We start from the raw sequence: 57671 nt of genomic DNA, 5'->3' as shown, positions 1-57671 counted from the left end.
GCGGCCACGGCGGGCGACGACCTGCTGCGGCCGGGCTTGTGCGAGGACGCGCTGCGGCTGGCCCGGGTGCTCGCCGGGCTGATGCCGAAGGAGGGCGAAGTCCACGGTCTGGCGGCCCTGTTGGAGATCCAGGCCTCCCGGACGGCGGCCCGCACGGGGCCGGACGGACAGCCGGTCCTCCTCGCCGAGCAGAACCGCGGCCGCTGGAACCGGCTGCTGATCCGGCGCGGTTTCGCGGAGCTGCAGCGCGCCGGTGAGGGCGGGACGTACGGCCCGTACGCCCTCCAGGCCGCGATCGCCGCCTGCCACGCGAAGGCGCTGACGTACGAGGACACGGACTGGCGGACCATCGCCGCGCTGTACGGACGCCTCGCGGCCGTCGCGCCGTCCCCGGTCGTCGAGTTGAACCGCGCGGTCGCCGTCTCGATGGCCGAGGGTCCCGAGGCCGGTCTCGCGCTCGTCGACGCCCTGGCCGGCGAACCCGCCCTGGCGGGCTACCACTTGCTGCCGAGCGTACGGGGAGACCTGCTGGCGCGCCTCGGGCGGCCCGAGGAGGCCCGGGCGGAGTTCGAACGGGCGGCCTCGCTCACCCGGAACGAACGGGAGCGGGAGCTGCTGACGGAGCGGGCGCGTCGGACGGTCGGATGAGCTGTCGTTAGGCTCTTCGGCATGTCTGGTCGTACGCCGCTGCCCCCGCCTCCGCCGCCCGCCGAGATCCAGAGCTGGCCCGACCGCGCGGCCAGGCTGGCGGACCGGGCGCGGGCGATGAGCGAGCTCAACCGGCGTCTGGTGGGCGGGAGTCGGCTGGTGCTCTTCCTGGTGTGGACCGCGACCCTGCAACTGGGCTGGGGGCTCTGCGGGGTCGGACTCATCGCTCTCGACGAGGCCATCGACCCGATTTCGGGGATCTTCGCCTTCGTCTTCGTGGCCCTCGGGCTGTGCCCCCTGGTCCCGGCCGTCTTCTTCCTCGCGCGCGGCGTCCGGCGCGACCGGGAGGCGCGGGAGCGGCTGGTCCGGTGGGCCGCCCTGGACAGCGACCGCGCGGCCGACGCGCGGCTGCGCGAGCCCGTCCTGAGCGTCGCCTGGCTGGTGGTCTCCTTCCTGCTGTGCGCGGTCGGCCTGTGGGTCTCCTTCGCCGCGCCGGCGGAGGCGGCCGGCCCCGGGCGCGCCGGCACCGTCGCCTACTTCATGGGTGTGGCGCTCGGGCTGTGGATCAGCGGCCTGATCGGTATGACGAAGGCGGTCGGGCACTACCGGATGGCCGTACGGCTCACGGCGTAGGGCGCTCCGACCTACGTGGCCGGCGCGCCGACGAGCATCGTCGGGGCGCCGGCGACCCGGGTCAGGAAGACCGTGGCGGAGTTCGGGCCCTTGGGCTTGATCCTGCGGCGCAGCTCCTCCGGCTCGACGGCCGAGCCGCGCTTCTTCACCGTGAGCGTGCCGACCTCGCGCTCGCGCAGCAGGGCCTTCAGCTTCTTGAGGTTGAAGGGCAGCCGGTCGGTGATCTCGTAGGCGGTGGCGTACGGGGTGGGGGTCAGGGCGTCCGCGGTGATGTACGCGATCGTCTCGTCGACCAGGCCGCCCCCGTCCAGCTCCTCGGCGACCTCCGCGACCAGATGGGCTCGGATGACCGCGCCGTCCGGCTCGTAGAGGTAGCGGCCGACCGGGCGGACGGCCGGGTCGGGGAGTCCCCGGCCCGTGAGGGTGGCGCCCGAGGGCAGGAGCGTGGCGCGGCGGGCGCCGGGGGAGGTGCCGAACCACAGCACGGCCTCCTTCACGTCCCCGCCGTCCGAGATCCACTCGGCCTCCGCGTCCTCGGGGACCGCCTCGTGGGGCACCCCCGGGGCGATCTTGAGGGCCGCGTGCGGGGCCTTGCGGGCGGCCTCGACCGCCCAGGAGAGCGGGGGCGAGTACGCCTCGGGGTCGAAGATCCTGCCCCTCCCGCCGCGCCGCGCCGGGTCGACGAAGACGGCGTCGTACGGGCTCGTGTCGATCTCGGTCACGTCCGCGCACCGCACCTCGATGAGCTCGGCGAGCCCGAGGGCCGCCGCGTTCGCGCGGGCGACCTCGGCCGTCAGCGGGTCGCGGTCCACGGCCAGGACGGAGATCCCGGCGCGCGCGAAGGCGATGGCGTCGCCGCCGATCCCGCCGCACAGGTCGGCGACACCGCGCACCCCGAGCGCGCGGAGGCGTTCCGCCCGGTACGCCCCGACCGTCGCCCGGGTCGACTGCTCGACGCCGTTGGGGGTGAAGTACATCCGGTGCGCGTCCTCGGCGCCGAACTTCGCCACCGCGCGCTGGCGCAGCCGGGCCTGGCCGAGGGCCGCCGAGACCAGCTCCGCGGGGTGCTCGCGGCGCAGCCGGGAGGCGACCGCGAGTTCCTGGGCGGGGTCGTAGTCGCGCAGGGCGGCGAGCAGGGTCTGGCCCTCGGGGGTGAACAGGGCGGTGAAGGCGGCGAGGTCGGTCACCCGTCCCATTGTGGGCCAGTCGGGGGACGGTGCGCGCCCGGGCGGTGGTGTCGGGGGTCCGTGGGGGCTCGGCGCTGACAGGATGCGGCGCCATGCAGCTAGTACGACAAACGGAACAAACGCGAGCGGGGTCTGCGATGCGAGTGGGGCGGTCGATGCGACTGAGGCGGTCGGCGCGGCTGAGGCGGTCGGTGGGCGTGGTGCTGCTCGTCGCCGCGCTCGGGTCCGCCTGCTCCGGCCCCTCAGGTGAGGGGGAGGGCGCGCCCGAGGGGCCCGCGAGCCCCGCCGCCGGACAGCCCCAGGCGCAGGGCGCGTCCGGCGCCCTCAACGCGTACATCGAGAAGGTCCGCAAGCAGCGCGCCGCCCGGGCGCTCGCCGCCAAGAAGTGGGGCCTGGACCGGCCCCCGCTGGAGGCCCCGGCCCCGCCCGCCGTCAAGCCGAAGATCACCACCCGCAAGGGCTTCGAGACCGACGGCACGGGCCTGCCGCCCGTCTTCACCACCGTGCCGACCAAGGACAAGGTCGTCTTCCTGACGATCGACGACGGCGCGGAGAAGGACCCCGCGCTGCTGCGGATGATGAGCGAGCTGCAGATCCCGTACAGCGCCTTCCTCAGCGACTACCTGGTCAGGGAGGACTACGGCTACTTCAGGAAGATGCAGGACGCGGGCGTCTCCCTGCACAACCACACCCTCAACCACCGCTACCTGCCCGGACTTTCGTACGCGGCGCAGAAGCGGGAGATCTGCGGGATGCAGGACACCATCGAGAAGCGGTACGGCAAGCGGCCCCCGCTCTTCCGCCCGCCGTACGGCAACTACAACGAGAACACGCTGCGCGCGGCCAAGTCGTGCGGGATCAAGGCGGTCCCGCTGTGGGCCTCGGAGGCCTTCCCCGACCGGATGGAGTGGCGCGAGTGGGACCGGGACCTGCACCCCGGTGACATCGTCCTCACCCACTTCCGGGGCAAGGGGGAATGGAAGGGCACCATGCCGGACATGATCAGGCGGGTGATGAAGACGATCACGGCCAAGGGGTACGCGGTCGGGAAGCTCGAGGACTACGTCTGACCCGGGCGACCCCGGGGGAGGGGGCAGGTGCGCCTCCGGGAGCGGGCGCCGCCGCCCCGGGGGAGGGGGGCCAGGTGCGGAACCATCCGGTCCGACGCGCCGTTCCCCGTACGCCCGCCGGATCGCCACGCGGCACTGAATTGGCACTCCGCTTGACCGAGTGCTAATCACAGTCATAGTCTCGGCTCTGGCACTCCCCACTGGAGAGTGCCAACACAGCGACGGGCAGGTCCGGCACCCGCGACGACGGATCCACCTGGTCGCCACCTCAGACAGTTAACCCCGTGAGATCTCCGAAGGGGGAGGTCGGATCGTGACGACCGCCAGCTCCAAGGTTGCCATCAAGCCGCTCGAGGACCGCATTGTGGTCCAGCCGCTCGACGCCGAGCAGACCACGGCCTCTGGCCTGGTCATCCCGGACACCGCGAAGGAGAAGCCCCAGGAGGGCGTCGTCCTGGCCGTGGGCCCGGGCCGTTTCGAGAACGGCGAGCGTCTTCCGCTCGACGTCAAGACCGGCGACATCGTGCTGTACAGCAAGTACGGCGGCACCGAGGTGAAGTACAGCGGCGAGGAGTACCTCGTCCTCTCGGCTCGCGACGTGCTCGCGATCGTCGAGAAGTAGTTCGGGGGTCTGGGGGTCGCCCCCCAGATGTCCCTTCACCGAAGCCAGATGCTTTGAGCTGCGCCCCTTGACCCCGCACTGGGCGTCCGGGGGCGCGGTTCGTTTCACACGAAATCCGAGAGGGCTGAATCGCTCCCATGGCGAAGATCCTGAAGTTCGACGAGGACGCCCGTCGCGCCCTTGAGCGCGGCGTCAACAAGCTTGCCGACACGGTGAAGGTGACGATCGGCCCCAAGGGCCGCAACGTCGTCATCGACAAGAAGTTCGGCGCCCCCACCATCACCAACGACGGTGTCACGATCGCCCGCGAGGTCGAGATCGAGGACCCGTACGAGAACCTCGGCGCCCAGCTGGTGAAGGAGGTGGCGACCAAGACCAACGACATCGCGGGTGACGGCACCACCACCGCCACCGTGCTCGCCCAGGCGCTCGTCCGCGAGGGCCTGCGCAACGTCGCCGCCGGCGCCTCCCCGGCCGCCCTGAAGAAGGGCATCGACGCCGCCGTCAAGGCCGTGTCCGATGAGCTTCTCGCGACCGCCCGCCCGATCGAGGACAAGTCCGACATCGCCGCCGTGGCCGCGCTCTCCGCGCAGGACCAGCAGGTCGGCGAGCTCATCGCCGAGGCGATGGACAAGGTCGGCAAGGACGGTGTCATCACCGTCGAGGAGTCCAACACCTTCGGTCTGGAGCTCGACTTCACCGAGGGCATGGCCTTCGACAAGGGCTACCTGTCCCCGTACATGGTCACCGACCAGGAGCGTATGGAGGCCGTCCTCGACGACCCGTACATCCTGATCCACCAGGGCAAGATCTCCTCGATCCAGGACCTGCTGCCGCTCCTGGAGAAGGTCATCCAGGCCGGCTCCAGCAAGCCGCTGCTGATCATCGCCGAGGACGTCGAGGGCGAGGCCCTGTCGACCCTGGTCGTCAACAAGATCCGCGGCACGTTCAACGCCGTGGCCGTCAAGGCCCCGGGCTTCGGCGACCGCCGCAAGGCGATGCTCGGCGACATGGCCACCCTCACCGGTGCCACCGTCATCGCCGAGGAGGTCGGCCTCAAGCTCGACCAGGCCGGTCTGGACGTGCTGGGCACCGCCCGCCGCGTGACCATCACCAAGGACGACACCACCATCGTCGACGGTGGCGGCAACTCCGAGGACGTCGCGGGCCGCGTCAACCAGATCAAGGCCGAGATCGAGAGCACGGACTCCGACTGGGACCGCGAGAAGCTCCAGGAGCGCCTCGCGAAGCTGGCCGGCGGCGTGTGCGTGATCAAGGTCGGCGCCGCCACCGAGGTGGAGCTGAAGGAGAAGAAGCACCGTCTGGAGGACGCCATCTCCGCGACCCGCGCCGCGGTCGAGGAGGGCATCGTCTCCGGTGGTGGCTCCGCGCTCGTCCACGCCGTCAAGGTCCTCGAGGGCAACCTCGACAAGACCGGCGACGAGGCCACCGGTGTCGCGGTCGTCCGCCGCGCCGCCGTCGAGCCGCTGCGCTGGATCGCCGAGAACGCCGGCCTCGAGGGCTACGTCATCACCTCGAAGGTGGCGGAGCTCGACAAGGGCCAGGGCTTCAACGCCGCGACCGGCGAGTACGGCGACCTGGTCAAGGCCGGCGTCATCGACCCGGTGAAGGTGACGCGCTCCGCGCTGGAGAACGCCGCCTCGATCGCCTCCCTGCTGCTCACCACCGAGACCCTCGTGGTGGAGAAGAAGGAAGAGGAGCCGGCGGACGCGGGCCACGGCCACGGTCACGGCCACTCCCACTGAGGCACATGAGTGATCACTGAGGCCCGGTGTCCCCGTCGCGGGGACACCGGGCCTCAGCCATGTGCGGTCAGCCCTCGATCGCGCCGAGCTGCTGCATCAGGCCGAGCAGGTCGTAGTTCCACCAGGCCTCCACGATCTTGCCGTCCTCGCGGAAGCGCTGAATGGTCATACCGCTCTGCGCGACCTTCTTGCCTGTGGGCTGGATCCCCATGAAGTCGCCGGTGTGGGTGGCGTTCCAGGTCCAGCGGGTGCAGATCCGGTCGCCCTCGGCGATCTGGTCCTCCACGGCGAAGTCGTAGTCGAAACCGCCGCGCCACATCTCCACCTCGCGCCGCAGGGCGTCCATGCCGATGGTGTCCTGCGCGTTGGTGGGGTCGTGGTCGTGGTAGCTCTCCGCGACGACCTCGTCGAGCGGCGGAAGCTCGCCCTCGGAGGCGAGGAGTTCGAAGAACCGACGGGCGTTCGCCTTGTACATCTGCTCGTCCCGGACGACGTCCAGATCGGTGAACGTCGGCATCTCGTCACAGAGCGCGACCATCTCCCGGAAGATCCGGTCCGTCTCGGGGAGCTGCGAGTTCCTCATCGCCACGTCGTACGAGGGAAATTCGACGATCTCCACGACGTGCGAGGCATCCGAGCGGTCCTTGCCGACGATGCTGTGGGTGGCGGTGCGCTTGCCCTTGGTCTGTTCGACCCACTTGTCCATGAGCCTGTTCAGGTCGTCGACCCGACTGGTCTTGCAATCGATTATCTGTACGAATGTCATGGCGCCTCCCGGACCGGGTGGGACCCTTCCATCCTAGGCCGAGCGCGTCAGGTCGGCGGGGCGCACGGCGTCCAGGAACGGCTCCCCCCGCCCGTACCGCTCCACCTCCCCGAGCGCCTGGTCCGCCATCCGGTGCAGCTCGTTGCCCAGTGAGCCCGCCACGTGCGGGGTGAGCAGGACGTTCGGCAGGGTCCACAGCGGTGAGTCCGGCGCCGGGACCTCCGGGTCCGTCACGTCCAGGACCGCGTGGAGGCGGCCGGTGCGGAGGTGGGGGAGGAGCGCGGTCTCGTCGATCAGGGAGCCGCGCGCGGTGTTGATCAGGGTCGCCCCGTCGGGCATCGCGGCCAGGTGCGGCGCGCGGATCATCCGGTACGTGGACGGCAGTTGGGGCGCGTGGACGGACACGATCGAGCTGCGGGCGCAGAGGGAGTCGAGGTCCACGAGCTCCACGCCGAGCTCGCGGGCCTCGGCCGGCTCCACGTACGGGTCGTGGAGCAGGACCTCGAAGTCGAAGGGGCGGAGGAGTTCGATCACGCGGCGCCCGATCCGGGAGGCGCCGACGATGCCGACCGTGCGGCGGTAGTTGCCCCAGGCCGCCGAATCGGCCGTCCACGCCTGGTCGGTGCGGACCTCCCCGTACCGCAGGGCCGAGTGGAGGATCCGCTTCCCCGCGAAGAGGATCGCGGCGAGCGTGTACTCGGCGACCGGCAGGGCGTTGGCCGCCGCGGCGGAGGTGACGGCGAGGCCGCGCTCCCAACAGGCCTCGGTGATGTGGTGCTTGACCGAACCGGCCGCGTGGACGACCGCCCTCAGGCGCGGGGCGCGGTCCAGGACGGCGGCGGTCAGGGGCGGGGCGCCCCAGCAGGTGAGCAGGATCTCGGCCTCGGCGAGGGCCGCGGCGACGCGGGGCGTGGGTGTCGTCAGGTCGTGGGCGACGAGGGCCGGGTCGGTACGGGTGAGGGCGGCGAGGCGGGTGCGGTGAGCGTCCGTCAGGAGCCGGTCGGCGACGCCGCGCCCCATGGAGAGCAGGAGGGCGGGGCGGTTGTCGGTGGCGGGGAAGTTGTCGGTGGCGGGGCGATTGTCAGTGGCGGGGTGCATCGTGGAACCCGGGCTCCTCACTTGACGCTGCCGGCGGTCAGACCGGCCTTCCAGTGGCGCTGGAGGGAGACGAAGGCGACGACGAGGGGGACGACGGCGAGCAGGGATCCCGTGACGACGAGGGGGTAGAAGTCGGGTTCCCCGTGGGCGTTGCTGTTCCACGCGTACAGACCGAGGCTCAGCGGGAAGAGCTTCTGGTCCGAGAGCATCACGAGGGGGAGGAAGAAGTTGTTCCAGATCGCGGTGAACTGGAAGAGGAAGACGGTCACGAAGCCCGGCATGATCATGCGCAGACCGATCGACCAGAACGTGCGCAGCTCGCCCGCGCCGTCGATACGGGCGGCCTCCAGGGCCTCACTGGGGATGTAGCCGGAGCTGAAGACCCGGGAGAGGTAGACCCCGAAGGGGTTGACGAGGACGGGGATCAGCACGGCCCAGTAGGTGTTGACGACGCCCACCTCGCTGGCGAGGAGGTACATGGGCAGCGCGAGCGCGGTGGTGGGGACGAGCACGCCGAGCAGGACGAGGCCGAAGAGCTTCTCCTTGCCCCGGAAGTCGTACGTGTCGAAGGCGTATCCCGCGGCCACGCAGATCAGCGAGCAGACGAGGGCGCCCACGCCCGCGTAGAGGAGGCTGTTGAGATACCAGCGGAAGTACACGCCGTCGTTGTAGTCGGCGAGCCGGGAGAGGTTGCCGCCGAGGTCGAAGCCCTCGAAGGAGAAGGCGTTGCCGGCGAGGAGGCCGCCCGCGTCCTTGGTGGCGGCGGTCAGCAGCCAGACGAGGGGGAACAGCATGTAGACGGTGGCGAGGACGAGCGCGCCGTTGACGGCGGTCTTCGACAGCCAGGGCGATGTCGTGCGGGGCCCGGTCATGCCCGCTTCTCCTTCCTGGCCGCCTTGGGCTTGCGGCCGGTGAGTCGCGTGACGCCGAAGGAGAGCAGCGCGGCGGTGAGGGCCAGGAGGACGGACGCGGCGGCGGCCAGCCCGTAGTCGTTGCGGTCGAAGGCCGCGGTGTACGCGTACATGTTCGGCGTCCAGGTCGAGGTGACGGCGGAGCCCGTGCCCGTGTTGAGGATCAGCGGCTCGGTGAACAGCTGCAGGGAGCCGATGACGGTGAAGAGGCCGACCATCACGAGCGAGGCGCGGACCAGCGGGATCTTGATGCTGAACGCGATGCGCCAGGCGCCGGCCCCGTCGACCGTGGCGGCCTCCAGGACCGAGCGGTCGATCGCCTGCAGGGCGGCGTAGAAGATCACCATGTTGTAGCCGAGCCATTCCCACAGTGCGATGTTGACGACGGAGGGGAGGGTGCCTTCGGGGGAGAAGAAGTCGAAGCCGATGCCGCCCGCCTCCATGGCCTGTACGACCGGGCTGAGTTGGGGGGTGTAGAGGTAGACCCAGATCAGCGCGGCGATGATGCCGGGCACGGCGTGGGGCAGGAAGAGCGCGAGCTGGAAGAGGCGGTGGGCGCGGGCGAGCGCCGAGTCGAGCAGCAGGGCGAGGCCGAGGGCCCCGGCGAGCAGCAGCGGAATGTAGAACAGGCAGTATCCGAGCAGGACGCCGAAGCCCTCGCGGAAGGCCCGGTCACCCAGTGCCGCGGTGTAGTTGTCGAGGCCGGTGAAGACGGTCTCGGCGCCGCCGAAGCCCAGCCCCGACTGCTTCTCGGTGAACAGGCTGAGCCAGACCGCGTATCCGATCGGCACCAGCATCACCGCGGTGAACAGGACGAAGAAGGGGGTCAGCAGGAGCGCTGCGGCACGGGTGCGGGCCCTCACCGGATCAGCCCTCGACCTTCAGGCCGCGCTTCTTCAGCTCGGCGACGGTCGCCTCGTGGCCGCTCCTGATCGCGTCGGTGATGGTCGGGCCGCCCGCCGCGATCTTGCCGAACTGGTCCTTGATGGTGGTGTTGGTGGTACCGGTGGCCGGGCCCCAGGTCCAGTTCCGGCCGATGGAGGCGCCGGACGCCTCGAAGAGGGCGTAGATGTCCTGGCCGCCGTAGTAGCCGGCGTCGAAGGCCTGCCTGGCGACCGGGCGCAGCGCGGCGGCCGCGGGGAAGGCACTGGAGGTGCCGGAGGCGATACGGGCCTTCACCCCGGCCTCGGTGGTGGCCATCCACTCGGCGAACTCGACGGCCGCCGCCTTCTTCTTGCTGTCCTTGCTCACGGCGAAGGAGGTGCCGCCGAGCATGCCGCTGGCGGGCTTGCCGTCCCAGCTCGGCATGGGCGCCACGCCCCACTTGCCGCTCTGCTCGGGCAGGGTGCCCTTGAGGACGCCCGCGCCCCAGGAGGCGCCGAGGTAGCCGATGGTGGTGCCGTTCTTGAGCGAACCGGTCCACTCGGGGGTGAACGAGGCGTCCTTGTGGACGAGGTCGGCGTCGAGCAGACCCTGCCAGTAGGCGGCGACCTTGGTGGTGGCCGCGTCCGTGGTGTCGATCTTCCAGGTGTCGTTCTCGGCCTTGAACCACTGCGCGCCGGCCTGCCAGACCATCGCCTCGAAGGTGGTCGGGTCGTCGGGGAAGAAGGTCGCGATCCGGGCCTTGGCGTCGGCCTTCTTCACCTTCTCCGCGGCGGCCTTGAACTGGTCCCACGTCGTGGGGACCTCGATCTTGTACTTCTCGAAGAGGTCCTTGCGGTAGTAGAAGGCCTGGGGGGCCGCGTCGAAGGGGACGGCCCAGGTCTTGCCGCCGAGGGTGGTGAGCTCCACGGCCTGCGGCAGCAGCTTGCTCCGGTCCGCCTCGGTGAACTCGCCGCCGATGTCCTGGAGGGCGCCGGAGCTGACGAACTCCGGGAGCGAGGCGTACTCGATGGAGACCAGGTCGGGCGCGTTGCCCGCCTTCACGGCGTTGGAGATCTTGGCGTAGCCGCCGGCGTTGCCGGAGGGGATCTCCTCGAACGTCACCTGGATGTTCGTGTGGGAGGCGTTGAACGCGTCCACCACGTCCTTGGAGCCCTTGGCCCAGCCCCAGAAGGTGATGGTCACGGGCTTGTTCGCGGTGTCGTCGCCACCACCACCGCTGCCGCCGCAGGCCGTGAGGACGGCCAGGGCGGTGGCGGCGCCGGCTATGACTCGGGATGTTCTGCTCCAACTGCGGCTCACGGCACGTCTCCTGAGGGCGGGGCGGCTGGGATGGTGTGGCCGCGATCCTGGAGCCGTTCCTGAGCGAAGTCAAGAGCGAAAGATTGATTGATCGAAAAAGAGTCAGATCGTTCAGTGGGTGAGCGCGCCGCAGGAGGACCGCACCCGCAGCCGCGGCAGCAGGCTCAGATGGCGCCGCGCCGCCTCCTCGTCCGGTCCCTCCGTCAGCCGCTCCACCAGCAGTTCCGTGGCGTGCCTGCCCACCTGGCGCTTGGGCGGGGCGACCGCCGTGAGTGGGGTGTCGGCGAGCGCGGCGACCTCGTCGTCGTAGGCGATCAGCGCCAGGTCCTTCGGCACCTTCACCCCCAGCTCGGCCAGGCGCTGCACGATCTCGATCGCGTCCACGTCGTTGTGAACGAGGGCCGCGCTCGCCAGGCCGGAGGTCACCGCCTCGTGCAGGGCCCGTACCGCGCGCTCGAACCCCTCCGGGTTCTGATCGGCCGGTACGGAATCGATCACGGGGCCGGGTGCCTCGAGGCCCAGCGTGGCCAGCGCCTCGGCGTACCCGGCGCGTACGGCGAGCGCGGTCGGGCTGTCGCCGCGGGCCACGAGCAGCGGGGTGCCGTGGCCCAGTTCCAGCAGGTGGCGCAGGGCGAGCAGGACGCCGTGGCCGTGGTCGGAGACCACCCGGTCAAGACCGTCGAGCGGCGTGCCGGGTTCGGCCCGGCGCTCCAGGAGCACGGCGGGCACGGGCAGTTCGGCCAGCCAGTCCCCGTATGCGAGCCGGTCCTCGGGCCCCCGCCAGCCGGGCGCGACGAGCACACCCTCGGCGCCCGCCGCGAGCAGGCCCTCGGTGCGCGCCCGGTCCTCCTCCGGGCGGTAGTCCGAGATACGCAGGACGAGCCGGGCCCCCGCCCGAGCCGCGGCCTCGTGCGCACCGCGGATGACCTCGGCGAAGTAGTACGTCGCGGAGGGCGCGAGCAGCCCGAGCACCAGGCCCTCGCCGGCGCGCCGGGAGCCCGGGTCGCCCTGGCTCCGGGGCCAGGACACCTGTCCGTGCACCCTGTCGAGCAGGCCCTTGGCGGCCAGCGCCTCGACGTCCCGGCGGGCGGTGACGGGGGAGACCCCCAGGAGCGTGGCCAGTTCGGCGACGCGGGCGGTGCCGCGCTCGCGCACCAGGGCCAGGAGTCGGTCGTGTCGTTCGGCGGCACTCTCGCGCACGGTGCATCCCCCTTGCGATGTCGTGATCCTTCGGGACGGCGGTCCCGGAGTCAGACCCTACTGCAGAATGATCGAACGGCAGTCTGTTTCGATCATTCGCTCCGTAGATGTTGACGTTCGATCGAAGCGGTGTTCATGATTCCGGGCGACGCAGACGTCCGCCTCAGGGAGCATCATGCCCACGCCGCCCGAGAACCGTGACCTCAGCCCGTTCACCGGCTGGACCCGTGCTCACTGGGAGGACAGCGCCGACCGGCTTCTCCTCGCCGTACGGCCCTACGCCTCGCCCCGCCACGGACGCGTCGATCTCCCCGGACCGCGCCCCAGCTGGTCGGGCGTCCGCTCCGACGGCCTCGAAGGCTACGCCCGTACGTTCCTCCTCGCCGCCCTCCGCGTCGCGGGCGCCCAGGGATCGGACCCGCACAGCCATCTCCCCCGCTACGCCGAAGGCCTCGCCGCCGGCACCGAGGCACCAGGCCCGGCCGGTCCGGCCGACTCGCCCGGCCCCGACGCGTGGCCGCTCCTCACCGACGTACGCCAGGCCGTCGTCGAATCGGCCTCCGTCGCCCTCGGACTGCGCCTGACCCGGCCCTGGCTCTGGGACACCCTCGACGACCGCACCCGCCGGCGCGCCGTCGACTGGCTGCTGCCCGCCCTCGAACCCTCCCCGGTCGACAACAACTGGTGGCTCTTCGGCCTCACCGTCGCCGGCTTCCTCCAGGACGCCGGCATCGAGACCGACCGCGCCGCCGCCACCATCGACCGCTCCCTCGAACGCATCGAGAAGTGGTACCTCGGCGACGGCTGGTACAGCGACGGCGACAACCGCGCCTTCGACCACTACAACGCCTGGGCCCTGCACCTCTACCCCGTCCTGCACGCCCACCTCTCCGGCGACCAGGACCTCCTCGCCCGCTACGGACCCCGGCTCCGCGCCCACCTCGACGACTACGCCCGCCTCTTCGACACCAACGGCGCCCCCCTTCCATACGGCCGCTCCCTCACGTACCGCTTCGCCGCCGCGGCCGCCCCCTGGCTCGGCGCCCTCACCGGACACACCCCGCTCACCCCCGGCGCCACCCGCCGCCTCGCCTCCGGCACCCTGCGGTACTTCCTCGACCGCGGCGTGTGCGACGAGAACGGACTGCTCACCCTCGGCTGGCACGGGCCCCACCCACCGGTCGTCCAGAGCTACTCCGGCCCCGCTTCGCCCTACTGGGCCGCCAAGGGCTTCCTCGGCCTCCTCCTCCCCGCCGACCACCCGGCCTGGACCGACCCCGAGGAACCTCTCCCCGCCGAGACCGCCGACGCCGTCGTCCCCGTCGCCCCGGCCGCCCTGCTCATCCAGACCACCGCTGCCGACGGGCTCGTACGCCTCCACAACCACGGCAGCAACCATGTGGCGGGCGATCCGGCGGGCGAGGACGACTCGGGATACGCCCGCCACGCCTACTCCACCCGCACCGGCCCCACCGCCCCGCCCGCCCCGGCGGACAACCACTTCGCCCTGGTCGTCGACGGCCACGTCACCCGGCGCGGCCCCGCGACCCCCCTGGGCACCGGCCCCGGCTGGGCCGCCTCCCTGCACACCCCCCTTCCCGGCATCCGGATCCTCTCCGCGACCCTGGCCCACGGCCGCGCCGAGGTCCGCGCCCACCTCGTCCTCGGCGCCCCCGACGGAACCCCCGTACGCCAGACCGGCTGGGCCACCACCCCCGAAGGACCGACCGCCCAGCTCCACCCGGTCCACGGCTATCCGCAGGCCACCGCCCCGGTCGCACTCGCCACCGGCGCCACCCTCCAGGGCCCGGACACCCGCACCGCCGCCCTGCACGGCACCACCAGCGGCCCCGAAACCCTCTTCGTGGCCCTCGCCTCCCTCACCGCCGCGCCCGATCCCGCCCCCGTCACCACCCTGGCAACCGTCCAGGTCACCGGCCGCACGATCCACGTGACCTGGCAGAACGGCACGACCGCCCATCTCACCCTCGACGCCACCGAACCCGTCGATCCGGAGGACCCGTGAGAAACCGCCGTCCGTACGCCCTCGCCACCGCCCACCCCCGTACAACTACAGCCGCGACGACGGCGCCCGCCTCGTCCAGAACTGCTGGGGCCCGATCCTCAACACGCAGATCTACAACAACACCTTCGTGAACCGGACGGTGGTCCCCGCCCACCTCGTCCAGGACGACGCCGGCAGCTCCGCCACCACCCGGCCTGAGCTTCTCCCACAACCTCTTCCACGGCGTCGACATGACCCGCCCCAACCCCGGCGGCATCACGCCGACCCGCTGCTCCGCCCCGACTTCAGGCTCTCCACCGGCTCCCTGGCCCTTTCCGCCGGAACCCTGATCACGGACAACGGCGGCAAGGACTGGTTCGGAAACGACGTGTCGGCGACGTCGCTTCCCATCATCGGGGCGTACGAGGGAGTCGGGGCGGACGTCGACTAGGCCGTGTTTTGGGAAGCGCGGGCGGCCAGCCACTTGGTGAGGTCGCCCGCGATGCGGTCGGTGTCTGCCTCGACGGTGACGTCGTGTTCGCGGCGGGTGGTGTCGCGGCGGACGACCTCGTATCCGCCCTCGTCCAGGACGGCGACGGAGGCGAACCAGACGGGGTCGTCCTGGTCGGGTTGGATCACGACGAACGTGTTGTCCGAGTCGTTCAGGTCACTGATCAGCATGAACAGGGTGTCCTCGGACGGGTCGTCGACGTGGTCGCCGTTCTCGCTGTCGGCGCAGTAGTACCTGGCGGCCACTGAACCCTCCCCAATGATGTGCTGCCCAATGCCGTGATCAGCATGGCACGACCGCGCGGGCGGCGGCTGGTTCACAGCCACTGATGGATCGCCGCTATCTGGACGGTCGCCTCGAACCGGACGGCGAGCTTGTCATACCGGGTCGCAACAGCCCGGTGCTGCTTGAGGCGGCTGATCCCGCACTCGACCGCGTGGCGGGCCTTGTAGTCCTCCCCGTCGAAGGCCGGCGGCCGGCCACCGAAGCGGCCACGGCGCTTGCGATTGCGGACCTGGTCGGCCGGCTCCGCGATGGTGCAGCGGATCCCGCGTCTGCGCAGGTAGGCACGGTTGGCGCGCGAGGAGTACGCCTTGTCACCACGCACCCGCAGCGGCCTGCGCCTGGGACGACCACCACCCGGCTTGGGTACCCGGATCGCTTCGAGGACCGGCTCGAACTGCGGGCTGTCACCCCGCTGGCCTGCCGTGACCAACAACGACAACGGCTTCTGGCCCTGCTCGCACGCCAGATGGATCTTCGTGGAGAACCCGCCCCGCGACCGGCCCAGCCCGTGATCCTCCGGCTCGGTCCCGACCCCTCCCGGGGGCTCCTTCTGCCCGGCCCCGTCCCGGCGGGCACCAGCAGCATGCTGATGGGCCCGGCAGACCGTCGAGTCGACATTCACCTCCCACGTGATCAGCCCGGCCGCATCGGCCCTCGCCTGCAAGAAGGTGAGAATCCGGGCCCAGACGCCCTCGCGCTGCCATCGGCGAAACAGCCCATACACGGTCTGCCAGGGCCCGTACTCACGCGGCAGGTCCCGCCACGGAACACCCGTCCGAACCCGCCACCGAACCCCATTGATCAACCGCCGTCGGTTCCCGGACCTACGGCTCACACCCGCCGAGGGCAGCACCGACTCCAGCACCGACCACTGCTCATCAGAAAGATCTCCACGCCCCACACCGTGATCATCACGGCGTGAGGCGTGGACCGGAACCCCGATCTAAAACACGGCCTAGCCCCGCCCACCCGTCACTTCGGGCCGTACTTGCGGCCTGCCTTGGAGGACACCCCTCCGAGCAGGCCGCGAGGCGCCAGCTTCACCACGCCCATCAGCGCCTTGTAGCGCGGGTCGGGGATGGACAGCGACTTCCCCCGCGCCAGGTCGCTCAGGGCGGCGGCCACCAGCTTGTCCGCGTCGAGCCACATCCAGCCCGGGATGTTGTCCGTCCCCATCCCGGCCCGCTCGTGGAACTCCGTCCGGACGAAGCCCGGGCACAGCGCCATCAGCCGCACCCCGGTGCCCGCCAGATCCCGGGCCGCACCCTGCGTGAACTGCACCACCCACGCCTTCGACGCCCCGTACGTGCCCCGCGGCACGAACGCTGCCACCGAGGCCACGTTCACCACCCCTCCCCGGCCCCGCGTGCGCATGGAAGCCGCCGCCGCCGACGTCAGCCGGAGCACCGCCTCGCAGTGCACCGTCAGCATCTTCAACTCGTCGGCCATGGACACTTCCAGGAACCGGCCCTTGTTGCCGAAACCGGCGTTGTTCACCAGCAGGTCCACCGGCTGCCGCGGATCGGAGAGCCGGGCCTCCACGGCCGCGATCCCCTTCTCCTCCGACAGATCCGCCGCCAGTACCTCGGCCTCGATGCCGTGCCGGTCGTGCAGCTCGGTCGCCTGCTCCCGCAGTCTCTTCACATCGCGGGCCACGAGCACGACATCGTGCCCGTCCGCCGCCAGCTTCCGCGCGAAGGCGGCCCCGATCCCCGCCGTCGCGCCCGTAATCAATGCAGTCGTCATACGCGGCACGTTAGTGCCACGCGTGAGCGTGCGGCGTACGGACCTTCCCCGCCTGCTGCCCCTTCTCCACGACCACGAACTGCCCCATCATCCCGGCGTCCTCGTGGTAGAGCAGATGGCAGTGGTACATGTACGGAGTGTCAGGATCGGCCGGCCCGTCGAACCGCATCGCGAGCTTCATCGTCGTGCCCGACGGCAGGTACACCGTGTCCTTGGCGCCGAGCAGCTCCGCCGGCGGCTTCTCGCCGTCGACCTCCAGGACCCGGAACTGCACGTCGTGGACGTGGAAGTTGTGCGGCATACCGTTGTCGTTGCGCACCGTCCAGGTCTCGGAGGTGCCCCGGGTGACGGTCTCGTCTATTCGGCTCATCTCCATCGACCGCCCGTTGATGCCGCTCATCCGCAGGTCGAAGTGGCGACCGCGCACCGTGTCCTTGCCGTCGGGCACCTCCAGCTCGCCGAGCCGCGCCGGAACGTCGGGCGACGGCCGCAGGGTCGCGGCGGCCCGCAGCTGGAGCACGTCGAAGGAGTCGTCACCGCCGCTGAACCGCTGGTTCCAGAAGTCCAGGCCGGCGTCCAGGGGATAGGAGCGCAGCACGGTCCGCTCGCCCGGCTTCATCGTCACCACGATCTCGGCGCGCTCGCCGGGCGACAGCCGGACCCGGTCCATCGACGCCGGCCGCTCGAGCAGCCCGCCGTCGGTCCCGATCAGCGCGAACCGCCGGTCGTCGTCGAAGCCGAAGGTGTAGACCCGCGCGGTGGAGGCGTTGAGGAGCCGCAGCCGTATCCGCTCGTCGCCCACCTGCTTGTACGGGTCCGGCGTGCCGTTGACCATCGTCCGGTCGCCGAGGAATCCGACGCTCGCCATCAGGCCGTGCCCGTGGTCGAACGTCGCCCCGTCGAACTTCACGTCCTGGACGACGACCGGCAGATCGTCGACGCCGTACGTCCTGGGCAGCGCCAGCCCCTTCGAGCGGGCGTCGTCGAGCAGGAACATCCCGGCCAGACCACGCTGGACGTGTTTCTCCGTCGCCCCGTGCGGATGCGGGTGGTACCAGAGCGTGGATGCCGGCTGGTCCACCGTCCAGTTCGGGGTCCAACTGCCGCCCGGGGCCACCATCTGGTGCGGTCCGCCGTCCATCTTCGCGGGCAGGTGCATCCCGTGCCAGTGCACGGTCGAGGCCTCGTCGAGCGTGTTCTTGATGCGGACCGCGACCTTCTCCCCGCGCTCGGCGCGGAGCGTGGGGCCCAGATAGTCGCCGTTGAAGCCCCAGGTGGGCGTCTGCTTGCCGGGCTCGAACTCCTTCCGGCCGGCGCGCATGGTGAGGTCGAAGACCCGGGTTCCGTCCGCTCGCACGGTCGACTGCGCGAGCGGGGGTATCGCCAGCTCGCGGGTGAACTCCGTCGAACCGGCCGTGGACACCTTCGCGTCCGCGTAGAGCCACAGGAAACCACCGCCGATCGCCGCGATCAGTACCGCGGCGACCGACCCGAGAACGATGAGGACGCGCTTGAGGCGAGACATGCGAACAGCGTCGCGTCCCGCCCCCGGCGCACACATCGGGGACGGTCCCTGGACCGGCCCCGAACCGACCCTGATCCGCCCTCGGGGTCTTCCCCCATACCCGACTGCGGGCGGCGGGCGGCGGGCGGCGAGCAGCGGGCGGCGAGCAGCGGGCCTAGGCGCCGGTGCCGTACTTCTCCGTGTACGTGCGGGCGAGGTCCAGCAGGCCCGACTCCATCCACTCGGCCGCGACCAGGGTGCTCGGCAGAAGCGTGCGCTCCGTGGTCGAGGCCCGGTGCAGCAGCGCGACCGTGATGTCGTGCTCCGGCCGGTGTACCACCGTCACAGGGTCGCCGGCCTTGAGCTCACCCGGCTCGATCACCCGCAGCAGCGCGCCCGGGCCCGCCGTCGACTGGGTGAAGCGGCGGACCCAGCCCTTCTCCTCGACGAAGCCGGCGAAGGTACGGCACGGGATACGGCTGCCGGTCACCTCCACGACCACGTCCTCGCCGACCCGCCAACGCTCGCCGATCAGGGCGCCGTTCACGTCGAGCCCGAGGGTGGTGAGGTTCTCGCCGAAGGAGCCGTTGGACAGCGTCCGGCCCAGCTCGCGCTCCCAGAGGTCCATGTCCTCGCGGGCGAAGGCGTACACGGCGCGGTCGTCGCCGCCGTGGAAACGCAGGTCGCACACCGCGTCCCCCGCGACCCCGCTCGCCCCGACGCCACGCGGGCCCGGCGCCTCGACCCGTACCGGCCCCTCGACGGGACGCTTGTCGATGCCCGTCGTCCCCGAGGGGGCGTCGGTGTACTCCGCGGACTTGGCCCGTCCGGCATTCACGCTCAGCAACTTCATAAGGGCACCCTAGGCGACCGTTCTCAAAGCCGTGAATGAATATTGGCCGCGATGCCCAAGCCTCGCTTATGCTCGGCCTATGATCGAGGCCCGCCATCTCCGCGTCCTGCGCGCCGTCGCCGCGACCGGCTCCTTCTCCGCCGCCGCGCGCGAACTCGGCTGCACCCAGCCCGCGGTGAGCCAGCAGATGAAGGCGCTCGAATCCTCCGCCGGAACACCCCTGCTGATCCGGACCGGCCGCGAGATGCGCCTCACCCAGGCGGGCGAGGCCCTCGTCCGGCACGCCTCGGGCATCCTCGCCGGGCTCACGGCCGCCGAGGAGGAGGTGGCCGCCATCGCGGGGCTGCGCGCCGGCCGCGTCCGCCTTGTCTCCTTCCCCAGCGGCAGCTCCACCCTGGTCCCCACGGCCCTCGCCGCCCTGCGCGCCGCGCACCCGGGCACCCGGGTCTCGCTGGTGGAGGCCGAGCCGCCGCGCTCGGTGGAGATGCTGCGCGAGGGCGACTGCGACGTGGCCCTGGCGTTCCGTTACGGGGCGGGACCGGCCGAGTGGGACGACCTCGTCGTGCGTCCCCTGCTCGCCGATCGCCTGGTCGGCCTGGTGCCGGAGGCGCACCGGCTGGCCGACGCCGAGTCGGTGGGCATCGCCGAACTGGCCGACGAGTCCTGGATCGCGGGCTGCCCGCGCTGCCGCCGTCAGCTGGTGGAGGTCTGCGAGGAGGCGGGCTTCACCCCGCGTATCGACTTCGCCACCGACGACTACCCGGCGGTGGTCGGGCTCGTGGGCGCCGGCCTCGGCGTGGCCGTCCTGCCGGAGCTCGCCATCGAGTCCGTACGCCCCAAGGGGGCGAGGACCGTGGCCGTGGAGCCGGCCGTGGAGCGGGAGATCGTCGCCCTCACGCTGCCGGACCTGGCCCAGGTCCCGGCCGTCGCGGCGACGTTGGACGAGCTGACGCGCGCCTCCACGCGCGCGTAGGCCCGCTCACGGGGAAGGCCCGGGGCATGTCGCGGACGGGCACACACGGGCCCGTCCGCGCCGCACGCCCCCGGGCCGCGTGCGGAGCGGCTCCGTGGGGCCGGGTGGGGTGCGGTCCCGGCCCCGTCCTCACAAGCAGAAACGTTCCTTCAGGCGCGCCCCACGCCTGCCGAACTCGATGCCGTTGCCGATGCCGTGATCAGGCGATTGCGGGCTCGTCCCATGAGCTCTTCGCGTTCGTCCTCGGTGAGGCCGCCCCATACGCCGTAGGGCTCCCGTACGGCGAGTGCGTGTGCCGCGCACTCCGCGCGTACCGGGCACCGCATGCAGACCTCTTTCGCCGAGTTCTCACGCGCACTCCGTGCCGCGCCGCGCTCTCCCTCGGGGTGGAAGAACAGGGAACTGTCGACTCCGCGGCAGGCCGCGAGGAGCTGCCAGTCCCACAGATCGGCGTTGGGTCCGGGAAGGCGGGAGAAATCTGCCATTGCGCTTGTCCCCTTGAAACCGTGTCGAACGGATAGGTGGGCGGGTGGATGGCTGATGCTCGGGGGCCCTTCGCCCCCCATGGGTCTCGCGTACCCGCTCTCGCGGGTTCGACCCGACCGTACAACTACTGTCTAAGTAGATGTAAATATGACTCATTGCGAATCTAGCCACAGACACCGCAAAAAGGGAAGAAAACCCGCTAAATGGGGCATAGGTTCCGGTGTTGGGACGGATGACCTGCGGCGCTCTCCTCCGCGTTCGCTCCCTCACATAGAGTGCCGAAGGCGGCCGTCCGACCCGTAACTCTTTCGAGTGACCGTCGTTGAGAGTGCGGAGGCGGTTGAAGGAACAAGCGCTCGGGCAGGTGTCCGAGAGCGTCAACCGCACAGGTGACGATACGTACCAGCCCTGGAGGCTCAAGGTGACGCGCATCAGCTGCGGAGGGCGGCCATGACATCCGTCCTCGTCTGCGACGACTCCCCGCTTGCCCGAGAGGCGCTCCGCCGCGCGGTCGCGACCGTGCCCGGCGTGGAGCGTGTGACCACTGCGGCCAACGGCGAGGAAGTCCTCCGCCGCTGGGGCGCGGACCGCTCGGACCTGATTCTGATGGACGTACGCATGCCCGGTCTGGGCGGCGTGGAGACCGTCCGCCGGCTGCTGTCCGCGGACCCCGGCGCCCGCATCATCATGCTCACCGTCGCCGAGGACCTGGACGGTGTCGCGCTCGCGGTCGCCGCGGGTGCCCGTGGCTATCTGCACAAGGACGCCTCGCGCGCCGAACTGCGGGCCACGGTCACCCAGGCCCTCGCCGACCCGACCTGGCGGCTCGCCCCGCGCCGGCTTCGCTCGGCCGAGATGGGCGCGGCGCCGACCCTCACCGCGCGTGAGATCCAGGTGCTCGAAGGCATGAGCCACGGACGGTCCAACGCGGAGATCGGGCGCGAGCTCTTCCTCTCCGAGGACACCGTCAAGACGCACGCGCGGCGCCTGTTCAAGAAGCTGGGCGCATCGGACCGGGCGCACGCCGTCGCCCTCGGCTTCCGTTGGGGCCTGGTCCGCTAGCCGCCGCGACCGGTCGCGATCCCCGTCCGCCGAGGGCGGGCGGGGCGGAGCCGAAAGGCTCCGCCGGGACCGGCTTTCGTCCCCGCTGCGACGGCAGCTTGTGTCCCCGCTGCGAAGCGGCTTGTGTCACTTACGCGCGGGATGCCGCATCCTTGAGATGTGGAGTTCCTCGGGGACGAGTCGATCGAGCGGAAGGGGAGGGCGCAGGAGATGAGTTCCGGCGCACCTGCTCATAACGCTTCGGTGCACAACTACGGACGCGGTGCCGCGAATCCTCAGGCGTCAAGGCACCATGGAGCGATGCGCGACGACGAGACCACGGTGATCGGTGCACTCGTTCACCGTGCCGTCGAGGGCGACGAACAGGCGACACACGACCTTCTGGCGCGCGTGCACCCTCTCGCCCTGCGCTATTGCCGTACGCGGCTGAACCGGTTGCCCGGTGATGCTCGCCACTTTGTCGAGGACCTGGCGCAAGAGGTCTGCGTCGCCGTTCTGATGGCGCTGCCGCGCTACAAGGACACCGGCAGGCCGTTCGAGGCATTCGTCTTCGCCATCGCCGGACACAAGGTCGCCGACCTGCAGCGGGCCGCGATGCGGCACCCGGGGTCGACGGCCGTCCCCTCCGACGAGATGCCGGAGCGGCCCGACGACTCGCTGGGCCCCGAGGAACGTGCGCTGCTCAGCGACGACGCCGAGTGGGCCAAGAAGCTCCTCGCCAATCTGCCCGAGAACCAGCGCGAGCTGCTGGTGCTTCGGGTGGCGGTCGGGCTCACGGCCGAGGAGACCGGTCAGATGCTCGGGATGTCGCCGGGGGCGGTACGGGTGGCGCAGCACCGCGCGCTCAGCCGCCTGCGCGCACTCGCCGAGCAGTAGGGCTTGCGCCGGGCCGTAAGGGTTGCCGGGCACCGGTGGCCCTCACGTACACGTACGAACGTACAAAGCTTCTCGGTGATCTTGATCGTGGAATGAGACACCGCTGTAGCCCGTTAGCATGGACATCCGCACCGATCAAGGCCATTTGGGGAAGGTGTCATGACTGCCAACGTCGACGGAGTGCCCGAGAAATTCGCGACACTCGGGCTGACCTACGACGACGTGCTGCTGCTGCCGGGCGCGTCCGACATGGCGCCCGACCAGATCGACACCTCCTCGTACATCTCCAAGAACGTGCGGGTGAACATCCCGCTGCTCTCCGCGGCGATGGACAAGGTCACCGAGTCCCGCATGGCGATCGCCATGGCGCGGCAGGGCGGCGTGGGTGTGCTGCACCGCAACCTCTCGATCGCCGACCAGGCCAACCAGGTCGACCTCGTGAAGCGCTCCGAGTCCGGCATGGTCACCGACCCGATCACGGTCCACCCGGACGCGACGCTCGGCGAGGCCGACGCGATCTGCGCCAAGTTCCGCATCAGCGGCGTCCCGGTGACCGACCAGGCGGGCAAGCTGCTCGGCATCGTCACCAACCGCGACATGGCCTTCGAGTCGGACCGCAGCCGCCAGGTGCGCGAGGTCATGACCCCGATGCCGCTCGTCACGGGCAAGGTCGGCATCTCCGGCGTGGACGCCATGGAGCTGCTGCGCCGCCACAAGATCGAGAAGCTGCCGCTGGTCGACGACGCCGGCATCCTCAAGGGCCTCATCACGGTCAAGGACTTCGTCAAGGCCGAGAAGTACCCGAACGCCGCCAAGGACAAGGAAGGCCGCCTGCTCGTCGGCGCGGCCGTCGGTGTCGCCGGTGACGCGTACGAGCGCGCCCAGGCGCTGATCGAGGCCGGGGTCGACTTCATCGTCGTCGACACCGCGCACGGCCACTCCCGGCTGGTCGGCGACATGGTCGCCAAGATCAAGTCGAACTCCTCCGTCGACGTCATCGGCGGAAACGTCGCCACCCGCGACGGTGCCCAGGCGCTGATCGACGCCGGCGTGGACGGCATCAAGGTCGGTGTCGGCCCGGGCTCCATCTGCACCACCCGCGTGGTCGCCGGTATCGGCGTCCCGCAGGTCACCGCGATCTACGAGGCCTCCCTCGCCGCCAAGGCGGCCGGCGTGCCGGTCATCGGCGACGGCGGTCTGCAGTACTCGGGCGACATCGCCAAGGCGCTGGTCGCCGGCGCCGACACGGTGATGCTCGGCTCGCTGCTCGCCGGCTGCGAGGAGTCCCCGGGCGAGCTGATGTTCATCAACGGCAAGCAGTTCAAGTCGTACCGCGGCATGGGCTCGCTGGGCGCCATGCAGTCCCGCGGCGAGCAGCGCTCCTTCTCCAAGGACCGCTACTTCCAGGAGGGCGTCGCCTCCGACGAGAAGCTCGTGCCCGAGGGCATCGAGGGCCAGGTGCCCTACCGCGGTCCGCTCTCCGCGGTCGTCCACCAGCTGGTCGGCGGCCTGCGTCAGTCGATGTTCTACGTCGGCGGCCGCACCGTTCCGGAGCTTCAGGCGAACGGCCGGTTCGTCCGGATCACCTCGGCGGGCCTCAAGGAGAGCCACCCGCACGACATCCAGATGACGGTCGAGGCGCCGAACTACAGCAGGAAGTAACAGAGCGCGACGCGTGGGGGCGGTTCCGGCATGTGGCCGGAACCGCCCCTCACGCTTGTGTCGGGGATACTGGTAGGCGCAGACGTAGAGGGAAAGGCCACACATCGTGACTGAGATCGAGATCGGGCGCGGCAAGCGCGGCCGCAGGGCGTACGCGTTCGACGACATCGCCGTCGTACCGAGCCGGCGCACCCGGGACCCGAAGGAGGTCTCGATCGCCTGGCAGATCGACGCCTACCGCTTCGAGCTCCCCTTCCTGGCCGCCCCCATGGACTCGGTCGTGTCGCCGCAGACCGCGATCCGCATCGGTGAGCTGGGCGGCCTGGGCGTGCTGAACCTCGAGGGTCTGTGGACCCGCTACGAGGACCCGCAGCCGCTGCTGGACGAGATCGCCGAGCTGGACGAGGCCACCGCGACCCGCCGTCTGCAGGAGATCTACGCCGCTCCGATCAAGGAAGAGCTGATCGGGCAGCGCATCAAGGAGGTGCGCGACTCGGGTGTGGTCACCGCCGCCGCGCTCTCCCCGCAGCGCACCGCGCAGTTCTCCAAGGCCGTCGTCGACGCGGGCGTGGACATCTTCGTCATCCGCGGCACCACGGTCTCCGCCGAGCACGTCTCGGGCGCGGCCGAGCCGCTCAACCTCAAGCAGTTCATCTACGAGCTTGACGTCCCGGTCATCGTCGGCGGCTGCGCCACGTACACCGCGGCCCTGCACCTGATGCGCACCGGCGCCGCGGGCGTCCTCGTCGGCTTCGGCGGCGGCGCGGCGCACACCACGCGCAACGTGCTCGGCATCCAGGTCCCGATGGCGACCGCGGTCGCCGACGTGGCCGCGGCCCGCCGTGACTACATGGACGAGTCGGGTGGCCGGTACGTCCACGTCATCGCCGACGGCGGTGTGGGCTGGTCCGGCGACCTGCCGAAGGCGATCGCCTGCGGCGCCGACTCGGTCATGATCGGCTCCCCGCTGGCCCGTGCCACGGACGCGCCGGGCAAGGGCCACCACTGGGGCATGGAGGCCGTCCACGAGGACGTGCCGCGCGGCAAGCTGGTCGACCTGGGCATCGTCGGCACGACCGAGGAGATCCTCGCCGGTCCGTCGCACTCCCCGGACGGCTCGATGAACTTCTTCGGCGCGCTGCGCCGGGCGATGGCCACGACGGGCTACAGCGAGCTCAAGGAGTTCCAGCGCGTCGAGGTCACGGTCGCGGACGCGCAGCACAAGCGCTGACACGTTCGATCCGACGTATGCGAAGGGGCCCCGCACCGGGTGGTGCGGGGCCCCTTCCGTATGAGGGCTGGTCAGAGCCGGTGTGCCGCGCCGGCCGGGGTCGCGCCGCGGGTGTCCAGGAGGAGCTGGGCCTTGACCGCCAGGCCCTGGAGGTCGTAGGTGCGGTGGTGCTGCAGAAGGACCGTCAGGTCGGCGTGGGCGGCGGCCTCGTAGAGGGAGTCCGCGCGGGGGACCGGGAGGTCACGGACGCGCCAGTCCGGGACGTGGGGGTCGTGGTAGCTGACCACCGCGCCCAGGTCCATCAGGCGGCGGGCGATCTCGTCGGCCGGGGAGCTCTGGCGGTCGGCGAGATCGGGTTTGTACGTGATGCCGAGCAGAAGGACCCGGGCGCCCCGGGCCGACTTGCCGTGCTCGTTGAGCAGGGTCGCGCAGCGCTGGACGACGTACTGCGGCATGCGCTCGTTGACCTGGCTCGCCAGTTCGACCATCCGCAGCGGGCGGTGCGGGCCGATGGTGTCGACCGGGACGCCGTGGCCGCCCACGCCGGGGCCGGGGCGGAAGGCCTGGAACCCGAAGGGCTTGGTCTCTGCGCAGCGGATGACGTCCCACAGGTCGACGCCGAGTTCGTGGCACAGCACCGCCATCTCGTTGACGAGGGCGATGTTGACGTGCCGGAAGTTGGTCTCCAGGAGCTTGACGGTCTCGGCCTCGCGCGGGCCACGCGCGCGTACCACCTTGTCGGTGAGCCGTCCGTAGAAGGCGGCCGCGGACTCGGTGCAGGCGGGGGTGAGGCCGCCGATGACCTTGGGGGTGCCGGTGAAGCCGTGGGCGCGGTTTCCGGGGTCGAGACGGCCGGGGGAGTACGCGAGATGGAAGTCGCGGCCCGCGCGCAGCCCCGAGCCCGCCTCCAGGAGGTCGCGCAGCACACCTTCGGTGGTGCCGGGGTGGACGGGGGACTCCAGCAGGACCGTCGTGTGGGGGCGCAGCCTGGCGGCCAGGGCGCGGGCGGCGTCGGCGACGGCGGTGAGGTCGAGGGTGTGGTCGGGGCCGAGCGGGGTCGGGGCACAGATGACGGCCGTGCGGACCCGGCCCAGCTCGGCCGGGTTGGTGGTCGGCCGGAAGCCCCCCGACAGCATCCGGCGGATCTCCGACGCGGTGAGCGAGCCGTCGACGGGCGGGCGGCCGGCGGCGAGTTCGGCGACGGGGCGCGGGTCGGTGTCGAAGCCGATGGTGTCGATGCCGGCGGCGGTGGCGGCCTGGGCGAGGGGGAGTCCGAGGTGGCCGAGGCCGATGACGGCGAGATCAGCGGGCATGAAGGTGGGCCGTCCTTCCCAGTAGCCGGAGGGAACGAGACGCGCAAGTCCTGTGGACAGAACGGGGCGAGTGCAATGTCAGACTAGGCGTAAATATGACCGATATGCCGCATTGTGAGGTCGAAGGTCGCCGAGTGTTATCCACAGGCGGTGGCTGAAGTCGGAGGGCCGGGACAGAATCGAGTCTGTGAGCCCGATCACGCGGGGGGACGACGGGAGGCAGCGGTGAGGACAGCGACACTGGGACCGGCCGAGCGCGCCGAAGCGCTCGCGGCGATGGCCGAGCGTGAACTGGACGTACTGGTGGTGGGCGCCGGCGTGGTCGGTGCCGGGACCGCACTCGACGCGGTCACGAGAGGGCTCTCCACCGGCCTCGTGGAGGCACGCGACTGGGCATCAGGGACCTCCAGCCGGTCGAGCAAGCTGATCCACGGCGGCCTGCGCTATCTGGAGATGCTGGACTTCGCGCTGGTGCGTGAGGCGTTGAAGGAGCGCGGGCTGCTCCTCGAGCGGCTCGCCCCCCACCTGGTGAAGCCGGTGCCCTTCCTCTACCCCTTGCAGCACAAGGGCTGGGAGCGGCTCTACGCGGGCTCGGGCGTCGCCCTGTACGACGCGATGTCGGTCTCGTCGGGCCACGGCCGCGGACTGCCGGTGCACCGCCATCTCTCGCGGCAGGCGGCGCTGCGGGTGGCGCCGTGTCTGAAGAAGGACGCCCTGGTCGGCGCGTTGCAGTACTACGACGCCCAGATGGACGACGCCCGGTTCGTCGCCACCCTGGTGCGGACCGCGGCGAGCTACGGCGCGAAGGCCGCGAGCCGGGCGCGGGTGATCGGCTTCCTGCGCGAGGGCGAGCGGGTCGTCGGAGCCCGGGTGCAGGACGTCGAGGCGGGCGGGGAGTACGAGATCCACGCCAAGCAGATCGTGAACGCGACGGGGGTGTGGACGGACGACACCCAGGCGCTCATCGGGGAGAGGGGGCAGTTCCATGTACGGGCCTCGAAGGGCATCCATCTGGTGGTGCCCAAGGACCGGATTCACTCGAATACCGGACTGATCCTGCGGACCGAGAAGTCCGTGCTGTTCGTGATCCCGTGGGGACGCCACTGGATCGTGGGTACCACGGACACCGACTGGGACCTGGACAAGGCACATCCGGCCGCGTCCAGCGCCGACATCGACTATCTGATCGAGCACGTCAACAGCGTGCTGGCGGTACCGCTCACCAGAGACGACGTCGAGGGCGTGTACGCGGGCCTGCGGCCCCTGCTGGCCGGCGAGTCGGACGCCACCAGCAAGCTCTCGCGCGAACACACCGTCGCGCACCCGGTCCCCGGCCTGGTCGTCGTCGCCGGCGGCAAGTACACCACCTACCGCGTCATGGCCAAGGACGCCGTGGACGAGGCCGTGCACGCGCTCGACCAGCGGGTCGCGGAGTGCGTCACCGAGGACATCCCGCTGCTGGGCGCCGAGGGCTACAAGGCGCTGTGGAACGCACGGGCCAGGATCGCCGCGCGGACCGGACTCCACGTCGTGCGGATTGAGCATCTCCTCAACCGGTACGGGTCGCTGACCGAGGAGATCCTGGAACTCATCGCCGCGGAACCGGGTCTTGCCGAACCGCTCACGGGAGCGGAGGACTATCTGCGCGCCGAGGTCGTCTACGCGGCCTCGCACGAGGGGGCCCGGCACCTGGACGACGTCCTGACCCGGCGCACCAGGATCTCGATCGAGACCTTCGACCGGGGGACGCGCTGCGCGCGGGAGTGCGCCGAGCTGATGGCGCCGGTCCTGGGCTGGGACGGGAACCAGATCGAGAAGGAGGTGGAGCACTACGAGAAGCGGGTGGAGGCGGAGCGGGAATCGCAGCGGCAGCCGGACGACCTGACGGCGGACGCGGCGCGGCTCGGAGCGCCCGACATCGTGCCGATCTGACCGGTCGGCGGAGGGGGATCCGGGGAAGTGGCGCTCGGGAAAGGCCCGTTGGGCGGCGGTTGCGGCATCCTGTTCGTACGGGCCGGGAACCCGAAGGGGGCGCCTCGGCGTCGGGTGCCTTGATGGGAGCGCTTTCCTCCGGGGCCGCCCTCTCGGAGTGCGGACCCGGGAGCGGGATCGGTCCCAGGGTGAGAGACAATGGGCTCTCTTCCAGGGCGGGTTACCGCATCGCGCGGGAAGCGGCGGACGCGGGCGGAGATCAGGGATCGCAGAGGGGACGCATGTCGGAGGCGGAGCAGTCGCGGGACACGGCGCGGGACCCTCGGCGGGACGCAGCCGCGGGTGCCGGAACCGACGGCGACCGGGGTGTGGTTCCAGCGGCTCGTGAGGCGGAGCCGGACGTGAAGCCCGGCGCGGCCGAGAGCGAGGACGGCGGACCGGGGAAGGAACCCGCGCCCGTGGAGAGCGGGGCCGCGACGGCCTCGAAGCCCAAGGGCGGGACGCCCTCGTCCGGGACGAAGCCGTCCGGCGGCGTACCGTCCGAGGAGCGTCTGCTGGCCGGCCGTTACCGGCTCGACGGCGTCCTCGGACGCGGCGGCATGGGCACGGTGTGGCGCGCGGTCGACGAGACCCTCGGGCGGACGGTCGCGGTCAAGGAGCTGCGCTTCCCCAACAGCATCGACGAGGAGGAGAAGCGACGGCTCATCACCCGGACCCTGCGCGAGGCGAAGGCCATCGCCCGGATCCGTAACAACGGTGCCGTCACCGTCTACGACGTCGTCGACGAGGACGACCGGCCGTGGATCGTCATGGAGCTCATCGAGGGCAAGTCCCTCGCCGACGCCGTCCGTGAGGACGGGACGCTCACGCCCCACCGCGCCGCCGAGGTCGGTCTCGCGATCCTCGACGTCCTGCGGTCCGCCCACCGCCAGGGCATCCTGCACCGTGACGTGAAGCCGTCCAACGTGCTGATCGCCGAGGACGGCCGGGTCGTCCTCACCGACTTCGGCATCGCCCAGGTCGAGGGCGACCCGTCGATCACCTCCACCGGCATGCTCGTCGGCGCCCCCTCGTACATCTCGCCCGAGCGGGCCCGCGGCCACAAGCCCGGCCCCGCCGCCGACATGTGGTCGCTGGGCGGACTGCTGTACGCGAGCGTCGAGGGCAGCCCGCCGTACGACAAGGGTTCCGCGATCGCGACGCTCACCGCCGTGATGACCGAGCCCGTCGACCCGCCGAAGAACGCGGGGCCCCTGCTGGAGAAGGTCATCTACGGCCTGCTGGCCAAGGACCCCGAGCAGCGGCTCGACGACGCGGGCGCGCGCGTGCTGCTCAGGGCGGTGCTGGACGCGCCGGTGCCGGTGGTCGAGCCCGAGCCGTCGCCGGAGGCCACGCGCGTCGTGCCCCTGCCGCCGCTTCCGCCCACATCGCCGGCCAAGCCCTCCGCGAAGGGGAAGAGCGCCGACGCGGCCGCCGAGCGGCTGCGCGGGGCGCTGAAGTCCGTACGGAACGCGGCCGCCGCGGCGAGGGCCGAGCAGAAGGCCAAGCCGAAGCCGGATCCGCTGCAGGGCGGGAACAGGCCGGCGCAGCCACGGGCCTCGCTCACCGATGTCGTGCCGCGCCGCACCCTTGTCATCATCGCCGGGGTCGTCGTACTGGCCCTGCTCGGCACCATCCTCGCCGTCTCGCTCGTCGGCGGTGACGAGGGAACCGACGCCAAGGGCGGCGGCAAGGGCTCCGGCGACACGGTGGCCTCGGCCGGTGCCACGGCCGGGAACGGCGGCGGCAAGGACAAGACCGGGGCGCCGAGCGACCCCGGCCAGCAGGGCGGCGAGCAGCCGAGCGGCTCGGGTTCCGGTTCGGGCTCGGGTGGGCAGAGCGGTACGCCGTCCGGGAACCCGAGCACCCACGCGCCCGGGGCGCAGCTGCCCGCCGGGTACACGATGGTGACCAACAGCCAGTTCCACTTCTCCATGGCGATGCCGTCTTCCTTCAGGCTCAACGGCATAGCGGGCCGGAACTCGGGCGGGATCTTCAACGCCGACGGCGGGTACCCGCGCGTCCAGGTCGACTACAACAGCAGCCCGAAGGACGACGCGGCCAGCGCGTGGGCCGCGGCCGTGGCCGGCGTCTCCGCGAGCAGCAACGGCTACCGGCACATCGGCATCAAGCCGGTCTCGTACAAGGGGTATCCGACCGTCGCGGACTGGGAGTTCGAGCGCACCGAGAAGGGCATGCGGGTCCGGATACTCAACCGGGGCTTCAAGGTGGACGCCACGCACGGCTACTCGATCATGATCAGCTGCAAGGCGGACGAGTGGGACGCGGCCGCGTGCAGGACGCTGCGGGACACGGCGTTCGCCACGTTCAGCCCCAAGGACTGACCGGCGGCACGTATCGTGAGAGGTCGTGGACCGTACGCAGTCGAACAGAGCCGGTAACTGTACGGGCCCGGACCGGAATTGACGGTTTCGCGCGATCCGTGGGATCCGTGGGATCCATGAGCTGAACGGGTCCGCGCGACCCGGGGGACAGCGCGCTCGGTGGGGAGGCGTCGTGGACGACTACGCGGGAAGGGTGCTCGCCGACCGCTATCGCCTGCCCCTGCCTCCCTCGGACGCGTACGAACTCGTCGAGACGCGCGCCTTCGACACGTACAGCGGGCAGGAGGTCCTGGTCCGCCAGGTGCCGTTGCCCGAGGTGGTCGACGCCGAGGTCGTCGACGACGACGGCACCGGTTTCACCCCGCACCGCGTCTCCGGCCGGGCGACCCGGCGGCCCGCCGACCCCGCGGTGCGGCGCGCCGTGGAGGCGGCGCAGGCCGCCGCGCAGATCCCGGACCACCCGCGCCTCGACCAGGTCTTCGACGTGTTCGCGGAGGCCGGTTCGCTGTGGATAGTGAGTGAACTGGTCGGGGCCAGGCCGCTGGCGGCCCTCCTCGCCGAGCGGCCACTGAGCCCGTACCGCGCCGCCGAGATCGGCTCCGACGTCCTCACCGCCCTGCGCGCGCTGCACGCGCACGGCTGGACCCACCGGAACATCACCACACGGACCGTGCTCGTCTGCGACGACGGACGCGTGGTCCTGACCGGGCTCGCGGCGGGCGCTGCGGAGGAGGCCCTCTGCGGCTACGCGCCCGTGCCGTTCACCGAGGAGGACGAGCGCGGGTACGGGGACGTCGACGGAGGCGAGGAGGAACCGCCGCCCGGGGCCGCGGCCGTGCCCGAAGCGCGGGGTCATTCCGAGATCGAGCCGCCGGCGCGCCCCGAACTGCCGGGTGCCGCCGGCCCGTCGGGCGGTCCCGGCGCGCCGGTGACGAGTCCGGCCGCGGATGTACGGGCGGCCCGCGCGGGCGCCATCGCCGCCTACCGGGCGGGGGCCCGCGCCGCCGCGCAGCTCGGCGAGACCGCGACCGGCGCCGTCCCCGTGCAGCGTCCGATCCAGGACCCCGCCCCGGAGTCCGAGCCCCAGCCCGACCCTGAGTCCGAGCCCGACCCTGAGTCCGAGTCCGACCGCGCTGTTCCGCTGCCGCCGCTTCCCGCACCCGTGCCCGCGCAGGGCCTCGGCCCGGAGCCGCAGTGGTGGTCCCAGGCGGTGGACGACGATGACGAGGACGACACCGACGACGGGTACCCGGCCGAGTACCCGAACCAGTACCCGAACCAGTACCCGAAGCGATACGGGACAGGGAGCGAAGGCGGCGGGCCGCCCCGCGCGTTGCTCGCCGGGAGCTGGAGCGACGGCCCCCATGCCTCGCGCGACGGCTCCGGCCCCATCCCGGCGGGCGGCGGCCAGGTGCTTCCGGGCTCCGGCCGCCCCGCGCTCCCGGCCGGCTACACCCCCGCGCCCGAACCCGTGCCCGCCCCTGTCCCCGTCCCCGTACCGGCCTCCGGCGGCTGGGACGGACCTGCGGACGGGAGTGGTCCGGCGACCGTCTACCGCGGTCCGGCCACCCGGCTCGCGGGCGAGCGGGCCCGTCAGGCCCGGATCGCGGTCGTCGGCGCCGTCACCGAGCGCTGGGCGCCCGAGCAGGCGGGCCCGGTCCACGAGAACTGGCGCCTCGCCCCGCCCATCGGCCCGTCCACCGACCTCTGGGCGCTCGGCGCGCTGCTCTACCGCGCCGTGCAGGGCCACGCCCCGTACCCCGAGGACAACGCGGCCGAGCTCGTCCAGCTCGTCTGCGCCGAACCCCCCGCCTTCGCCGAGGAGTGCGGCCCGCTGCGCCCGGTCGTCGAGTCCCTGCTGCGCCAGGACCCCACCGAGCGCCCCGACTTCGAGGAGCTGCGCGGCTGGCTGCGTTCCCTCGTACGGTCCGCGCCGGAGCCGGAGGCCGGCGTGGGGATCGTGCCGCTGCCCTCTGTGGACGCGACGCGGCTGCCCGTCGTGCGGCGCCGCGGCGAACTGGTGCGCAGGCGCCGCGGTGGAGCGGCCGGCGGCCGTCATCGTCACAGGAAGGGCAGGCGCCACCAGGACGCGCCGCGCCACGACGAGCCCCAGGGCGTACGAAGCGACCAGCGGTACGACCACCGCCACGACCAGCGCCACGACGAGCGCCGCGAGTTCCGGCAGGAGCACTTCCACGAGGAGCTCCCGCAGCGGGCCCCGCGCGCGCCCCGTGCACCGCGCTCGTCCGGCGCGTCCCGGTCCCCTCGGTCCCTCGGCCGTACGCTCCTGTTGCTGATTCTGCTGCTGCTCGGCGGGACGATCGCGTACGCCGTGATGTTCATGCCCAAGAACGGCGCCGAAGGCGAACAGCCCGACGGCCGGCCCACCGGACAGTCCGCCCCGCCCGCCGGTCAGAGCGGCGAGCCGAGCTCCGGGACGAGCACCCGGCCGAGTACCGCACCGAGCACCGCGCCGAGTTCCCCGAAGACGAGCCCGCCGGCCGCCACCCCCAGCACCCCGGCGCTCGCCGCCGGCTACACCCTGCGCAAGGACCCCGAGGGCTTCCAGATCGGCGTCGCCGAGGGCTGGCGCCGCAGCCCGATCAACGACGCCGGACAAGTCCGCTACACAGGGGGCGATTTCACCCTGATCGTCGTCCCCGGCCGGGACACCGTGCAGGCCAACGGCTCCGACCCGATGGCGTACCAGCGCACCAAGGAGCGCGAGCTCCAGCCGTGGCGGGACTCCTCCTGGTCCAGCGCCTCCGGTCTGCGCCGCATCGACGTGGGTCAGCAGGCCATGGCGGTGGGTCAGTTCACGTGGCAGGACACCACAGGTCGCGAGGTCTTCGTCCGCAACCTCGCCCTCATCGAGGCCGGCCGCTACCACGTCGTCCAGGTCATCGGACCGGAGAGCGAACGCGACAAGGTGTCCGAGATCTACGACCAGGCGGTGAAGGCGTACCGCTCCACGCGCTGAGATGTGACGACCCGCCCACCTGGCCGAAAAGGGCCGGTTCTCGTTGGCTGGGTCACAGTGCGGTTCCTTTGCCCGCCCCGAGGTTCCGTACCCCGTACCCCCCTCCGTAACCTGGAATCCGAAGGAACAGGCGGGGGACAGTGGAACATTCACAGAGTGCGGATACCGCCGCGGGGCTGCTGCTCGCCGGGCGATACCGGCTGGGCGAGACCATCGGCCGCGGCGGCATGGGCAAGGTCTGGCGAGCGCACGACGAGGTCCTGCACCGGGTCGTGGCGGTCAAGGAGTTGACGGCGGGTCGGTTCGTGGCCGAGGCCGACCGGCTGGTTCTGCACGCCCGTACGCAGAAAGAGGCCCGGGCCGCGGCGCGGATCACCCACCCGGGCGTGGTCACCGTGCACGACGTGCTGGAGCACGACGACCGGCCGTGGATCGTGATGCAGTACGTCGACGGGCCCTCGCTCGCGGACGCCGCGAAGGAGTCCGGCACGATCGAGGCCCGCGAGGCGGCCAGGATCGGGCTGCACGTCCTCGGGGCCCTGCGCGCCGCGCACGCGGCGGGGGTGCTGCACCGGGACGTCAAGCCCGGCAACGTCCTGCTGGCCCGCGACGGACGCGTGCTGCTCACCGACTTCGGCATCGCGGCGATCGAGGGCGACTCGACGATCACACGGACCGGTGAACTCGTCGGCTCCATCGACTATCTGGCGCCCGAGCGGGTACGGGGCGGGGATCCGGGGCCCGCCTCCGACCTCTGGTCGCTGGGCGCGACGCTGTACACGGCGGTGGAGGGCACCTCGCCGTTCCGGCGGACCTCGCCGATCAGCACCATGCAGGCCGTGGTGACCGAGGAGCCGCCGCACCCGGAGAAGGCGGGCCCGCTGGCCCCCGTCATCGTCGCGCTGCTCCGCAAGGACCCCGCGGACCGGCCGGCCGCGGACGAGGCCGAGCGGATGCTGCTCGACGCCATGGAGGGCCGTCGACCGGCCGAGGCGCAGGCGTACGTGCCGACGCAGCGGGTGGGGCAGGGGGAACTGACCTCCGCGACCGCACGGATGCCGGAGCCGGCGGGGCCCTCTGCCACGTCTCCTTCGGCCGGGGCCCGTTCGGCCACCGCCCCGACGCTCGCCGACCCGTCCGCGCCGTTCGCCCCGTCCGCGCCGTTCGCCCCGTCCGCGCCCGCCGCCCAGGGCGGTCGTGGCCGGTGGCGAACGGTGGCCATGGCGGCCGTTCTCGCCGGTCTGGTCGCCGGTGGAGCCGTCTTCGCCGCCATGCACTACTCCGGCGGAGGCGGCAAGGCCGGGGGCGCCGGTCACAGCACGCAGCCCGAGGCGACGAAGACCGCGAAGGGTTCTCTCCCGGCCGGCTGGCGCCGCGTCGAGGACCCCGAGGGCTTCAGCCTGGCGGTGCCCGAGGGCTGGAAGCGCCAGATGAACGGCGACAACATCGACTACACGCCGGACAACGGACGCCACCGGATCCGGATCAGCATCGACCCCACGCCCGACTTCGAGAATCCCTACATGCACGCGCTGGACCTGGAGAAGACGGTGAAGAGGCGGGCCCAGTACCAGAAGGTCCTGCTGAACCAGAACACCTACCGCGACCAGGTCCGCTCCGCCCTGTGGGAGTTCACCTGGCAGGAGAAGGCGGACTTCCCGGGCCCGAGGCACGCGATCGACCAGCTGTACTTCGGGGACGACGGCACCGAGTACGCCCTGTTCATGGCCTCGCCGGAGTCGAGCTGGGAGACCACCCGGGAACAGTTCGACATCGTGCTGCAGCACTGGCGGGCGCCGGGCGACTGACGGGGGGCGACCGGCCGGGGGCGACCGATCCGCCGCGAATCCACAATTCGCACGCCCGGCCGACCGTAAGCCCCTGATCAGGGCTTACATGCCAGCGATCACTGGCGCGATTGTGCGCACCCGGTGAAAACGTATTACCGACGGGTACCCAAAGGCGGGGATGCCGCCTACTCTCCCCCTCATGACGGACTCGCAGGCACTCGCCACCACGGTCACGGCCACCACCGCCCCCGGTACGAACCCTCTCGCTCCCTCGCCTGCCGGTGCCCGCACCGCCGCCGACGTGGTCACGCCCGACGTGGTCGCCCAGCTCACCCGCGGAGTCGTCGGTTCCGGCCGCACCGCGAACCACACCCCCTTCACCGGGGAGCGGCTGGCCGAGCTGCCCGAGTCCACCCCCGAGGACGTCGCCGAGGCCTTCGCCCGCGCCCGCGCGGCCCAGGGCGCCTGGGCCGCGACCCCGGTCCGCGCCCGCGCCGCAGTGCTGCTCCGCTTCCACGACCTGATCCTGGAGCGCCAGGCCGAGGTGCTCGACCTCATCCAGCTGGAGACCGGCAAGGCGCGCCTGCACGCCCACGAAGAGGTCCTCTCGGTCGCCGTCGCCGCCCGCCACTACGGCCGCAAGGCCCCCTCGTACCTGCGGCCCAAGCGTCACACCGGCGTCGTCCCGACCCTCACGAAGGTCACCGAGCTGCGCCAGCCGCGCGGCGTCGTCGGCCAGATCGCGCCCTGGAACTACCCGCTGGAGCTCTCGATCGGCGACGCGATACCCGCCTTCGTCGCGGGCAACGCCGTCGTCATGAAGCCCGACACCGAGACCGCGCTCACCGCGCTCTGGGCCCGCGACCTGCTCATCGAGGCCGGTCTGCCCGCCGAGGTCTTCCAGGTCGTCATCGGCGACGGACCGGTCGTCGGACCCGAGGTCGTCAAGCACGCCGACTACGTCTCCTTCACCGGCTCCACCCGTACCGGCCGCGAGGTCGCCCAGGGTGCCGCCGCCCGGCTCGTCGGCGTGACGCTCGAACTCGGCGGCAAGAACGCCATGCTGGTCCTGAAGGACGCCGACATCGAGAAGGCGGCCGCCGGCGCCGTCCGCGCCTGCTTCTCCTCCGCCGGACAGCTCTGCATCTCCATCGAGCGGCTGTACGTCCACGAGTCGGTCGCCGACGACTTCGTGGCCCGCTTCGCCGCCCGTACGAAGGCGATGCGGCTCGGCAACTCCCTCTCCTACGGCGCCGACATGGGCTCCCTCGTCGGCGAGCGGCAGCTGGAGACCGTCTCCCGCCACGTCGAGGAGGCCGTCGCCAAGGGCGCCAAGCTCGTCGCGGGCGGCGTCGCCCGCCCCGACATCGGCCCGCTCTTCTACGAGCCGACGATCCTCGACGGAGTCGAGGCCCCGATGGCGGTCTGCTCCGAGGAGACCTTCGGCCCGGTCGTCTCGATCTACCGCTTCAAGGACGAGGACGAGGTCGTCGAGCTGGCCAACGCCACCCCGTACGGGCTCAACTCCTCGGTCTGGACGAAGGACGCGCGGCGGGGCCACGCCGTCGCCGCCCGGCTGCGCACCGGCACCGTCAACATCAACGAGGGGTACGCGCCGGCGTACGGCAGCGTCCGCGCGCCCATGGGCGGAATGAAGGACTCCGGGCTCGGCCGACGACACGGCTCGGAGGGCATCCTCAAGTTCACCGAGGCCCAGACCGTGGCCCAGCAGCGGCTGATCCCGCTCGCGCCGTCCTTCGGGATGGACGACGAGCGGTACGCCGCGTTCATGAGCCTGTCCCTGAAGGCGATGAAGGCCCTGCGCCTGCGCTGAGCCCACCGCCGCCCCCTTCACACCGGTTTCGTACGAGGAGAGCCATGACCGCGGTACCCCCTGCCCAGAATCAGGACGAGGACGACCTGGACTCGGCGTACGACTACGACGTCATCGTCGTCGGCTCCGGCTTCGGCGGCTCGGTCACGGCCCTCCGGCTGACCGAGAAGGGCTACCGCGTCGGGGTCCTGGAAGCGGGCCGCCGCTTCACCCGTACGGAACTGCCCAGGAACTCCTGGGACCTGAAGAACTTCCTCTGGGCCCCCGCCCTCGGCCTCTACGGCATCCAGCGCATCCACCTGCTGGGCAATGTGATGGTCCTGGCGGGCGCGGGGGTCGGCGGCGGCTCCCTGAACTACGCCAACACCCTCTACGTGCCGCCCGCGCCGTTCTTCGAGGACCCGCAGTGGAAGGACATCACGGACTGGCAGGAGGAGCTGGCGCCGTACTACGACCAGGCCAAGCGGATGCTGGGCGTCCGCCTCAACCCGACCGTGACCCCCTCGGACGTCCATCTCAAGGCGACCGCGCGGGCCATGGGGATCGGCGACACCTTCCACATGGCGCCGGTCGGTGTCTTCTTCGGGGACGGCGACGACGCCGACGGAACGGTGAAGGCGAAGCCGGGCGCGGAGGTCGCCGACCCGTACTTCGGCGGCGCGGGACCCTCCCGGCGGGCCTGTACCGAGTGCGGCGAGTGCATGACGGGCTGCCGCCACGGCGCCAAGAACACCCTCAACGAGAACTACCTCCACCTCGCCGAGAAGGCCGGCGCCGTGGTCCACCCCATGACCTCGGTGGTCGCCCTCACCGAGGACTCGCGGGGCGGCTTCGCCGTCAAGACCCTCCCCACCGACCACCGGCGCAAAGGACGACAAGGAGGGGCGGCGCGAAGCGCCTCGGTGAGGGGTGGTGGTCGGGAGGCGGGCGGGCGTACGTTCACGGCGCGCCGGGTCGTCGTCGCGGCCGGTACGTATGGCACACAGACGCTGCTGCACCGGATGAAGGACTCCGGGCTGCTGCCCCGGATCTCGGCCCGGCTCGGCGAGCTGACGCGGACGAACTCCGAGGCGCTCGTCGGCTCGCAGACCACCGACCGGCGCTACCGCAAGAAGCACGGCGCGGCGAAGGCCGACTTCACGCGCGGGGTCGCGATCACCTCCTCGATCCACCCGGACGAGAACACCCACATCGAGCCGGTCCGCTACGGCAAGGGCTCCAACGCCATGGGCGGCATGACGATCCTCCAGGTGCCGTACGGCGCGCACCGGGTACGGAACTGGCTCCTGGAGCTCGTCAAGCACCCCGCGCTCGCCGTCCGCTCCCTCTCCAACCGCCGCTGGTCGGAGCGGACCATCATCGGCCTCGTCATGCAGTCCCTGGACAACTCCCTGACGACCTTCCGCAAGCCCCGCGGTCTCGGCAAGGGCCTGCTCACGGCCCGCCAGGGCCACGGCGCCCCGAACCCGAACCAGATCCCGGAGGCGACCCGTGCGGCGTCGCTGCTCGCCGAGGAGATCAACGGCTTCGCCGGCTCCAACATCGGCGAGCTGATGGGCACCCCGCTGACCGCGCACTTCCTGGGCGGCTGCCCGATCGGCGCCGACGCCGCGTCCGGTGTCATCGACCCGTACCACCGCCTGTTCGGCCATCCGGGCATCTCGGTGGTCGACGGGGCGGCGGTCTCCGCCAACCTCGGCGTCAACCCGTCGCTGACGATCACGGCCCAGGCGGAGCGGGCGATGTCGTTCTGGCCGAACAAGGGGGAGGAGGACCCGCGCCCGCGTCAGGGCGAGGAGTACGTCCGCCTCGCCGCGGTCGCCCCGAAGGCGCCGGCGGTCCCGGCGGACGCCTTCGGCGCGCTGAAGCTTCCGTTCCTGGGAATGCCGGCGGTCCCGCCGAAGAAGCAGCTGCCGTAGCCCGAAGCCAGTGGCCCGCGGCCCGGGGCCCGTAGCTCGTAGCTCGTAGCCAGTGAACCGTGGCCTGTGGCCGAGAGACGGAAGAGGCGCTGCACCCCCCTCCGAGTGCAGCGCCTCTCCAGTTTCTGGGTGGTGCTGCATGCATGACCTGCGACGGGAGTGATTGGTTGCACGCCGATCGCCGAATTCCTGGTGTGTTCCGCGTCACATCGCTGGCACGTACAAGCACAAGGGCCCCGCGGCGCGATTCCGGTCGCGCCGCGGGGCCCTCGGAGATCGGCACCGGTGTCAGTGGCAGCGGCGGTGCCGAGGGGGAGCGGCGCCGGGGGAGGTGCGCCGCGCGGGGGTGATGGGTCAATGGGGCCATGGGGAGGACGGGAGGTGTGGGCGTGTCTCGCATCGTCTGGACCGGTTGCGGTCGGCCCCGGGCGTCCCCGGGGCCGACCGCCCTTACTGGGTGACCGGGCTGCTGTCCCCTGCCGTCCGGTCACACGCGCTGAGGCGAGGTCCCACGACGCACTTGCGGTACGTCACACGCCCCAGCGAAGCCACGCGTGGATTTTTCGGGCCCGCCCCTGGCTGGCACGGACACCACGACCAACGAAGGGGTGCGGGAGGCGGTCACGCGCCGTACGGGTGAGAGCGGGCCCGAACTCAGATCCGTACCCCCGCCCCTGCGGGGGTGACGTGGCGCCGACGTGGCCCGGACGTCGATGCGGTCCGGACGTCGATGCGGCCCGCGGGTCAGATGCGGCCGCGGCACAGCTCCAGCATCGTCATGGCCAGCGCCGTACCCGGCTTGCCCAGCGCGTCCCGGTAGTGGCCGAGCACCTCCATCTCGCGCGCGAGGTTCACGCGGCGGCCGCCCGAGCCGATCCGGGCCTCCTGGATGACGGCCGAGATCGCCATCCGTTCCTGGATCAGGCCGATGATCCGGTCGTCGAGCGCGTCGATCCGCTCGCGGGCGTCGCCGATGAGCGCGGCGGCCTCGTCGGTGCGGGCGCCGGTCTTCTCAGCGGTCTTCGTGGTCATGGTGGGGCTCCTTTGCGGGGGATGCCCTGGAGCGGCACGGCCCGGAAACGACAGAACGCCCCGGGCCTTGTCGGCCCGGGGCGCCTGGGAAGTCGCTTGTCAGTTGCTCAAGCAGCACGACCATGGCAGCCGGACGGGCCGGTGCCATAGGTAAAGACGAAGGTCGTGAGCTTGCGCATGCGGACAGTATGGACCCCGCCCCGGGGCCCGGGCCAACCCGGGTTCGGATGGTGAGACGAAAAGCGACCGCGGCGCGCCGGTAGAATCGACAAAGAGCCCCCCTCAAAGAGCCCCCTTCGGGGACCCCCTCCTACCGCCGGAAGGCCGCCGTAGTGTCATCAGCGACTCCCGCTGCCGCGCCCGACGTCACCAACCCGGACGTAGTCCTCGTTGTCGACTTCGGCGCCCAGTACGCACAGCTCATCGCCCGACGCGTCCGTGAGGCGCGGGTCTACAGCGAGATCGTCCCGTCCACCATGCCGGTGGCCGAGATGCTGGCCAAGAAGCCGAAGGCGATCATCCTCTCCGGCGGCCCCTCCTCCGTGTACGCGGAGGGCGCCCCGCGCCTCGACCGCGCGCTCTTCGAGGCCGGTGTCCCGGTCTTCGGCATGTGCTACGGCTTCCAGCTGATGGCGACCACCCTCGGTGGCACCGTCGACAACACGGGCGCCCGCGAGTACGGCCGTACGCCGCTGCACGTCTCCAAGGCCGGGTCGACGCTCTTCGAGGGCACCCCGACCGAGCAGTCCGTGTGGATGTCGCACGGCGACGCCTGCTCCGCCGCCCCCGAGGGCTTCGCCGTCACCGCGTCCACGGACGTCGTGCCGGTCGCCGCCTTCGAGAACGACGAGAAGAAGCTGTACGGCGTCCAGTACCACCCCGAGGTGCTGCACTCCACGCACGGCCAGCAGATCCTGGAGCACTTCCTCTACCGGGGCGCCGGCATCGAGCCGACCTGGACCACCGGCAACGTCATCGACGAGCAGGTCGCGGCCATCCGCGAGCAGGTCGGCGGCAAGCGCGCCATCTGCGGTCTGTCCGGTGGCGTCGACTCCGCCGTGGCCGCCGCGCTCGTGCAGAAGGCCATCGGCTCGCAGCTCACCTGCGTGTACGTCGACCACGGTCTGATGCGCAAGGGCGAGACCGAGCAGGTCGAGAAGGACTTCGTCGCGGCGACCGGCGTGCAGCTGAAGGTCGTCGACGCGCAGGAGCGATTCCTCACCGCGCTCGCCGGGGTCTCCGACCCCGAGGAGAAGCGGAAGATCATCGGCCGGGAGTTCATCCGCGTCTTCGAGCAGGCGCAGGCCGAGATCGTCGCCGAGTCGGCGGGCACCGGCGAGGACGTCGCGTTCCTCGTCCAGGGCACGCTCTACCCGGACATCGTGGAGTCCGGTGGCGGCACCGGCACCGCGAACATCAAGTCCCACCACAACGTGGGCGGCCTCCCCGAGGACCTGGAGTTCGAGCTCGTCGAGCCGCTGCGCCAGCTGTTCAAGGACGAGGTCCGCATGGTCGGCCAGGAGCTCGGCCTGCCGGACGAGATCGTCCAGCGTCAGCCCTTCCCGGGCCCGGGTCTCGGTATCCGTATCGTCGGCGAGGTCACCAAGGACCGTCTCGACCTGCTGCGCGAGGCCGACGCCATCGCCCGCGAGGAGCTGACGGCCGCCGGTCTCGACCGCGAGATCTGGCAGTGCCCGGTGGTCCTGCTCGCCGATGTGCGCTCCGTGGGCGTGCAGGGCGACGGCCGCACGTACGGCCACCCGATCGTCCTGCGCCCCGTCTCCTCCGAGGACGCGATGACGGCGGACTGGACGCGCATGCCGTACGACGTGCTCGCGAGGATCTCGACCCGGATCACCAACGAGGTCGCCGATGTGAACCGTGTGGTGCTCGACGTGACGAGCAAGCCCCCGGGCACCATCGAGTGGGAGTAGTCGCTCCCGTACGCCTGTGAGGCCGCCGCCCCCACCATCCGGGGGCGGCGGTTTCGTCATGTTCGGTCTGTTCCATGTGTTCGGTGTGTTCGGTGTGTTCGGCGTGTGATCTCTCTGGCCAGTTGCACGGCCCGGAGTTACCTTCCCGCGCATGAGCGAGATACCTGCCCCCGTCCCCGCGGACCGGCTGCACATCGCGATGCCTCCCGTCCACGAGACCGTCGATGAGGAGCGGACGTACCGCAAGCAGAGACTCGCGGGCGCGCTCAGACTCTTCGGACGGTTCGGGTACGAGGAGGGCGTCTCCGGGCATGTCACCGCCCGGGACCCGCAGTACCCCGACTGTTACTGGGTGAACCCCTTCGGCGCGCCCTTCGCCGAGCTGACCGTGAGCGACCTCGTCCTGGTCAACGGGGACGGGCAGGTGCTCCAGGGCGGCGCGCACGTCAACCAGGCCGCCTTCGCCGTCCACGCGCAGGTGCACCGGGCCCGGCCCGATGTCGTCGCCGTCGCCCACAGCCACTCCACCTACGGGCGGGCGCTCGCCGCCCTCGGCGAGCTGATCGAACCGATCACCCAGGAGGCCTGCGGGTTCTATCAGGACCACGCGCTCTACGACGCCTACACCGGTGTCGCCGTCGACCCGGAGGAAGGGCGGCGGATCGCCACCGCCCTCGGCCCGTACAAGGCGATCGTGCTGCGCAACCACGGGCTGCTGACCGTCGGGTCCTCGGTCGACGCGGCCGCCTGGTGGTTCATCGCGATGGAACGGTGCGCCCAGGTCCAGCTGACCGCGCGGGCTGCGGGCAAACCGGTGCCGATCGGGCATCGGGAGGCGGTCGCCACCCGCGAACAGCTCGGCACCGACCTCGCCGCGTGGGTCAACTACCAGCCACTGTGGCGCAGGATCAGCCGTGCGGAGCCCGAACTCCTGTCGTAGAAGGTGTCCTCAGCTGTCTTTACGTCAATGTGATGACGGTTCAATCACTCTCGCGCGGGGCGCTCGGAGCAGGCGGGAGGCTCTCGGGTGCGGCACAATTCCCTGGACTCAACGGCCAGTTGACCGATCGGGAAGTGAACACCGTGGCGGTGCAAGAGGCGAGACAGTGCGGTGACCACGCGCAGTGCGCACAGGGCGGGCGCGTGGGTCACCGGCGTGCCGTCGCCGCGTTCCTGGCCCGGCGGGACGAACTCGCCGCGGGCCAAGGGGTGCCCGCCGCCGTCGCGCACTCGCCCGGCGCCTCCCGGCAGTGGGTCTCCGACGCGCTCGCCCAGTCGGCCCGCACCGTCGCCGCGCGCGGCCGTGAGGCCGGGGAGGCCTGGCTCCGGAGCGTCCGGCGCGCCACCCTCGGCGCCGTCTGGGGCGCGGTCCTCGCGCTGCTCCTCGGCCAGGCGCTGACGGCGATCGGCACGGGATGGACAGGGGCGCGCACGGCCGGACTGGTCGCGGCGCTCGTCCTCGCCGTCCCGCTGACCGTCGCCGCCCACGCCCACCGGGCGCGCGGCGGGGCCCTCGCGCCGCTGATCGGGGAGGATAACCGGCTCTCCACCTCCCGCGCGGTCGCGGCCGGCTGGCTGCTGTTCGCCGTCTACGCCGTTCTCATCCTCACGCTGCGTCTGGCCACCGGCGCCGGCCCGGCCGCCATCGGCCTCGGGATTTCGGACGGCGCCGGACTGCTGAGCGCGTTCGCCCTGACGGCGGCGGTCGCCGTGGCCACCCGCCGGATCGTGTGGGTACGGGTGGTGGGGCAGCGGCTGCAGAAGGTCCGCGCCGAACGCCCGCGCGCCGCCGACCTCCTCTGCGACGACAACGGCCGCGCGAGCCTCACCGATCTCGCGTACGTGCTGGTCTCCGGCGCCCTCCTCGTCCTCGGCGCCGTACGGCTCGGCCGCGCGCCCGACCGGCTGCCCGAGCTGCCCTGGTCCCTGGTGCTGCTCCTCGCGGTGGTGGCGGCCGGCTACCTCGCGGGGAAGTGCACGGAGGGCGGCCGGCCCGCGATCCTCTCCGTCGTCCGCTCGCGCGAGGCGGGCGACCTGGACGCCCCGATCCGCACCGGCGACGACATCGAGATCAGGGGGACCGGTTTCGTCCCGGCCGGAGCGAGCGGCCCGGACCTGTTGACCCGCCTGGTCGTGCGTATCGGCTCCGTGTACGCCCATGTCCCCCTGGTCCCGGTCCCGGGCGGCTTCGCCAACCCGACGGACACCGTCCTCACCGTCCCGCTCCCGGTGGACGTGGAGCCGGGGCGGGTCGAGGTGTGGGTGGTGACGGCCTCGGGCGTGGAGACCAACCGGGTCGTGATCGACGTCGTCGACTGAGCCCTGAACCTCCGGCGCGTTTCCCGCGTATCCATCGGGAGGGGGTCCGGGGACAATCGGTTCTGCGGACAGGGCGTGGAGAGGCAGGCCGACGATGCCAGGACGCAGACACGGGACGACCGGGACGACCGGCTCCTACGGAACGACGGGCGGCGGGCTCGCCGGGTGGAAGGCGGCCGGGACGCGATACGCGCTGCTGCCACTGCGGGTCTTTCTCGGGGTCACCTTCATCTACGCCGGGCTCGACAAGATCACGGACTCCGCCTTCATGTCCGACACCGGCAGCGGGTCCATCGGCGAGATGATGCGCGGCGTCCGGGACACCTCGGCCATCCCCGCCCTCGTCGACCTCGCGCTCAACAACCCCGTCGGCTTCGGGTACGCCATCGCCTGCGGCGAGCTGGCCGTCGGCATCGGGACCCTGCTGGGCCTGTTCGCCCGGCTGGCCGCGCTCGGCGGGGCGCTGATCTCCCTGAGCCTGTGGCTGACCGTGAGCTGGCAGACCGACCCGTACTACTACGGCAACGACCTCGCCTATCTGATGTCCTGGCTGCCGCTGGTGCTCGCCGGCGCCTCCGTGTTCTCCCTCGATGCCGTTCTCGCCGAGCGGCGGCGGAGACGGTAGGCGACCCAGGTAGCCAGGGCGGCCGCGCCCAGGCCGCCGCAGAGGACCGGGACCACGTCGTACCAGGGGGTCGCCCAGGCGTCCGCGGCGTCGCCCGCGTACATCACGGAGAGGCCGAGGGCGGTCGCGCCGGCGATCAGCCGGCCGGGGCGGAACTCATGAAGCAGCACGGGTGACCTCCACCTGTCCGAGACCGACCTCGAGCGAGAGGTTCACCGTCCCGCCGGGGGCGGTGCCCTTCGGCGGGGCGAGCGTACGGCTCTCGTCGCGGTCCGGCGCGATGTCGATGTCCTCGGGGCGCTGCTGCGGCAGCTGCAGATCGCCCAGGCCGACCTGGGCTCTCAGCTTCACCGTGACGTTCTTCGGGACGATCACTTCGACCTTTCCGGCACCGACCTCCACCTGCGTGCCGACCGTCGTGCCCGCGGGGACCGCGAGGTGCGACAGGTCGAGCGTGCCGACGCCCGTGCCCAGTTGGTAGCGGGGCTGCACGGCGGCGACCGACGCCGGCTGCCAGGTCGTACGGGCCCAGTCCGTGGAGATCTCCTTGGGCAGTGCCGCCGCCACCGCGAGCAGGCCCGCGGTGACCACGGTCAGGAAGATCGTCCCGAACCCCGTCCGGCCGAGGAAGCTGCTGACCACCAGGCCGAGACCGAACACGCCCAGAGCGGCGACCAGACCGATCTGCAGACTCGTGCCGAGCGGATGGGCCTCCCAGGACAGGCCCGTGCCGAGGCCGCCGGCCAGCAGCGCGAGCAGGAACACCAGTCCGCCGATGGAGCGCGGGCCGCGCCGGACCGGCGACGCCGCGGGCCGCCACCCGTCCTCCGGTACCTCCGTGCCCCACTGGCTGCCGGGCACCGGGACCTCGCCGTTCTCGAGCCGGCCGTCCGGGCCCACCACGCCGTGCGGTCCCCAGAGGTACCCGACGGCGATCCTGCCGGTCGAGCCGTCCTTGACTATGGGGTCCTTCCACCAAGAGAACTCCGCCAGCGGCGGGGCCTTCGCCTCCGGCGGCGCCTCGGCGACCGCGGCCGCCGTCGCCGCGTCCATCCGGCTCTCGCCGTCACCGGCGGCGACCTGCACGCGCCGCCGCGACCAGGCCGCTGCGCCGCACACCGCTGTCGACAGCATCATCGCGAACGCGAGCGTCCCGCCGTTGCTCAGCATCGACAGGAAGACACCGCAGCCCACCAGCGCCATCAGCACGGCCGCGAGCGCGGCCCCGTCGACCCGGCCGGAGAGCAGCTTGCGGCCCTCGTTCTCCTCCTCGCCCACGAGCGGCAGGAGCAGCCACGCGAAGCCGTAGAAGATCAGCCCGATGCCGCCGGTCACGGACAGCACACCGACCGCGATGCGGAAGATCACCGGGTCGAGATCGAAGTGCCGGCCGAGGCCCCCGCACACACCGGCCACGACCTTGTGCTGCCGCGAGCGGCGCAAGGACGTGACGGGCGGGGCCTGCGCCGGCGGCGGGGCCTCGTGCGGGGAGGACATCGAACGCGTCATGCGTCCATGGTGACGGCCGGCGCCCCGCCGCGGCACCGGGGCCGACCCTGGCCCGACCCTGATATTCCGCGGGCGGTCCACCCCGAGAAACTCCTAGGGGCCGTTTCCTAGGGGCGATCTCAGGGCCGTCCCTGATGTCCACGCCCGGCCGTACGTGTGACGATCGGTGCATGCCAGCAGCCGCCCCCGTCACCGAGACCGACGAACCGCCCGTGCGCAAGCTCTACCGGAGCGCCGACGGGCGGTGGCTCGGCGGTGTCGCACGCGGCCTCGCGGGACATCTCGGGCTGCCCGTGGTCTGGGTCCGCGCCCTGTTCGTGGCGCTGCTCCTCGCGGACGGCCTCGGCGCCCTGCTGTACGCGGTCTTCTGGATCGTCGTCCCGCTCGGTGTCGGCGGCCGGGCGGCGCCCCGCCCGGTGTTCGAGACCACCCCGGACGGGCGGCGCCGGCTGCGCAAGCCCGACCGCGGCCAGATCTTCGCGCTGATCGCGCTGGCGCTCGGCGCCGCCGTCTTCGTCGGCAACATCGACTTCGGCAATCACGCGGACCGCTATGTCTGGCCCACGCTCCTGATCGGCGTCGGTGTGGTGCTCGTCTGGCGGCAGGCGGACAACGCCCGCCGGGCCAGCTGGACCGAGCCCGGCCGCCACAGACGCACCCTGCAGCTCGTCCGCGGGTTCGCGGGAGTCGCGCTCGTCGGCATGGGTCTGACCGTCTTCATGGTGGTCCGCGGTTCGGCGGCCCAGCTGGGCACGGCGCTCACCGCCGCCATAGCGGTCCTCACCGGCATCGCGCTGCTCGCCGGGCCCTGGCTGGTGCGGATGTCGCAGGACCTCTCCGAGGAGCGGACCATGCGTATCCGCGCGCAGGAGCGCGCCGAGGTCGCGGCCCATGTCCACGACTCCGTCCTGCACACGCTGACGCTGATCCAGCGCAACGCGGACGAGCCGGGCGAGGTCCGCCGACTCGCCCGCGCCCAGGAGCGGGAGCTGCGCAACTGGCTGTACCGGCCGGAGGGCACCGGCAAGGACGAGGGAGAGGAGCCCGATTCCCTCGCCGAGGCGGTGAAGAGGTCCGCGGCCGAGGTCGAGGACAAGCACGGAGTCCCGCTGGAGGTCGTGGTCGTCGGCGACTGCCCGCTCGACGAGAAACTGGCCGCACAGATGCAGGCCGCGCGCGAGGCGATGGTCAACGCCGCCAAGTACGGTGGCGAGGGCGGGGCGGTGCAGGTGTACGCCGAGGTCGAGGGCCGCACGGTCTTCGTCTCCGTTCGGGACCGGGGGCCGGGCTTCGACCTCGATTCCGTACCCGACGACCGGATGGGCGTACGAGAATCGATCATCGGCCGGATGCAGCGCAACGGCGGTTCGGCCCGGCTGCGGTCCGTGCCGGGCGGCGGCACCGAAGTGGAGCTTGAGATGGAGAGGGCGGACGGATGAGCGACGAGACCGGGACCGGATCGACGGCGGCGCAGACCACGGAGCGTCGTGTACGGGTCGTGCTCGTCGACGACCACCGGATGTTCCGCACGGGCGTGCAGGCCGAGATCGGCCGGACCGACGTCACCGGCGTCGAGGTGGTCGGCGAGGCGGCCGACGTCGACCAGGCCGTCACGGTGATCACCGCCACCCGCCCCGAGGTCGTCCTGCTCGACGTGCATCTGCCGGGCGGCGGCGGGGTCGAGGTGCTGCGCCGCTGCGCGAACCTGATGGCCGCGGCCGAGGACCCGGTCCGCTTCCTGGCCCTCTCGGTCTCGGACGCCGCGGAGGACGTCATCGGGGTGATCCGGGGCGGCGCCCGCGGCTATGTCACCAAGACGATCACCGGCACCGACCTGGTCGACTCGATCTTCCGGGTGCAGGAGGGCGACGCGGTGTTCTCCCCCCGCCTGGCGGGCTTCGTGCTCGACGCCTTCGCCTCCACCGACGCCCCGCCGGTGGACGAGGACCTCGACCGGCTCACCCAGCGGGAGCGCGAGGTGCTGCGGCTGATCGCCCGTGGATACGCGTACAAGGAGATCGCCAAGCAGCTCTACATCTCGGTGAAGACGGTCGAGTCGCACGTCTCGGCGGTGCTGCGCAAGCTGCAGCTGTCCAACCGGCACGAGCTGACCCGCTGGGCGACCGCCCGCCGACTGGTCTGAGCCGGCGGGCGGTCGCCCCCGAGGAGTCCCTCACCCCACCCGGGTCGCCCCGGCGAACGGCATCTCGTCGATCGGCGCGATCCGTACGGGCGCGCCCGGCCGGGGGGCGTGGATCATCTGGCCGCCGCCGATGTACAGCCCCACGTGGCTGATGCCCGAGTAGAAGAACACCAGGTCCCCCGGGGCCAGTTCGGAGCGCGACACCCGCCGGCCGGCGTTGATCTGCGTGTACGTCGTGCGCGGCAGCGCCACCCCGGCGGAACGCCAGGCGGCCTGGGTCAGGCCCGAGCAGTCGTACGCCGACGGGCCCGTCGCGCCCCACACGTACGGCTTGCCGATCTGGTCGTGGGCGAAGGCGATGGCCTGCGCGGCGCGGCTGTTCGGCGCCGTGACCGGGCCGCGCGGCGCGGACGTCCGGTCCGCCCGCTCCCCGGTCGCGCCGGCGGAGCCCTCGGCGCCGTCCCGGCCCGACCCGGCCGCCGCCGCCTCGTAGCGTGCCCGCTCCTCGGCGGTCAGCCGGGCCAGCAGCGTCCGCGCCTCCTCGAGCTTGCCCTGCACGGCCGCCTTCTGCCGCCGCAGATCGGCCTCGTGCCCGCGCAGCTGCGTCAGCCGCTCCGCGGACTCGGCGCGCAGCTGCCGGATCCCGGCGAGCTCACGCTGTACGGAGCTGATGGCCGCCGCCTGCCGTGCCCCGGCCTTCTCGGCGAGCGCGGCGCGCTCCAGGTACTGCTCCGGGTCGGAGGTCAGCGCGAGCTGCACGGCGGGGTCCAGGCCGCCGGAGCGGTACTGGGCGGCCGCGATGGAACCGAGCCCGTTGCGGACGGTGTTGAGCCGCTCCGTCCTGCGGGCCGCCTCGTCGCGCAGCCGGTCGAGCGCGCCCCGCGCCTGGTCCGCCTGCTCCTTCGCCCCGTTGTACTTCTCGGTGGCCACCTCGGCCTCCTGGTACAGCCGGTCGACCTTCGCCTTGACCTGGGCGGGGGTGAGCCGGGGCTCGGCGTGCCCCGACCCCTCGAAGAGGGTCGCCGTCGCCGCGGAGGCGAGGGCGAGCGTGGCGGCGGTCCGCGCCGCCTGCCCACCGAGGGGGGACTGCTTGGGCTTCCGGTGTGCTGCCACGAGGGCGGGTCACATCCTCTCCCTGTGAGGGTCGATGCCCGGCCGGGTCCGGCGATGGGCCGCACAGGGGAGACGGCCCACCGCCGGGTTTCTCGGCGGGGGCGGCCGACTGCCGCCGGAAGGACCGACGGTGGTGGGGAGCCGGCCACCTGGGGGAGGACGCTAAACCTGGGCGTCACGGCGGGGCGGGGAGTTGACCGCTATTGACCCGAGTTGGCGCTCCGGGATCGTTCGCGTCCGGCCGCAGCGACGACTGGACGCCGGATTCCGGGGCGAGCCTGACCGATGCGCCGGACAAGCTGGACCCGGCCGAAGGGTGCTGCTAAGGCCCGGTTAGGCTCCGCCCCATGGACGTACTCATCAATGTCTTCGTCGCCCTGCACATCATCGGAATCGGGTCCCTGCTCGGCGGATTCCTCACTCAGATGAAGGCGATGGGCGCGGGGACGGCCCGCTTCGTCCCGGCGATGCTGCACGGCGCGCTGACCATGCTGATCACCGGCGTCGCCCTGGTCGGCCTCAACCAGGCCGACGACCAGAGCGTCAACAACCTGAAGGTCGGCATCAAGCTGGCGATCCTCGTCGTCATCCTGGGCCTGGTGTACGTGAAGCGGGACGAGGACAAGGTGTCCAAGGCGCTCTTCGGCGCCGTCGGCGGCCTGACCATCGCCAACATCTTCATCGCCACGCTCTGGACCTGATGGACGACGAGGTCGCACAGGGGCGTCAGGCCGGGCGGACGTTGCCGTAGATCGGCATGTAGTAGATCGACTCCTCGCGGACGTAGGCGCCCGGCTTCGGGGCGTGGATCATCTTGCCGCCGCCGATGTAGAGGCCGACGTGGCTGATGTCGTCGTAGAAGAAGACGAGATCGCCGGGGAGCAGATCCTCCGTCGCGACCCGGGTGCCCACCTCCACCTGGTCCCAGGTGGTGCGGGGCAGATCGACGCCCGCGGCCTTCCAGGCGGCCTGGGTCAGTCCCGAGCAGTCGTACGAGCTCGGGCCCGTCGCACCCCAGACGTACGGCTTGCCGATCTGGGCCCGGGCGAACGCCAGCGCCTTCTCCGCCTTCGCCGCGTACGTCGAGTCACCGGTCGCCGGCGGCGGGGTGGTCGTGGTCGGCGTCTCGGGCTGCTGTTCCTGGCGGGCCGCCTCCTCCTGGCGCTGCCGTTCGGCCTCTGCCGCCGCCGCCTCGGCCTCCGCCTTCGCGCGTTCCTCCGCCTTGCGGCGCGCCTCGGCCTCGCGCTTGCGCTCCAGCTCCGCGAGCCGGGCCTTCTCCTCGGCCGTCAGCCGGGCCAGCAGCGTCCGCGCCTCGGCCAGCTTCTGCTGGACGGTCTGCTTCGTCGTGCGCAGCGTCGCCTGCGACTCGGTGAGGCTCTCCAGGCTCTTCGTCGCCTCGGCCCGCTGCTTCGCCGCCGCGGCGGCCTTGTCCTCGTAGTCCGCCACCGCGCTGCGCTGGCGCTCGGAGAGCCGGCCCATGAGGTGGGTCTGGTCGAAGTACGCCTGCGGGCTGTCCGAGAAGATCAGCGCGGCCGTGGGGCTGACCGCCCCTGCCCGGTACTGCGCCGCCGCGTAGGAGCCGAGCGCGCGCCGCGCCTCGTTGGCCTCGTCCGTGCGGCGGGCCACGTCGTCGAGGAGCCCGCCGACCTTGCGGCGCTGCTGGTCGGTGGCCTCCTTGGCCCGGTTGTACTCCTGCGTCGCCGTGCCGGCCTGCCGGTACAGGTCGTCGACCTTCTTCTGGACCTCCTCGACCGTGGGCCTCGGCGGGGCGGCGGGCGCGGCCTGGGCACTCTGCGTGGACAGCAGCGTGACGGAGGCCAGAGCGGCCGTCGTGACCCCGACGGCGGGGGAGTGCGGACGTGTGCTGCGCGGCTTGCGATGGGACGCCAAGACCGGCATCTCCTTCCGTGGCCGCCGAGGGAGTCGACCGGACGTGCAACTGCCGTGGGGCAGGGCCGGTTTCGGCGGGGGCGGCCCGCTCGGCGCGTTTCGCCGTCGGAGGGGACGGGCTGCTTGGGCGAGCACGCTAGCCAACGCGTGGGTCGGCTGGGAAGTCCGATGTTCGATATGCCCGATACATTTTCGTGACCTGAAGCGGACGGTCACCCTCCGTGAGATTTCGGTCACTTCGGGAGGCGGGGCCGGGCTGTCGGTGCGGCGGCCTAGACTCGTTAAGCGATGAGCAGCCTCTTTGACGACAGCTTCCTGGCGAGCCTCCAGAACCACTCCTCGGAGGAGCCCCCGCCCCCGCCCGAGGACGACGAGCACCACGAGCACGGCGCCCCGGCCGCGGAGGAGGTCCCGCACGACCTCTTCGAGGGCCGCTTCGACGCGCCCGCGCCCCGGGACGCGTACTACCGCGACGGAGCGCACCGCCCCGTCGTGGACGCCGCCGCGCTCCTGGAGGGGCTGAACGAGCAGCAGCGCGCCGCCGTCGTCCACACCGACACCCCGCTGCTCATCGTCGCGGGCGCCGGCTCCGGCAAGACCCGGGTGCTCACCCACCGCATCGCCCACCTCCTGGCCACCCGGCACGTCCACCCCGGCCAGATACTGGCGATCACCTTCACCAACAAGGCCGCCGGGGAGATGAAGGAGCGCGTCGAGCACCTCGTCGGCCCGCGCGCCAACGCCATGTGGGTCATGACGTTCCACAGCGCGTGCGTCCGCATCCTGCGCCGCGAGTCGAAGAAGCTCGGCTTCACCTCGTCGTTCTCGATCTACGACGCCGCGGACTCCAAGCGCCTGATGGCCCTGGTCTGCCGCGATCTGGACCTCGACCCCAAGAAGTTCCCGCCGAAGTCCTTCAGCGCCAAGATCTCGAACCTCAAGAACGAGCTGATCGACGAGGAGGCCTTCGCCGACCAGGCCGCCGACGGCTTCGAGAAGACGCTGGCCGAGGCGTACCGGATGTACCAGGCGCGGCTGCGCGAGGCCAACGCCCTGGACTTCGACGACATCATCATGACGACGGTCCACCTGCTCCAGGCGTTCCCCGACGTCGCCGAGCACTACCGCCGCCGCTTCCGCCACGTCCTCGTCGACGAGTACCAGGACACCAACCACGCCCAGTACACCCTCGTACGGGAGCTGGTCGGCACCGGCTACGAGGACCTGGAGCCGGCCGAGCTGTGCGTCGTCGGTGACGCGGACCAGTCGATCTACGCCTTCCGCGGCGCGACCATCCGCAACATCCTCCAGTTCGAGGAGGACTACCCGAACGCGACGACGATCCTGCTGGAGCAGAACTACCGCTCGACGCAGACGATCCTCTCCGCCGCCAACGCCGTCATCGAGCGCAACGAGTCCCGCCGCCCCAAGAACCTGTGGACGAACGCGGGCGCGGGCGCGCAGATCACCGGGTACGTCGCCGACACCGAGCACGACGAGGCCCAGTTCGTCGCCGACGAGATCGACCGGCTCACGGACGCGGGCGAGGCGAAGGCCGGCGACGTCGCCGTCTTCTACCGCACCAACGCCCAGTCCCGTGTCTTCGAAGAGATCTTCATCCGCGTCGGCCTGCCGTACAAGGTCGTCGGCGGCGTGCGCTTCTACGAGCGCAAGGAGGTCCGCGACGTCCTCGCCTACCTGCGCGTGCTCGCCAACCCCGAGGACAACGTCCCGCTGCGCCGGATCCTGAACGTGCCCAAGCGCGGTATCGGCGAGCGCGCCGAGGCGATGATCGACGCCCTGTCCCTCCGGGAGAAGATCACCTTCCCGCAGGCGCTGAAGCGGGTCGACGAGGCGTACGGCATGGCGGCCCGCTCCGCCAACGCCGTCAAGCGCTTCAACACCCTCATGGAGGAGCTCCGTACCGTCGTCGACTCCGGCGCCGGACCGGCCGTCGTCCTCGAGGCCGTACTGGAGCGGACCGGCTACCTCGCCGAGCTGCAGGCCTCCACCGACCCGCAGGACGAGACCCGGATCGAGAACCTCCAGGAACTGGCCGCCGTGGCCCTGGAGTTCGAGCAGGAGCGCGGCGAGGAGCCGGCGACCCTCGCCGAGTTCCTGGAGCAGGTCGCGCTCGTCGCCGACTCCGACCAGATCCCCGACGAGGACGAGGAAGGCTCGGGCGTCATCACGCTGATGACGCTGCACACGGCCAAGGGCCTCGAATTCCCCGTGGTGTTCCTGACCGGCATGGAGGACGGCGTCTTCCCGCACATGCGCGCGCTCGGCCAGACCAAGGAGCTGGAGGAGGAGCGGCGGCTCGCGTACGTGGGCATCACGCGCGCCCGCGAGCGGCTGTATCTGACCCGCTCCTCGATGCGCAGCGCCTGGGGCCAGCCCTCGTACAACCCGGCCTCGCGCTTCCTGGAGGAGATCCCGCCGACGTATCTGGACTGGAAGCGGACCGGCCCCATGGTCAAGCCCGCCGGGCCGACCTCGGGGATCACCTCCTCGCTCTCCTCCTCCCGCGCCCGCTCCGGCCCCTCGGGCTTCGCCACCCGCCGGACCACCGACAAGCCGGTGATCTCGCTCCAGGTCGGCGACCGGGTCACGCACGACCAGTTCGGCCTCGGCACGGTCATGCAGGTCACGGGCGCAGGCGCCGACGCGCAGGCGACGATCGACTTCGGCGACGAGAAGCCCAAGCGGCTGCTGCTGCGCTACGCGCCGGTCGAGAAGCTGTAGGAAGCGGTACGCGACGAGAGAGGGGCCCCGGCTTTCGGCCGGGGCCCCTCTCTCGTCGTATGTCCGAAGCTCAGCCGGTCGGGTCGAGACCGTGGCTGCGCAGCCACGGCAGCGGGTCGATCGCCGCGCCGCCGTTCGGCCGTACCTCGAAGTGGAGGTGCGGGCCGGTGGAGTTGCCCGAGTTGCCCGAGTACGCAATGACATCGCCGGCCTTGACCTTGCCGGAGCGGATCTTGGTGCTGCTCAGGTGGCAGTACCAGGTCTCGGTGCCGTCCGCGGCGGTCACGATCGCCATGTTGCCGTAGGCGCTGTTCCACTGGGTCCGGACCGTGCCGTCCGTCGCGGCCATCACCTTGGTGCCGTACTGGACCGGGAAGTCGATACCGGTGTGCAGGGACATCCAGTTGACGCCGGCCTGGCCGTAGCGCGCGCTGAGCTGGTGCAGCTTCACCGGCAGCATGAACTTCGGGCGCAGCGCCTCCCTGCGGGCCGCCTCCTCCTCGCGCTTCTTCCGCTCCGCCTCCTGGCGCAGCTTGAGGTCGATGCGCTCCTGGGTGCGGTTGGCGCGGTCGCCGAAGTCGCGGGCGTCGGCGTCGAGCGCGTCGAGCTGGGTGTCGAAGCTGTTGTTGGCGGCGACCGGCTTGACCGAGGACGGGTCGGCGGCGGCGAGCGCCGTCGTGTCGTCCTTCGCGTCGCCCGCGTCGGCGAGCCCGCCGACCGAGGCGGCGGCGATCCCGGCGACACCCATGACACAGGCGGACGGGACGGCGACGGTCAGGAGCGCGGAGCGCTTGGCGGGCGTACGGCGACGGCCTCGGCCGCCACCCGAGGAGCGGCGTACCGGACGGGCGGCCGTGGCGGTCGCGGCGGCGGCAGCGGTGGCGGTAGTGGCCGGAGTCTCCGTGAGGATCTCGACGGCCGGCTCCTCGGACTCCGCCGGGGACTCGTAGGTGTACTCGTACGTGTAGCCGTCCTCGTACGAGTCCGCGTAGTTCTCGTCGTAGGTCTCGTCCGCCGTGACGGCCTCGAACTGGGCGGTGTGCTCGACGAGCTGCTCGGCCTGCTGCTCGGGCACGAACTCGTACTCGGGGGTGTACTGCTGCGGAACGACGGGCTCGGCGTAGTTCCAGGCGGTGGCGTCGTACGTACCCGTCTCGTAGGAGGGGGTCGTCCACTGGCCGGTGGTGTCGTACGAGGTGAAGTGCGCGGTCTCGTACTGTCCGGTCTGCTGCGCCTCGGTCCAGGCGGTGGCGTCCCACTGGCCCGTGGCGTCGTACTGACCGGTGGTGTCGTACTGGCCGGTGGTGTCGTACTGCTGCTGCGTCATCGGCTGCTGTGCGACATAGGTGTCGTACGCGCCGGTCTCCCACTGGTGGCTGCCGTTCCACTGAGTGGTGTCGTACTGGCCGCTGTGACCTGCTTCGTAGCCGCCCGGGAGGGTGCCGAAGAGCGGGTCGGTGGCGAAGCTGCCGGTGCTGTGGGCGTCGTCTCCGACGTACCCGGCGTGGGGGTGCTGGTCGTTCACCAACTTCTCTCTCGCCTCGGCGGCAGGACCAGTCCGGGCGGGCCCACGAGGGGGGTCCCGGGGTTAAGCAGTGGCGCGACTGTACCCGGCGGTATACGCAAGCGACAATCTTCGGAGGGGTTCGGGACCGCAGGAAACGGGCAATCGGCCGTGTTTCGGCGGCCTCGGGAGAGAGCTTTGGCTCTGTGTTCGAGGAACGTTCGAAGAACAGATGCCTTCTGGCGGGTCGTCAGGCGTCCGCGTGCCGCAACATGCGCCGGGTCGCGCGCGGGGGCGCGTGTCTCGGGCTCACGCCACGGAGGCGGCCCCGGACCCGGCTTCCGGCGTGGCGGCGGCCGACTCCTCCGAGTCGAGCGCCTGGCGGATCCCGGCCGCGACGGTCGGATGCACCGGCAGGGCGAGATGACCGATCCCGCTGACGCGGACGTTGTGCACCACCAGATCGGGGTGGTCGAGCCGCGCGGTCTCCACCGGGACCATCACCTGGTCGAGATCGCTCCAGAAGCTGACGCAGCGCGTCCGGCAGTCCGGCGCGGGCTCGGCGAGCTCGCGCAGCACCTCGGAGCCGGGCCGCATCTGGCGGACCAGGGGGTGGGCGCCGGCCCACGGGGCCGCGGTGGTGCCGGCGTGCGGGGTGCCCAGCATGACCAGCGTGCGCACCCGTGTGTCACCGCCCAGGCGCTGTACGTAATAACGGGCGATGAGGCCGCCCAGGCTGTGCCCGACGATGTCGACCTCGTGATGGCCGGCGCGGGCGCAGAGCTCCTCCACATGGCGGCCGAGGAGGTCGGCGGCCGCGCGCAGGTCGCAGGTGAGCGGAGAGTAGTTGAACGACTCGATATGGCGACGGCCGCCCTGACGGGCGAGGGAACGGCGCAGCAGGACGAACACGGAGCGGTTGTCGACGAAGCCGTGCAGGAGGACGACAGGGCGGCCCGCGTCGGTGCCGGGGCCCGCGGTCCCGCCGCCGGCACCGGCCTCCGGTGACGGGGACGGGGGCGACGCGGGGCGCTCGGCGGCGATGCCGGAGGGGTAGAGGAGCAGATGGCCGGTGAGGATCGCCAGCTCGAGGGCGTTGGCCTTCAGCGCAGTGGTGACCTTGGTGAGCCTGGTGAGCTCCATCGGCGACCTCCCGAACGGCACGCGGGCGCCGAACGGCAGTGCTGTGTGCCGTACCCCCGTGCCGTGCGGCTGAACGGCGCGGAGGTACGGCGACCCCGTAGCGGCTCCCTTGCGCACGACCCCATTGCGGCTGATGTGGGCCCAGGAGGAGGGCCCGGGAGGGTCCGGCGCAGAGCGAACATGTCCCACCGTGTGATTTCCCCCTCGCCGGCCACCGCGAAACGGCCGCTTGCGGGATGCTGTCGATAACGTTCGTTCACCTCCCCGGCAATCAGGCGCGGGG

46 protein-coding genes (1 of these 46 cut by a window edge) are annotated in these 57671 nt (G+C 71.6%); 26 read left to right on the top strand and 20 right to left on the bottom strand.

The window, feature by feature from the left end; genetic code table 11:
- On the top strand, window positions 1-648 hold the 3' portion of the coding sequence (locus FDM97_RS31425; RefSeq protein WP_137993902.1) for an RNA polymerase sigma factor. Its footprint begins 597 nt before the window's first position; 648 of the gene's 1245 nt are visible here — the last part of the coding sequence; the start codon falls outside the window, past its left edge; its stop codon occupies window positions 646-648.
- 21 nt (window positions 649-669) lie between these two features.
- The gene (locus FDM97_RS31420) at window positions 670-1281 is read left to right on the top strand and encodes a hypothetical protein (protein WP_137993901.1); all 612 of its coding nucleotides are present in this window, start codon (window positions 670-672) and stop codon (window positions 1279-1281) included.
- An 11-nt stretch (window positions 1282-1292) separates the two neighbouring features.
- Here the strand turns inward: FDM97_RS31420 and FDM97_RS31415 are convergent, their stop codons facing one another.
- A complete protein-coding gene (locus FDM97_RS31415; protein ID WP_137993900.1) occupies window positions 1293-2477 on the bottom strand; it encodes a class I SAM-dependent methyltransferase in 1185 nt (394 codons plus the stop codon).
- A gap of 146 nt (window positions 2478-2623) precedes the next feature.
- On the opposite strand from FDM97_RS31415, the gene FDM97_RS31410 reads away from it, so the two are divergent.
- The 3 genes from FDM97_RS31410 (at window position 2624) to groL (ending at window position 5926) form a co-directional block, all read left to right on the top strand.
- Window positions 2624-3538, top strand: a complete 915-nt coding sequence (locus FDM97_RS31410; RefSeq protein ID WP_254705815.1) for a polysaccharide deacetylase family protein — start codon at window positions 2624-2626, stop codon at window positions 3536-3538.
- 313 nt (window positions 3539-3851) lie between these two features.
- Window positions 3852-4160 (top strand): co-chaperone GroES, encoded by a 309-nt coding sequence (groES, locus tag FDM97_RS31405; protein ID WP_005313390.1) that lies wholly within the window; start codon window positions 3852-3854, stop codon window positions 4158-4160.
- Between the two features lie 137 nt (window positions 4161-4297).
- On the top strand, window positions 4298-5926 hold the full coding sequence (gene groL, locus FDM97_RS31400; RefSeq protein ID WP_137993898.1) for a chaperonin GroEL: 1629 nt from the start codon (window positions 4298-4300) through the stop codon (window positions 5924-5926).
- Window positions 5927-5993: 67 nt separating this feature from the next.
- Here the strand turns inward: groL and FDM97_RS31395 are convergent, their stop codons facing one another.
- From FDM97_RS31395 to FDM97_RS31370, 6 genes are all read right to left on the bottom strand, one after another.
- Complete coding sequence (locus FDM97_RS31395; protein WP_137993897.1) at window positions 5994-6692, bottom strand: ester cyclase; 699 nt, start codon at window positions 6690-6692, stop codon at window positions 5994-5996.
- Window positions 6693-6725: 33 nt separating this feature from the next.
- Window positions 6726-7790, bottom strand: coding sequence for a hydroxyacid dehydrogenase (locus FDM97_RS31390; RefSeq protein ID WP_137993896.1), 1065 nt, complete (start codon window positions 7788-7790; stop codon window positions 6726-6728).
- Window positions 7791-7807: 17 nt separating this feature from the next.
- Window positions 7808-8662 carry a carbohydrate ABC transporter permease gene (locus tag FDM97_RS31385; protein ID WP_137993895.1) on the bottom strand — a complete coding sequence of 285 codons (855 nt, stop codon included), beginning with the start codon at window positions 8660-8662 and terminating at the stop codon, window positions 7808-7810.
- Window positions 8659-9564, bottom strand: coding sequence for a carbohydrate ABC transporter permease (locus FDM97_RS31380; protein ID WP_137993894.1), 906 nt, complete (start codon window positions 9562-9564; stop codon window positions 8659-8661). The genes FDM97_RS31385 and FDM97_RS31380 overlap by 4 nt, the downstream gene beginning before the upstream one ends.
- Before the next feature lie 4 nt (window positions 9565-9568).
- Complete coding sequence (locus FDM97_RS31375; RefSeq protein WP_137993893.1) at window positions 9569-10885, bottom strand: ABC transporter substrate-binding protein; 1317 nt, start codon at window positions 10883-10885, stop codon at window positions 9569-9571.
- 111 nt (window positions 10886-10996) lie between these two features.
- On the bottom strand, window positions 10997-12085 hold the full coding sequence (locus FDM97_RS31370) for a LacI family DNA-binding transcriptional regulator (protein WP_137993892.1): 1089 nt from the start codon (window positions 12083-12085) through the stop codon (window positions 10997-10999).
- Window positions 12086-12260: 175 nt separating this feature from the next.
- On the opposite strand from FDM97_RS31370, the gene FDM97_RS31365 reads away from it, so the two are divergent.
- Both FDM97_RS31365 and FDM97_RS31360 read left to right on the top strand, forming a co-directional pair.
- Complete coding sequence (locus FDM97_RS31365) at window positions 12261-14111, top strand: DUF2264 domain-containing protein (RefSeq protein ID WP_137993891.1); 1851 nt, start codon at window positions 12261-12263, stop codon at window positions 14109-14111.
- A gap of 127 nt (window positions 14112-14238) precedes the next feature.
- Window positions 14239-14541, top strand: a complete 303-nt coding sequence (locus tag FDM97_RS31360) for a hypothetical protein (protein WP_137993890.1) — start codon at window positions 14239-14241, stop codon at window positions 14539-14541.
- Here FDM97_RS31360 and FDM97_RS31355 read toward each other — a convergent pair.
- From FDM97_RS31355 to FDM97_RS31335, 5 genes are all read right to left on the bottom strand, one after another.
- Window positions 14538-14846, bottom strand: coding sequence for a hypothetical protein (locus tag FDM97_RS31355; protein WP_175439119.1), 309 nt, complete (start codon window positions 14844-14846; stop codon window positions 14538-14540). The genes FDM97_RS31360 and FDM97_RS31355 overlap by 4 nt on opposite strands.
- A gap of 71 nt (window positions 14847-14917) precedes the next feature.
- The gene (locus tag FDM97_RS31350) at window positions 14918-15787 is read right to left on the bottom strand and encodes an IS5 family transposase (RefSeq protein ID WP_137990809.1); all 870 of its coding nucleotides are present in this window, start codon (window positions 15785-15787) and stop codon (window positions 14918-14920) included.
- A gap of 71 nt (window positions 15788-15858) precedes the next feature.
- The gene (locus FDM97_RS31345) at window positions 15859-16632 is read right to left on the bottom strand and encodes an SDR family NAD(P)-dependent oxidoreductase (protein ID WP_137993889.1); all 774 of its coding nucleotides are present in this window, start codon (window positions 16630-16632) and stop codon (window positions 15859-15861) included.
- 10 nt (window positions 16633-16642) lie between these two features.
- Window positions 16643-18157: a multicopper oxidase family protein gene (locus FDM97_RS31340; protein WP_137993888.1), complete on the bottom strand. Its 1515-nt coding sequence runs from the start codon at window positions 18155-18157 to the stop codon at window positions 16643-16645.
- A 154-nt stretch (window positions 18158-18311) separates the two neighbouring features.
- Window positions 18312-18989: an MOSC domain-containing protein gene (locus FDM97_RS31335; RefSeq protein WP_137993887.1), complete on the bottom strand. Its 678-nt coding sequence runs from the start codon at window positions 18987-18989 to the stop codon at window positions 18312-18314.
- A gap of 79 nt (window positions 18990-19068) precedes the next feature.
- Between FDM97_RS31335 and FDM97_RS31330 the strand changes: the two genes are divergently transcribed.
- On the top strand, window positions 19069-19962 hold the full coding sequence (locus tag FDM97_RS31330; protein ID WP_137993886.1) for a LysR family transcriptional regulator: 894 nt from the start codon (window positions 19069-19071) through the stop codon (window positions 19960-19962).
- 149 nt (window positions 19963-20111) lie between these two features.
- On the opposite strand, the gene FDM97_RS31325 is transcribed toward FDM97_RS31330, so the two are convergent.
- Complete coding sequence (locus FDM97_RS31325) at window positions 20112-20447, bottom strand: WhiB family transcriptional regulator (RefSeq protein WP_137993885.1); 336 nt, start codon at window positions 20445-20447, stop codon at window positions 20112-20114.
- Between the two features lie 451 nt (window positions 20448-20898).
- Between FDM97_RS31325 and FDM97_RS31320 the strand changes: the two genes are divergently transcribed.
- The 4 genes from FDM97_RS31320 to FDM97_RS31305 all read left to right on the top strand — a co-directional run bounded on the left by FDM97_RS31320 (window position 20899) and on the right by FDM97_RS31305 (window position 25279).
- Window positions 20899-21510 (top strand): response regulator transcription factor, encoded by a 612-nt coding sequence (locus FDM97_RS31320; protein WP_003948568.1) that lies wholly within the window; start codon window positions 20899-20901, stop codon window positions 21508-21510.
- 300 nt (window positions 21511-21810) lie between these two features.
- On the top strand, window positions 21811-22386 hold the full coding sequence (locus FDM97_RS31315; protein WP_137993884.1) for a sigma-70 family RNA polymerase sigma factor: 576 nt from the start codon (window positions 21811-21813) through the stop codon (window positions 22384-22386).
- 159 nt (window positions 22387-22545) lie between these two features.
- Complete coding sequence (gene guaB, locus FDM97_RS31310) at window positions 22546-24048, top strand: IMP dehydrogenase (protein WP_137993883.1); 1503 nt, start codon at window positions 22546-22548, stop codon at window positions 24046-24048.
- A 106-nt stretch (window positions 24049-24154) separates the two neighbouring features.
- On the top strand, window positions 24155-25279 hold the full coding sequence (locus FDM97_RS31305) for a GuaB3 family IMP dehydrogenase-related protein (RefSeq protein ID WP_137993882.1): 1125 nt from the start codon (window positions 24155-24157) through the stop codon (window positions 25277-25279).
- A 71-nt stretch (window positions 25280-25350) separates the two neighbouring features.
- Here the strand turns inward: FDM97_RS31305 and FDM97_RS31300 are convergent, their stop codons facing one another.
- Complete coding sequence (locus FDM97_RS31300) at window positions 25351-26592, bottom strand: nucleotide sugar dehydrogenase (RefSeq protein ID WP_137993881.1); 1242 nt, start codon at window positions 26590-26592, stop codon at window positions 25351-25353.
- Between the two features lie 225 nt (window positions 26593-26817).
- Here FDM97_RS31300 and FDM97_RS31295 point away from each other — a divergent pair, with 225 nt between their 5' ends.
- From FDM97_RS31295 to FDM97_RS31270, 6 genes are all read left to right on the top strand, one after another.
- Window positions 26818-28524 (top strand): glycerol-3-phosphate dehydrogenase/oxidase, encoded by a 1707-nt coding sequence (locus FDM97_RS31295; RefSeq protein ID WP_137993880.1) that lies wholly within the window; start codon window positions 26818-26820, stop codon window positions 28522-28524.
- A 281-nt stretch (window positions 28525-28805) separates the two neighbouring features.
- On the top strand, window positions 28806-30908 hold the full coding sequence (locus FDM97_RS31290; RefSeq protein ID WP_137993879.1) for a serine/threonine-protein kinase: 2103 nt from the start codon (window positions 28806-28808) through the stop codon (window positions 30906-30908).
- A gap of 172 nt (window positions 30909-31080) precedes the next feature.
- Window positions 31081-33888 carry a protein kinase gene (locus FDM97_RS31285; protein ID WP_137993878.1) on the top strand — a complete coding sequence of 936 codons (2808 nt, stop codon included), beginning with the start codon at window positions 31081-31083 and terminating at the stop codon, window positions 33886-33888.
- A gap of 140 nt (window positions 33889-34028) precedes the next feature.
- Window positions 34029-35696, top strand: a complete 1668-nt coding sequence (locus tag FDM97_RS31280) for a serine/threonine-protein kinase (protein ID WP_137993877.1) — start codon at window positions 34029-34031, stop codon at window positions 35694-35696.
- Between the two features lie 181 nt (window positions 35697-35877).
- A complete protein-coding gene (locus FDM97_RS31275; protein ID WP_137993876.1) occupies window positions 35878-37512 on the top strand; it encodes a succinic semialdehyde dehydrogenase in 1635 nt (544 codons plus the stop codon).
- Between the two features lie 44 nt (window positions 37513-37556).
- Window positions 37557-39431, top strand: coding sequence for a GMC oxidoreductase (locus tag FDM97_RS31270; RefSeq protein WP_137993875.1), 1875 nt, complete (start codon window positions 37557-37559; stop codon window positions 39429-39431).
- Between the two features lie 744 nt (window positions 39432-40175).
- Here FDM97_RS31270 and FDM97_RS31265 read toward each other — a convergent pair.
- On the bottom strand, window positions 40176-40463 hold the full coding sequence (locus FDM97_RS31265; RefSeq protein WP_137993874.1) for a chorismate mutase: 288 nt from the start codon (window positions 40461-40463) through the stop codon (window positions 40176-40178).
- Between the two features lie 332 nt (window positions 40464-40795).
- Here FDM97_RS31265 and guaA point away from each other — a divergent pair, with 332 nt between their 5' ends.
- The 4 genes from guaA (at window position 40796) to FDM97_RS31245 (ending at window position 45341) form a co-directional block, all read left to right on the top strand.
- A complete protein-coding gene (gene guaA / locus FDM97_RS31260; RefSeq protein ID WP_137993873.1) occupies window positions 40796-42397 on the top strand; it encodes a glutamine-hydrolyzing GMP synthase in 1602 nt (533 codons plus the stop codon).
- 151 nt (window positions 42398-42548) lie between these two features.
- Entirely contained in the window at window positions 42549-43337 is a 789-nt protein-coding gene (locus tag FDM97_RS31255; protein WP_137993872.1) for a class II aldolase/adducin family protein, read from the top strand.
- A gap of 143 nt (window positions 43338-43480) precedes the next feature.
- Window positions 43481-44716: a hypothetical protein gene (locus FDM97_RS31250; RefSeq protein ID WP_432816265.1), complete on the top strand. Its 1236-nt coding sequence runs from the start codon at window positions 43481-43483 to the stop codon at window positions 44714-44716.
- Between the two features lie 94 nt (window positions 44717-44810).
- Complete coding sequence (locus tag FDM97_RS31245) at window positions 44811-45341, top strand: DoxX family protein (protein WP_137993869.1); 531 nt, start codon at window positions 44811-44813, stop codon at window positions 45339-45341.
- Window positions 45342-45497: 156 nt separating this feature from the next.
- On the opposite strand, the gene FDM97_RS31235 is transcribed toward FDM97_RS31245, so the two are convergent.
- Window positions 45498-46850, bottom strand: a complete 1353-nt coding sequence (locus tag FDM97_RS31235; protein ID WP_137993865.1) for a PspC domain-containing protein — start codon at window positions 46848-46850, stop codon at window positions 45498-45500.
- 170 nt (window positions 46851-47020) lie between these two features.
- Between FDM97_RS31235 and FDM97_RS31230 the strand changes: the two genes are divergently transcribed.
- Window positions 47021-48289 carry an ATP-binding protein gene (locus tag FDM97_RS31230; protein WP_137993863.1) on the top strand — a complete coding sequence of 423 codons (1269 nt, stop codon included), beginning with the start codon at window positions 47021-47023 and terminating at the stop codon, window positions 48287-48289.
- Window positions 48286-48993, top strand: a complete 708-nt coding sequence (locus FDM97_RS31225) for a LuxR C-terminal-related transcriptional regulator (protein ID WP_137993861.1) — start codon at window positions 48286-48288, stop codon at window positions 48991-48993. The genes FDM97_RS31230 and FDM97_RS31225 overlap by 4 nt, the downstream gene beginning before the upstream one ends.
- Window positions 48994-49023: 30 nt before the next feature.
- Here the strand turns inward: FDM97_RS31225 and FDM97_RS31220 are convergent, their stop codons facing one another.
- Entirely contained in the window at window positions 49024-50106 is a 1083-nt protein-coding gene (locus FDM97_RS31220; protein ID WP_137993860.1) for a C40 family peptidase, read from the bottom strand.
- 347 nt (window positions 50107-50453) lie between these two features.
- Between FDM97_RS31220 and FDM97_RS31215 the strand changes: the two genes are divergently transcribed.
- The gene (locus FDM97_RS31215; protein WP_137993858.1) at window positions 50454-50807 is read left to right on the top strand and encodes a hypothetical protein; all 354 of its coding nucleotides are present in this window, start codon (window positions 50454-50456) and stop codon (window positions 50805-50807) included.
- Window positions 50808-50832: 25 nt separating this feature from the next.
- Here FDM97_RS31215 and FDM97_RS31210 read toward each other — a convergent pair whose 3' ends face one another.
- Entirely contained in the window at window positions 50833-52005 is a 1173-nt protein-coding gene (locus FDM97_RS31210; RefSeq protein WP_137993857.1) for a C40 family peptidase, read from the bottom strand.
- A gap of 279 nt (window positions 52006-52284) precedes the next feature.
- Here FDM97_RS31210 and pcrA point away from each other — a divergent pair, with 279 nt between their 5' ends.
- Window positions 52285-54741, top strand: a complete 2457-nt coding sequence (pcrA, locus tag FDM97_RS31205; RefSeq protein WP_137993855.1) for a DNA helicase PcrA — start codon at window positions 52285-52287, stop codon at window positions 54739-54741.
- 70 nt (window positions 54742-54811) lie between these two features.
- Here pcrA and FDM97_RS31200 read toward each other — a convergent pair whose 3' ends face one another.
- Entirely contained in the window at window positions 54812-56266 is a 1455-nt protein-coding gene (locus FDM97_RS31200) for a M23 family metallopeptidase (protein WP_137993854.1), read from the bottom strand.
- Window positions 56267-56554: 288 nt separating this feature from the next.
- A complete protein-coding gene (locus FDM97_RS31195) occupies window positions 56555-57388 on the bottom strand; it encodes a lipase family alpha/beta hydrolase (protein WP_137993852.1) in 834 nt (277 codons plus the stop codon).
- Between the last annotated feature and the right edge of the window lie 283 nt (window positions 57389-57671).

The organism is Streptomyces vilmorinianum, assembly GCF_005517195.1.
Lineage (GTDB): Bacteria > Actinomycetota > Actinomycetes > Streptomycetales > Streptomycetaceae > Streptomyces > Streptomyces vilmorinianum.
The sequence above is the reverse complement of the archived record's forward strand: the minus strand, read 5'-3'. Positions and strand labels throughout refer to the sequence as shown.

Coding starts and splice junctions, on each gene's coding strand:
- pcrA (WP_137993855.1), top strand. CDS start 52,285: ATGAGCAGCCTCTTTGACGACAGCTTCCTGGCGAGCCTCCAGAACCAC.
- FDM97_RS31290 (WP_137993879.1), top strand. CDS start 28,806: ATGTCGGAGGCGGAGCAGTCGCGGGACACGGCGCGGGACCCTCGGCGG.
- FDM97_RS31385 (WP_137993895.1), bottom strand. CDS start 8,662: ATGACCGGGCCCCGCACGACATCGCCCTGGCTGTCGAAGACCGCCGTC.
- guaB (WP_137993883.1), top strand. CDS start 22,546: ATGACTGCCAACGTCGACGGAGTGCCCGAGAAATTCGCGACACTCGGG.
- FDM97_RS31195 (WP_137993852.1), bottom strand. CDS start 57,388: ATGGAGCTCACCAGGCTCACCAAGGTCACCACTGCGCTGAAGGCCAAC.
- FDM97_RS31410 (WP_254705815.1), top strand. CDS start 2,624: ATGCGACTGAGGCGGTCGGCGCGGCTGAGGCGGTCGGTGGGCGTGGTG.
- FDM97_RS31320 (WP_003948568.1), top strand. CDS start 20,899: ATGACATCCGTCCTCGTCTGCGACGACTCCCCGCTTGCCCGAGAGGCG.
- FDM97_RS31390 (WP_137993896.1), bottom strand. CDS start 7,790: ATGCACCCCGCCACTGACAATCGCCCCGCCACCGACAACTTCCCCGCC.
- FDM97_RS31365 (WP_137993891.1), top strand. CDS start 12,261: ATGCCCACGCCGCCCGAGAACCGTGACCTCAGCCCGTTCACCGGCTGG.
- FDM97_RS31245 (WP_137993869.1), top strand. CDS start 44,811: ATGCCAGGACGCAGACACGGGACGACCGGGACGACCGGCTCCTACGGA.
- FDM97_RS31345 (WP_137993889.1), bottom strand. CDS start 16,632: ATGACGACTGCATTGATTACGGGCGCGACGGCGGGGATCGGGGCCGCC.
- FDM97_RS31215 (WP_137993858.1), top strand. CDS start 50,454: ATGGACGTACTCATCAATGTCTTCGTCGCCCTGCACATCATCGGAATC.
- FDM97_RS31230 (WP_137993863.1), top strand. CDS start 47,021: ATGCCAGCAGCCGCCCCCGTCACCGAGACCGACGAACCGCCCGTGCGC.
- FDM97_RS31270 (WP_137993875.1), top strand. CDS start 37,557: ATGACCGCGGTACCCCCTGCCCAGAATCAGGACGAGGACGACCTGGAC.
- FDM97_RS31255 (WP_137993872.1), top strand. CDS start 42,549: ATGAGCGAGATACCTGCCCCCGTCCCCGCGGACCGGCTGCACATCGCG.
- FDM97_RS31210 (WP_137993857.1), bottom strand. CDS start 52,005: ATGCCGGTCTTGGCGTCCCATCGCAAGCCGCGCAGCACACGTCCGCAC.
- FDM97_RS31300 (WP_137993881.1), bottom strand. CDS start 26,592: ATGCCCGCTGATCTCGCCGTCATCGGCCTCGGCCACCTCGGACTCCCC.
- FDM97_RS31325 (WP_137993885.1), bottom strand. CDS start 20,447: ATGGCAGATTTCTCCCGCCTTCCCGGACCCAACGCCGATCTGTGGGAC.
- FDM97_RS31340 (WP_137993888.1), bottom strand. CDS start 18,157: ATGTCTCGCCTCAAGCGCGTCCTCATCGTTCTCGGGTCGGTCGCCGCG.
- FDM97_RS31395 (WP_137993897.1), bottom strand. CDS start 6,692: ATGACATTCGTACAGATAATCGATTGCAAGACCAGTCGGGTCGACGAC.
- FDM97_RS31335 (WP_137993887.1), bottom strand. CDS start 18,989: ATGAAGTTGCTGAGCGTGAATGCCGGACGGGCCAAGTCCGCGGAGTAC.
- FDM97_RS31420 (WP_137993901.1), top strand. CDS start 670: ATGTCTGGTCGTACGCCGCTGCCCCCGCCTCCGCCGCCCGCCGAGATC.
- FDM97_RS31235 (WP_137993865.1), bottom strand. CDS start 46,850: ATGACGCGTTCGATGTCCTCCCCGCACGAGGCCCCGCCGCCGGCGCAG.
- FDM97_RS31265 (WP_137993874.1), bottom strand. CDS start 40,463: ATGACCACGAAGACCGCTGAGAAGACCGGCGCCCGCACCGACGAGGCC.
- FDM97_RS31415 (WP_137993900.1), bottom strand. CDS start 2,477: ATGGGACGGGTGACCGACCTCGCCGCCTTCACCGCCCTGTTCACCCCC.
- FDM97_RS31315 (WP_137993884.1), top strand. CDS start 21,811: ATGCGCGACGACGAGACCACGGTGATCGGTGCACTCGTTCACCGTGCC.
- FDM97_RS31225 (WP_137993861.1), top strand. CDS start 48,286: ATGAGCGACGAGACCGGGACCGGATCGACGGCGGCGCAGACCACGGAG.
- groL (WP_137993898.1), top strand. CDS start 4,298: ATGGCGAAGATCCTGAAGTTCGACGAGGACGCCCGTCGCGCCCTTGAG.
- FDM97_RS31330 (WP_137993886.1), top strand. CDS start 19,069: ATGATCGAGGCCCGCCATCTCCGCGTCCTGCGCGCCGTCGCCGCGACC.
- FDM97_RS31275 (WP_137993876.1), top strand. CDS start 35,878: ATGACGGACTCGCAGGCACTCGCCACCACGGTCACGGCCACCACCGCC.